General features: G+C 69.6%; 46 protein-coding genes (1 of these 46 running past the window's edge). 16 read left to right on the top strand and 30 right to left on the bottom strand.

What is annotated here, in order from left to right:
* The 4 genes in view from HCX50_RS12910 to HCX50_RS12895 are tightly spaced (at most 26 nt apart) and all read left to right on the top strand, a layout consistent with a single transcriptional unit that may run on beyond the window.
* On the top strand, positions 1-83 hold the 3' end of the coding sequence (locus HCX50_RS12910) for a TOBE domain-containing protein (RefSeq protein ID WP_029262425.1). Its footprint begins 307 nt before the window's first position; 83 of the gene's 390 nt are visible here — the last part of the coding sequence; its start codon lies off the left edge, out of view; its stop codon occupies positions 81-83.
* Positions 80-850, top strand: a complete 771-nt coding sequence (modA, locus tag HCX50_RS12905) for a molybdate ABC transporter substrate-binding protein (RefSeq protein WP_167634666.1) — start codon at positions 80-82, stop codon at positions 848-850. Before HCX50_RS12910 ends, modA begins: the two co-directional genes overlap by 4 nt.
* Before the next feature lie 26 nt (positions 851-876).
* Positions 877-1,710: an ABC transporter permease gene (locus tag HCX50_RS12900; RefSeq protein ID WP_443189882.1), complete on the top strand. Its 834-nt coding sequence runs from the start codon at positions 877-879 to the stop codon at positions 1,708-1,710.
* The gene (locus HCX50_RS12895; protein WP_140403300.1) at positions 1,707-2,438 is read left to right on the top strand and encodes a sulfate/molybdate ABC transporter ATP-binding protein; all 732 of its coding nucleotides are present in this window, start codon (positions 1,707-1,709) and stop codon (positions 2,436-2,438) included. The genes HCX50_RS12900 and HCX50_RS12895 overlap by 4 nt, the downstream gene beginning before the upstream one ends.
* A 33-nt stretch (positions 2,439-2,471) precedes the next feature.
* Here HCX50_RS12895 and moaA read toward each other — a convergent pair whose 3' ends face one another.
* The 12 genes from moaA to HCX50_RS12835 all read right to left on the bottom strand — a co-directional run bounded on the left by moaA (position 2,472) and on the right by HCX50_RS12835 (position 19,772).
* The gene (moaA, locus tag HCX50_RS12890) at positions 2,472-3,539 is read right to left on the bottom strand and encodes a GTP 3',8-cyclase MoaA (RefSeq protein WP_167634665.1); all 1,068 of its coding nucleotides are present in this window, start codon (positions 3,537-3,539) and stop codon (positions 2,472-2,474) included.
* A 49-nt stretch (positions 3,540-3,588) separates the two neighbouring features.
* Positions 3,589-4,896, bottom strand: a complete 1,308-nt coding sequence (locus HCX50_RS12885) for an MFS transporter (protein WP_337749628.1) — start codon at positions 4,894-4,896, stop codon at positions 3,589-3,591.
* A 21-nt stretch (positions 4,897-4,917) separates the two neighbouring features.
* Entirely contained in the window at positions 4,918-5,676 is a 759-nt protein-coding gene (gene narI, locus HCX50_RS12880) for a respiratory nitrate reductase subunit gamma (RefSeq protein WP_167634664.1), read from the bottom strand.
* Positions 5,673-6,377 carry a nitrate reductase molybdenum cofactor assembly chaperone gene (gene narJ / locus HCX50_RS12875; protein WP_167634663.1) on the bottom strand — a complete coding sequence of 235 codons (705 nt, stop codon included), beginning with the start codon at positions 6,375-6,377 and terminating at the stop codon, positions 5,673-5,675. The genes narI and narJ overlap by 4 nt, the downstream gene beginning before the upstream one ends.
* Positions 6,374-8,056 (bottom strand): nitrate reductase subunit beta, encoded by a 1,683-nt coding sequence (narH, locus tag HCX50_RS12870; protein ID WP_167634662.1) that lies wholly within the window; start codon positions 8,054-8,056, stop codon positions 6,374-6,376. Before narH ends, narJ begins: the two co-directional genes overlap by 4 nt.
* Positions 8,056-11,802 (bottom strand): nitrate reductase subunit alpha, encoded by a 3,747-nt coding sequence (locus tag HCX50_RS12865; RefSeq protein ID WP_167634661.1) that lies wholly within the window; start codon positions 11,800-11,802, stop codon positions 8,056-8,058. The genes narH and HCX50_RS12865 overlap by 1 nt, the downstream gene beginning before the upstream one ends.
* Before the next feature lie 23 nt (positions 11,803-11,825).
* A complete protein-coding gene (locus tag HCX50_RS12860; RefSeq protein ID WP_091030254.1) occupies positions 11,826-13,136 on the bottom strand; it encodes an MFS transporter in 1,311 nt (436 codons plus the stop codon).
* A 146-nt stretch (positions 13,137-13,282) separates the two neighbouring features.
* The gene (gene cydC, locus HCX50_RS12855) at positions 13,283-14,950 is read right to left on the bottom strand and encodes a thiol reductant ABC exporter subunit CydC (protein WP_167634660.1); all 1,668 of its coding nucleotides are present in this window, start codon (positions 14,948-14,950) and stop codon (positions 13,283-13,285) included.
* Positions 14,947-16,614: a thiol reductant ABC exporter subunit CydD gene (gene cydD, locus HCX50_RS12850; RefSeq protein ID WP_167634659.1), complete on the bottom strand. Its 1,668-nt coding sequence runs from the start codon at positions 16,612-16,614 to the stop codon at positions 14,947-14,949. The genes cydC and cydD overlap by 4 nt, the downstream gene beginning before the upstream one ends.
* Complete coding sequence (gene cydB, locus HCX50_RS12845; protein ID WP_167634658.1) at positions 16,611-17,639, bottom strand: cytochrome d ubiquinol oxidase subunit II; 1,029 nt, start codon at positions 17,637-17,639, stop codon at positions 16,611-16,613. Before cydB ends, cydD begins: the two co-directional genes overlap by 4 nt.
* A gap of 14 nt (positions 17,640-17,653) precedes the next feature.
* Positions 17,654-19,069: a cytochrome ubiquinol oxidase subunit I gene (locus HCX50_RS12840; RefSeq protein ID WP_091030153.1), complete on the bottom strand. Its 1,416-nt coding sequence runs from the start codon at positions 19,067-19,069 to the stop codon at positions 17,654-17,656.
* Positions 19,056-19,772, bottom strand: a complete 717-nt coding sequence (locus HCX50_RS12835) for an ArsR family transcriptional regulator (protein WP_167634657.1) — start codon at positions 19,770-19,772, stop codon at positions 19,056-19,058. The genes HCX50_RS12840 and HCX50_RS12835 overlap by 14 nt, the downstream gene beginning before the upstream one ends.
* 100 nt (positions 19,773-19,872) lie before the next feature.
* Between HCX50_RS12835 and radA the strand changes: the two genes are divergently transcribed.
* On the top strand, positions 19,873-21,240 hold the full coding sequence (gene radA, locus HCX50_RS12830) for a DNA repair protein RadA (protein WP_029262441.1): 1,368 nt from the start codon (positions 19,873-19,875) through the stop codon (positions 21,238-21,240).
* A 41-nt stretch (positions 21,241-21,281) separates the two neighbouring features.
* Here the strand turns inward: radA and HCX50_RS12825 are convergent, their stop codons facing one another.
* The 4 genes from HCX50_RS12825 to HCX50_RS12810 form a co-directional block, all read right to left on the bottom strand.
* Complete coding sequence (locus HCX50_RS12825) at positions 21,282-21,692, bottom strand: dehydrogenase (protein ID WP_091030163.1); 411 nt, start codon at positions 21,690-21,692, stop codon at positions 21,282-21,284.
* Between the two features lie 343 nt (positions 21,693-22,035).
* On the bottom strand, positions 22,036-22,680 hold the full coding sequence (locus tag HCX50_RS12820) for a hypothetical protein (RefSeq protein WP_167634656.1): 645 nt from the start codon (positions 22,678-22,680) through the stop codon (positions 22,036-22,038).
* 66 nt (positions 22,681-22,746) lie between these two features.
* Positions 22,747-23,247: an amino-acid N-acetyltransferase gene (locus tag HCX50_RS12815; protein WP_091030167.1), complete on the bottom strand. Its 501-nt coding sequence runs from the start codon at positions 23,245-23,247 to the stop codon at positions 22,747-22,749.
* A 112-nt stretch (positions 23,248-23,359) separates the two neighbouring features.
* Positions 23,360-25,891 (bottom strand): ATP-dependent Clp protease ATP-binding subunit, encoded by a 2,532-nt coding sequence (locus tag HCX50_RS12810; RefSeq protein WP_029262445.1) that lies wholly within the window; start codon positions 25,889-25,891, stop codon positions 23,360-23,362.
* Between the two features lie 190 nt (positions 25,892-26,081).
* Between HCX50_RS12810 and HCX50_RS12805 the strand changes: the two genes are divergently transcribed.
* The 5 genes from HCX50_RS12805 (at position 26,082) to HCX50_RS12785 (ending at position 29,895) form a co-directional block, all read left to right on the top strand.
* Complete coding sequence (locus tag HCX50_RS12805; RefSeq protein ID WP_167634655.1) at positions 26,082-26,705, top strand: hypothetical protein; 624 nt, start codon at positions 26,082-26,084, stop codon at positions 26,703-26,705.
* Positions 26,705-27,352 carry a hypothetical protein gene (locus HCX50_RS12800; protein WP_167634654.1) on the top strand — a complete coding sequence of 216 codons (648 nt, stop codon included), beginning with the start codon at positions 26,705-26,707 and terminating at the stop codon, positions 27,350-27,352. The genes HCX50_RS12805 and HCX50_RS12800 overlap by 1 nt, the downstream gene beginning before the upstream one ends.
* The gene (locus tag HCX50_RS12795; RefSeq protein ID WP_167634653.1) at positions 27,352-28,125 is read left to right on the top strand and encodes a hypothetical protein; all 774 of its coding nucleotides are present in this window, start codon (positions 27,352-27,354) and stop codon (positions 28,123-28,125) included. The genes HCX50_RS12800 and HCX50_RS12795 overlap by 1 nt, the downstream gene beginning before the upstream one ends.
* Positions 28,122-28,358 (top strand): helix-turn-helix domain-containing protein, encoded by a 237-nt coding sequence (locus HCX50_RS12790; RefSeq protein WP_167634652.1) that lies wholly within the window; start codon positions 28,122-28,124, stop codon positions 28,356-28,358. Before HCX50_RS12795 ends, HCX50_RS12790 begins: the two co-directional genes overlap by 4 nt.
* 112 nt (positions 28,359-28,470) lie before the next feature.
* Positions 28,471-29,895 carry a dicarboxylate/amino acid:cation symporter gene (locus HCX50_RS12785; RefSeq protein ID WP_205829101.1) on the top strand — a complete coding sequence of 475 codons (1,425 nt, stop codon included), beginning with the start codon at positions 28,471-28,473 and terminating at the stop codon, positions 29,893-29,895.
* 65 nt (positions 29,896-29,960) lie between these two features.
* On the opposite strand, the gene HCX50_RS12780 is transcribed toward HCX50_RS12785, so the two are convergent.
* Positions 29,961-31,691, bottom strand: a complete 1,731-nt coding sequence (locus HCX50_RS12780; RefSeq protein WP_091030177.1) for a cation:proton antiporter — start codon at positions 31,689-31,691, stop codon at positions 29,961-29,963.
* 53 nt (positions 31,692-31,744) lie between these two features.
* Here HCX50_RS12780 and HCX50_RS12775 point away from each other — a divergent pair, with 53 nt between their 5' ends.
* Entirely contained in the window at positions 31,745-32,785 is a 1,041-nt protein-coding gene (locus HCX50_RS12775) for an LLM class flavin-dependent oxidoreductase (protein ID WP_167634651.1), read from the top strand.
* A 119-nt stretch (positions 32,786-32,904) separates the two neighbouring features.
* The gene (locus tag HCX50_RS12770) at positions 32,905-33,114 is read left to right on the top strand and encodes a methyltransferase (RefSeq protein WP_091030260.1); all 210 of its coding nucleotides are present in this window, start codon (positions 32,905-32,907) and stop codon (positions 33,112-33,114) included.
* A 45-nt stretch (positions 33,115-33,159) separates the two neighbouring features.
* Here the strand turns inward: HCX50_RS12770 and pheA are convergent, their stop codons facing one another.
* Positions 33,160-34,110, bottom strand: a complete 951-nt coding sequence (pheA, locus tag HCX50_RS12765; RefSeq protein ID WP_091030187.1) for a prephenate dehydratase — start codon at positions 34,108-34,110, stop codon at positions 33,160-33,162.
* A gap of 78 nt (positions 34,111-34,188) precedes the next feature.
* Here pheA and pgm point away from each other — a divergent pair, with 78 nt between their 5' ends.
* Positions 34,189-35,832, top strand: a complete 1,644-nt coding sequence (gene pgm / locus HCX50_RS12760) for a phosphoglucomutase (alpha-D-glucose-1,6-bisphosphate-dependent) (protein WP_167634650.1) — start codon at positions 34,189-34,191, stop codon at positions 35,830-35,832.
* Positions 35,833-35,897: 65 nt separating this feature from the next.
* Here the strand turns inward: pgm and HCX50_RS12755 are convergent, their stop codons facing one another.
* The 8 genes from HCX50_RS12755 to HCX50_RS12720 form a co-directional block, all read right to left on the bottom strand.
* Complete coding sequence (locus HCX50_RS12755) at positions 35,898-41,531, bottom strand: fibronectin type III domain-containing protein (RefSeq protein ID WP_167634649.1); 5,634 nt, start codon at positions 41,529-41,531, stop codon at positions 35,898-35,900.
* A gap of 239 nt (positions 41,532-41,770) precedes the next feature.
* On the bottom strand, positions 41,771-42,880 hold the full coding sequence (locus HCX50_RS12750; RefSeq protein ID WP_167634648.1) for a glycerate kinase: 1,110 nt from the start codon (positions 42,878-42,880) through the stop codon (positions 41,771-41,773).
* Positions 42,877-43,947 (bottom strand): LacI family DNA-binding transcriptional regulator, encoded by a 1,071-nt coding sequence (locus HCX50_RS12745; protein ID WP_091030197.1) that lies wholly within the window; start codon positions 43,945-43,947, stop codon positions 42,877-42,879. Before HCX50_RS12745 ends, HCX50_RS12750 begins: the two co-directional genes overlap by 4 nt.
* 28 nt (positions 43,948-43,975) lie before the next feature.
* Positions 43,976-44,740: a sugar phosphate isomerase/epimerase family protein gene (locus HCX50_RS12740; RefSeq protein ID WP_167634647.1), complete on the bottom strand. Its 765-nt coding sequence runs from the start codon at positions 44,738-44,740 to the stop codon at positions 43,976-43,978.
* A 39-nt stretch (positions 44,741-44,779) separates the two neighbouring features.
* On the bottom strand, positions 44,780-45,646 hold the full coding sequence (locus tag HCX50_RS12735) for a sugar phosphate isomerase/epimerase family protein (RefSeq protein ID WP_167634646.1): 867 nt from the start codon (positions 45,644-45,646) through the stop codon (positions 44,780-44,782).
* Positions 45,643-46,815, bottom strand: coding sequence for a dihydrodipicolinate synthase family protein (locus HCX50_RS12730; RefSeq protein ID WP_167634645.1), 1,173 nt, complete (start codon positions 46,813-46,815; stop codon positions 45,643-45,645). The genes HCX50_RS12735 and HCX50_RS12730 overlap by 4 nt, the downstream gene beginning before the upstream one ends.
* Before the next feature lie 7 nt (positions 46,816-46,822).
* Entirely contained in the window at positions 46,823-47,986 is a 1,164-nt protein-coding gene (locus HCX50_RS12725; protein WP_167634644.1) for a Gfo/Idh/MocA family protein, read from the bottom strand.
* A gap of 123 nt (positions 47,987-48,109) precedes the next feature.
* A complete protein-coding gene (locus HCX50_RS12720) occupies positions 48,110-49,060 on the bottom strand; it encodes a LacI family DNA-binding transcriptional regulator (protein ID WP_167634719.1) in 951 nt (316 codons plus the stop codon).
* A 148-nt stretch (positions 49,061-49,208) separates the two neighbouring features.
* On the opposite strand from HCX50_RS12720, the gene galT reads away from it, so the two are divergent.
* The 3 genes from galT to galE are packed head-to-tail and all read left to right on the top strand — an operon-like array spanning position 49,209 to position 52,643.
* The gene (gene galT, locus HCX50_RS12715) at positions 49,209-50,423 is read left to right on the top strand and encodes a galactose-1-phosphate uridylyltransferase (RefSeq protein ID WP_167634643.1); all 1,215 of its coding nucleotides are present in this window, start codon (positions 49,209-49,211) and stop codon (positions 50,421-50,423) included.
* A complete protein-coding gene (gene galK, locus HCX50_RS12710) occupies positions 50,420-51,613 on the top strand; it encodes a galactokinase (protein ID WP_167634642.1) in 1,194 nt (397 codons plus the stop codon). Before galT ends, galK begins: the two co-directional genes overlap by 4 nt.
* A 49-nt stretch (positions 51,614-51,662) precedes the next feature.
* Positions 51,663-52,643: a UDP-glucose 4-epimerase GalE gene (gene galE / locus HCX50_RS12705; RefSeq protein ID WP_167634641.1), complete on the top strand. Its 981-nt coding sequence runs from the start codon at positions 51,663-51,665 to the stop codon at positions 52,641-52,643.
* An 89-nt stretch (positions 52,644-52,732) separates the two neighbouring features.
* On the opposite strand, the gene HCX50_RS12700 is transcribed toward galE, so the two are convergent.
* The 4 genes from HCX50_RS12700 to HCX50_RS12685 all read right to left on the bottom strand — a co-directional run.
* On the bottom strand, positions 52,733-54,058 hold the full coding sequence (locus tag HCX50_RS12700; protein ID WP_167634640.1) for an MFS transporter: 1,326 nt from the start codon (positions 54,056-54,058) through the stop codon (positions 52,733-52,735).
* The gene (locus HCX50_RS12695) at positions 54,055-54,984 is read right to left on the bottom strand and encodes a polysaccharide deacetylase family protein (RefSeq protein ID WP_091030225.1); all 930 of its coding nucleotides are present in this window, start codon (positions 54,982-54,984) and stop codon (positions 54,055-54,057) included. The genes HCX50_RS12700 and HCX50_RS12695 overlap by 4 nt, the downstream gene beginning before the upstream one ends.
* Positions 54,985-55,037: 53 nt before the next feature.
* Positions 55,038-56,186: an ROK family transcriptional regulator gene (locus HCX50_RS12690; RefSeq protein ID WP_167634639.1), complete on the bottom strand. Its 1,149-nt coding sequence runs from the start codon at positions 56,184-56,186 to the stop codon at positions 55,038-55,040.
* Between the two features lie 123 nt (positions 56,187-56,309).
* A partial coding sequence (locus HCX50_RS12685; protein ID WP_205829098.1) for an HNH endonuclease signature motif containing protein occupies positions 56,310-57,671 on the bottom strand: 1,362 nt, incomplete at its 5' end.

Here is a 57,671-nt window from a genome sequence, read left to right as displayed (position 1 = left end):
TGCGAGAGCTCGATCTGCAGCCGGGATCGCTCGCCGTCGCGGTGATCAAGGCCACCACCGTGATCGTGGAGACGCCGCGGTGAACCACCGGCTCCTCACTGGGTCGGCAGCGCTGGTCCTCGCCCTGCTGCTGGGCGGCTGCTCTGCCGCCTCCTCCGCCGATCCGTCACCCTCTGCCGCCGATGGCGAGCTCACCGGCGAGGTGACCGTCTTCGCCGCGGCCTCCTTGAGCCCGGTCTTCGACGAGATCGCGGCGGCGTTCACCGCGGAGCATCCGGCGGTCGAGTTCGCACCGATCGTCTACGACGGGTCGAGCGTGCTCGTGACGCAGCTCACCGAGGGCGCACAGGCCGACGTGCTCGCCACGGCCGACGAGCGCACGATGCAGACGCTCGTCGACACCGGACTCGCCGAAGACCCGGAGTCGTTCGCGACGAACACCCTCGTGGTCGCGGTGCCCGCAGGAAACCCCGCCGGCATCACCTCACTCGCCGACCTCGCGGAAGCGACCACCGTGCTGTGCGCGCCCGAGGTGCCCTGCGGAGCGGCGTCGCAGACGCTCCTCCGCACCGCCAGCGTCTCGGTCACGGCGGCGAGCCTCGAGCAGAACGTCTCCGCGGTCCTGCAGAAGATCGTCGCCGGCGAAGCGGACGCCGGTCTGGTCTACGCGACCGACGTGGTGGGCGAAGACGTCGAGAGCTTCGCGCCGGAGGGCAGCGACGAGGTCGTGAACCGCTACCCGATCGTCGCACTCGACGGCGCCACGGATGCCGGAAGAGCATTCACTGAGTTCGTGCGGGGTCCGGTCGGCCGCCAGATCCTCGCCGACCACGGCTTCGGTACGCCGTGATCGGGGATCGGCCCGCGAGGCGGAGCATGACGAGGACGAGCACGACGAGGATGCGACGGGTCGACACGGGAGCGGCACCCCCCTTCCTCCTCGTCGCGCCCGCCGTGCTCGGCATCCTCCTGCTCGCGCTGCCGCTGGTCGCCCTGCTCACGCGCGCATCCTGGTCGACCTTCTGGACCGACATCACCTCGACGGTGGCACTGGATGCCCTCCGCCTCTCACTCACCACCGGACTCGCCGCCACCGCGCTGTGCATCGTGCTCGGCCTGCCGCTCGCCCTTCTCATCGCCCGCTCGGGGCCGCGCACCGCCGCCCTGCTGCGGGCTCTCGTCGCGGTGCCGCTCGTGCTCCCGCCGATGGTGGGCGGGGTGGCTCTGCTGTTCCTCCTCGGCCGCTCCAGTCCGCTCGGGGGCCTCATCGCCGCGTGGTTCGGCACCGGCATCCCGTTCACGCCGGCGGCCGTGGTGCTCGCGCAGGCGTTCGTGGCGCTGCCGTTCCTGGTGCTCGCGGTCGAGGGGACGATCCGCAGCACGGGGAGCCGATACGAGCGCACGGCTGCCACGCTCGGGGCCTCGCCGAGCACGGTGCTGTGGCGGGTGACGCTGCCCCTCGCCGCGCCCGGCATCGTGGTCGGGGTGATCCTCTGCTTCGCCCGCGCCATCGGCGAGTTCGGGGCCACGGCCCTGTTCGCCGGCAACGCCCCCGGAGTGACGCAGACGATGCCGCTCGCGATCTATACCGCCTTCAACGGCGCCGGTGCGGGCCGCGAGACGGCGGTGGCCCTGTCGATCCTGCTGCTGGGGACTGCCGTCGCCGTGCTGCTGCTCGTGCGGGCGTGGCGGCCGGGGGCCCTCCGATGACCGGCGACGTCGGCTCCGAGGCCGCATCCCTCGACGCTCACGTCGTCGTGCGACATGCGGGGCTCGATGCCGCACTCCGCGTCGCCGCGGGCGAGTTCGTCGCGATCATGGGCCCGAGCGGTGCCGGCAAGACCTCTCTCCTCGAGGCGATCGCGGGACTCGTGCGGCTCGACGCGGGGCACGTCGACCTCGACGGGCTCCGCCTCTCCGGGCCGCGGCAGCACACGCCGCCGTCGCGCCGCGCGATCGGCCTGCTCGGGCAGGACGCCCTGCTGTTTCCGCACATGACCGCTGCGCAGAACATCGCCTTCGCCGCCCGGGCCGCCGGACGCACCCGAGAGGAGTCCACCCGGCGCGCCACCGAGTGGCTGGGCCGCATCGGCCTCGCCGGGTATGGCGATCGGCGGCCCGATGAGCTCTCCGGCGGGCAGCGCCAGCGCATCGCCCTCGCGCGAGCCCTCGCCGCCTCGCCGCGACTGCTGCTGCTCGATGAGCCGTTCACCTCGCTCGACGTCGAGGCCGCGGCCCAGCTGCGCGAGGTCGTGCGCGAACAGCGCGGAGCCACCACGACGATCCTCGTCTCGCACGGCATCCTCGACGCCCAGGCTCTCGCGGAGCGGCTGGTGATCGTGCAGGCCGGGCGCATCGTTCAGGATGCCGCCGTCGCTGAAGTGCTCACCTCCCCGGCGACCCCTTTCGCCGCGGCCGTCGCCGATTCGGCACGCTGAGCGTCCGGCCGATCCGGGCTCCCCCTCAGGCGATCAGCCGCCGATCGCGTTCATCCCGCGTGCGGGCTGCAGGAATGAGGGGTCGTTGATGGCGTGACCGGGCAGCTTCGCCCACACGCATCCGCGGAGCACGGCATCGATCGCCGCATCGGAGTCGCCGTCCGAGAGTCGATCCCCACGCAGCACCGGGAGGAGGTCGAACTCATCGGCGGAGAACAGGCAGTTGCGCAACTGTCCGTCGGCCGTGAGCCGCAGGCGGTCGCAGTCTCCGCAGAACGGAGCGGTGACCGACGCGATCACGCCGACCGTGTGCTCGCCGTCCAGCAGCCACCGCTCGGCCGGCGCACCCCCTCGGCCCGGCATCTCGGACAGCTGCCACCGCTGCGCGAGCGCGGCGAGGATCTCGTCTCGCGTCACCATCGTGCCGCGATCCCACTCATGCCCCGCGTCGAGTGGCATCTGCTCGATGAAGCGCATCTCGGCACCGTGCGCGATCGCGAAGTCGACCAGGTCGCAGAGCTCGTCGTCGTTCACACCGCGCATGGCGACCGCGTTCAACTTGAGAGGGCGCAGGTCCGATGCGGCGGCCGCTTCGATGCCGCGGCGCACATCCTCGAATCGATCTCGTCGGGTCAGTGCGGCGAACCGCTCCGGCCGCACGGTGTCGATCGAGATGTTGAGGCGGTGCAGCCCCGCCGCGACCAGGTCGTCCAGCGCGTCGTCGAGACGGATGCCGTTCGTCGTCATCGCCACCTGCACCGGCCCGTCGATCGACTCGATCGCGCTGAGGCGTCGCACGACCTCGACGATGTCGCGTCGAAGCAACGGCTCCCCACCCGTGAGGCGGAACGTGGTGATACCGGCAGCGGCGGCGACGCGGGCGACCTGCACGATCTCGTCGACCGAGAGGATCGACTCCCGTGCGAGCCATTCGTTCCCCTGCTCGGGCATGCAGTACGTGCAGCGCAACGAACAGCGATCGGTGAGCGAGATCCGGAGGTCGCGGTGGACGCGGCCATGCGTGTCGACCAGAGGGCCATCCGCGCGCATCTCGGGCGCGACGGGAACGCGACGGCCGATCTGCACCGGGATCGCGCTCATGCCGGCTCCTTTCCTGGATGGACTGATCGTGTTCCGAGAGTACGCCGACTCATCCGGCGAGTTCCCCGGACTCGAGCCGGCCCGCGAGCTGCGGCGAGTGCGTGTGCAGCATCCGCCACACCGTCAGGTGCATCCACACCGCGCATGCCGCGGTCAGGACGAAGAGGATGGCGAAGGTGCTGGTCGGAAGCCCCGTCAGGGCCAGCGTGTAGGCGAAGACCGGCGGAAGGACGAACCCGCCGAGCCCACCGAGCATGCCCACGAGCCCGCCGACGGAGCCGACATCGGCGGGGAAGTAGTCGGGAATGTGTTTGTACACGGCGGCCTTGCCCACTCCCATCGCACACCCGAGCACGAAGACCAACGACGCGAAGGCCGCAAGCGGCATCGTGAACGGCAGCGCCGTCGCCGACCCGTCGACGGTCTGCACGACCAGGTGCCCCGAGGGCAGCGACAAGAAGAAGAGCACCGCCAGCATCACGGTGAACGTCGCGTACATGACCCGCCGCGCCCCGAAGCGATCGGAGAACCAGCCGCCCAGCGGACGAAGCAAGGATGCCGGGAAGATGAAGCTCGCCGTCAGGAGTGCCGCCACCGCCAGATCTAGCCCGTAGTTGTCGACGTAGTACAGCGGAAGCCAGGCCGACAGCGCGACGTACGCGCCGAAGACGACCACGTAGTACATGCTGAAGCGCCAGACCCGCAGATGCTTCAGCGGTCGCAGCTGCGAGCACAGCGACCGCCCCTGTCCGGGGAGCAGATCGGGCCGAGGAGCGAGGAGCCACACCAGCACCGCCATGATGACCAGGAGCACGGCGTACAGCACGGGCACGAGTCGCCACCCGCCCACGATCCAGCCGAGGTAGGTGGAGCCGGCCGTCGCCGCGATGAGGGCCGGTCCGATGAGCTTCGTCACCGAGGCGCCGACGTTGCCCGCACCGAACACGCCGAGGGCGAAGCCCTTTCGCGCATCGGGCCACCAGGCGTTGTTCCACGAGACGCCGGCGCTGAACGAGTTCCCCGCGATGCCGACGAAGAACGCGAGCACGAGGAGCACCCCGTAGTCGTGCGCGAAGGAGACGAGGAACGTCGGCACCGCGGCCATCAGCAGCATGACGGCGAAGACGCGGCGCCCACCGAACCGGTCGGTGATGATGCCGGCCGGCAACCGCCAGATCGAGCCGTTGAGCACCGCTACCGCGGTGAGCCAGGAGAGCTGCACATCGGACAGCCCGAACTCGTCTCGGATCGGGATGCCGAGGATGCCGAACATCAGCCAGACGGCGAACATCAGCGTGAAGGCGATGGTGGAGAGCGTCAGGACGCTCACAGCACCCGGACGCGGGGTGACAGACACAGCGGTGATCCCTTCCGAGGCCTAGAGCTTGCGGAGCTTGTCGGGATCCGGCGCCTGCACGGGGTCCCAGCCGCGGCGCACCTGCCGCGCACCGCGCTGATCGTCGCGGGACCGGTACACGATGTAGGGGCGGAACAGGTACCCGACCGGCGCCGAGAACACGTGCACGAGACGCGTGAACGGCCAGAGAGCGAAGAGCGCGAAAGCCGTGACGACGTGGATCTGGAAGAGCAGCGGCACGTCGGCCATGAGTTCCGGCTGAGGCTGGAAGAAGAGGACCGACCGGATCCAGGGCGAGATCGTCTCGCGATAGTGGAAGCCGGAGCCGAACACCTGGAACACCACCGTCGCGAGGGTGCCGAAGCCGAGCGTCGCCCCGAGGAACACGTACATCACCTTGTCCATCGCCGTGGTGGCGAGGAAGACGGGCCCGACGGTCCGCCGTCGGTAGATGAGGATCGCGAGGCCGGCGAGCGTCAGGATCGCGGCGATCGTTCCGAGCGACGTCGCGCCGAAGTGGTAGATCTCCTCGGAGATGCCGATCGCGTAGAGCCATTCGCGCGGGACGAGAAGCCCGACGACGTGTCCCGCTATGACCATGAGGATGCCCAGGTGGAACATCGGAGATCCCCAGCGGAGAAGCCGGTTCTCGTAGGTCTGGCTCGAACGCGTGGTCCACCCGAACTTGTCGTACCGGTAGCGCCAGATGTGTCCGACGATGAAGACGGCGATCGCCGCGTACGGGACCGCCACCCAGAGGATGAAGCCGACCGCGTTCATGACTCTCCTCGCTGCGGCACCGGCGCGAAGGGTGCGAGATTGCCGAGGAAGCTCAGCCCGACGGTCTCGGTGGGAGGCCCCTCGCTCACGAGCGCGAGGAATCGTTCCCGGGTGCGGGCGTCGACGGGAGGAAGCGAGAGCGTGATCGCACGCACCACCGCGGCCCACGCGCTGTCCATCGCCTCGAGGGCGGCCCGCAGCACTTCGATCCCCTCCCGGTGCGAGGCGATCAGCGCCTCCGCGATCGGTGAGTCGCTCAGGGCCGAGAACTCCAGCACGGCCGGCAGATAGTCCGGCAGCTCCTGCGCGTCGAATTCCCACCCCGCCGCACGGTAGGCCTCGAGGAAGGTCACGAGTGCCGTCCCCCGCTTGCGGGTGTCCCCCGTGGCGTAGTAGCTCAGGTAGAGGCTGCACTTGCGTTTGAGGTCGAACGTGACGACATACCGTCGCTGCCACTCGGTCGTCCCCGCGGTCGTCGCGGCCGCGATGAATCCCGTCAGCGCTTCCGCGATCGGTGTGGGCAGAGCGGCCGCACGCTCCTGCAGGAGCGGGAGCCGGGCGAACCAGGCATCGTCGGGGTAGTCGAGCAGCAGCGATGCGATCATGTGCGCGGCTGCGCGCCGGTCGGCGGAGAGCACCAACGGATCGAGTTCCGTCGGCAGCTCACGTCGCGGAGTCACCCGCGGCAGGATCGTGCTCATGAATCGTCCCCCTGGGGATCTCTCGGGCCCGTCGTCCGCACCGGCCCCGTCGATTCCGGCGGGAACAGCCCATCCGTTCCGCCGTTACCGTCCCAGTTGAGGAGGTTGACGCGGCCGGGCGTCGACGGTCGGTCCGCACTCTGCCGGTCGGCCAGCATGTGGAAGTTCTCCACGGCGACCGGAACGGATTGCCCGCTGGAGAGTCCGAACGGCCCCGCCCCGCCCATGCCGGGGCCGCCGTCGAAGTCGAGCGAGCACGCCATCTCCTCCAGCGAGTGCGCCTGCTCCGCATGGGCCGAGGGGATGACGTATCGATCCTCGTACTTCGCGATCGCCAGCAGGCGGTACATGGCCTCGACCTCTTCGCCCGTCATGCCGACCGCCTTGGCGATGCGCTCGTCGCGCACATCGTCGATGCTGACCCCGCGCATGTAGGACCGCATCGCCGCGAGCCGCCGGAGCGCATGCTCGACCGGCCCTCTCTCCCCCGCGCTGAAGAGCTCGGCGAGGTAGCCGAGCGGGATCCGGAGCTTGTCGATCGCCGCGAACAGGGTGCGCGCGTCTTCACCGTCGTTGCCGGAACCCGAGATCACGTCCACGACGGGCGAGAGCGGCGGGATGTACCAGACCATCGGCATCGCGCGGTACTCGGGGTGCAGCGGCAGCGCCACCTCGTACTCCTGGATCAGCCGCCAGATCGGACTGCGCTGGGCCGCCTCGATCCAGTCCTCCTGGATGCCGTCTCGCCGCGCCTGCTCGATCACGGCCGGATCGTTCGGATCGAGAAGGATGCTGCGCTGCGCGGCGAGGAGCGCCTTGTCGTCCTCCACGCTCGCCGCCTCCGCCACACGGTCGGCGTCGTAGAGCACCAAGCCGAGGTAACGAAGCCGTCCCACGCAGGTCTCGGAGCACACGGTGGGCAATCCGACCTCGATGCGCGGATAGCACATCGTGCATTTCTCGGCCTTGCCCGTCTTGTGGTTGAAGTAGACCTTCTTATACGGGCAACCGGACACGCACATCCGCCATCCGCGGCACTGGTCCTGATCGACGAGGACGATCCCGTCTTCCGCACGCTTGTACATCGCGCCCGAGGGGCAGGAGGCGACGCACGACGGGTTGAGGCAGTGCTCGCAGATACGCGGCAGGTAGAACATGAACGCCTTGGAGAACTCCGCCTCGACCTGCTCGCTCATCTTCTGGAGGATCGGGTCGTCCTGCATGGTCTCCATCGAGCCACCGAGGTCGTCGTCCCAGTTCGCCGACCACGAGATCTTCATGTTCTCGCCGGTGAGAAGGCTCTTCGGCCGAGCGACCGGCACCTGCGCACCCTTCGGCGCGTTGATCAGCATGTCGTAGTCGTAGGTCCACGGCTCGTAGTAGTCGTGGATCTCGGGGAGCTTCGGGTTGGAGAAGATGCGAGCCAGTTTCGCCAGACGACCGCCGCTGCGCAGCTTGAGGCGCCCCCGCTTCGTGCGCGTCCAGCCGCCGCCCCAGCGCTCCTGGTCCTCATAACTGCGCGGATAGCCGACGCCCGGACGGGTCTCGACGTTGTTGAACCAGACGTATTCCACACCGGTGCGATTGGTCCAGGCCTGCTTGCACGTGACCGAGCAGGTGTGACATCCGATGCACTTGTCGAGGTTCATCACCATCGACATCTGCGCCATGACCTTCATCAGTACTCGACCTCCTGGTCACGACGGCGGATCGTCGTGATCTCGTCTCGCTGGTTCCCCGTCGGGCCGAGGTAGTTGAACGCCCAGGCCAACTGCGCGTAGCCCCCGATCAGATGGCTGGGCTTGAGCAGAATTCGCGTGAGGGAGTTGTGGATCCCTCCGCGCTGGCCGCTCGTCTCGGCGATCGGCACATCCACCGTGCGGTCCTTCGCGTGGTACATGTACACCGTGCCCTCCGGCATCCGGTGCGAGACGTTCGCCCGCGCGACGACAACGCCGTTGCGGTTGTACGACTCGATCCAGTCGTTGTCGCGCACGCCGATCTTGTCGGCATCCTGCGGACTCATCCAGATGGTGGGTCCGCCCCGCGACAGCGACAGCATGAAGAGGTTGTCCTGGTACTCCGAGTGGATGGACCACTTCGAGTGCGGGGTCAGATACCGCACCGCGACCTCGGCCTGGCCCGTCGCACCTCGTTGGGTGCTGCGCCCGGTCGCGCCGACCTTCGGATCGTCGAACAGCCGGTGCATGTCCAGCGGAGGACGGAACGTCGGCAGGTTCTCTCCGAGCTCCTCCATCCAGTCATGGTCGAGATAGAAGTGCTGACGCCCCGTCAGGGTGTGCCACGGCTTCAGATGCTCGACGTTGATCGCGAATGCCGTGTAGCGCCGCCCGCCGTGCTCCGATCCGGACCACTCCGGCGAGGTGATCACGCTCCGTGGCTGCACCTGCACGTCGGCGAAGGTGATGCGCTTGCCCTCTTCTTCTTCGGCGAGGAAGGCCATCTGCTGACCGGTGCGCTTCTCGAGCTCGCGGAACCCCTGCACCGCCAGCCGTCCGTTGCTTGTTCCGGAGAACGCCAGGATCATCTCGCAGACGCGCTTGTCCGTGTCGAGCCGCACGCGGCCGGCCGCCGGCCCGGACGGGAACACCCCGTTGGACTGTGCCAGCGACGCGATCTCCTTGTCGGGCCGATAGGTGATCGCCTTCGTCGTCATGCCCAGCTTCGCCGTGAGCGGTCCGAGCGACTTCCAGCGCGCCGCGAGGGCGGGGTAGTCGCGTTCGACGGGGATGAGCTTCGTCATCGTCACCCCCGGCACGAGTGGGGCGTCCGTCGGGACCACACCGTGCGAGTACGCCATCACGTCGGGGGTGTCGTGCTGCAGCGGGGAGGCGACGATGTCGCGCCGCACACCCAGATGCCCCTCACAGAGCTCACTGAATCGCTCGGCGAGCTCGCCGAACAGGTCGTAGTCCGTCTTCGTCTGCCACGGCGGGTTGATGGCCGGGTTGAACGAGTGCAGGAACGGGTGCATGTCGGTCGACGACAGGTCGTACTTCTCATACCAGGTCGCCGCGGGGAAGACGAGGTCGGAGAACAGCGTCGTCGAGGTCATGCGGAAGTCGGCCGTCATGAGCAGATCGAGCTTGCCGACCGGTGCGTCCTCCCGCCACACGATGTCGCGCGGACGCGAGCCTTCCTCGGTCTCGGAGGCGCGGATGGCCGAGTCCGTCCCGAGCAGGTGCTTGAGGAAGTACTCGTTCCCCTTGCCCGATGAACCGAGGATGTTCGCGCGCCACACCGTCACGACCCGGGGGAAGTTCTCCGGTGCATCGGGGTCTTCGACCGCGTAGTGCAAGGATCCGTCGGTGAGCGAGTCGACGATGTGCTGCGCGGGCTCCTTGCCCGCGGCCTCGGCCTCGTCGCACAGGTCGAGCGGGTTGCGGGAGAAGGTCGGGTAGCTCGGCATCCATCCGCGCTTGACCGACTCGACCAGGCAGTCGGCGGTCGTGCGGCCGGCGAAAGCCCCGCGGGCGAGCGGCGAGGAGAGCTGATCCGCGGGCAGTCCGTCGTAGCGCCACTGATCGGTCGCCAGGTACCAGAAGGCCGTGCCGATCATCTGACGCGGCGGACGGTTCCAGTCACCGGCGGTCGCGTACTGCGAGTACCCCGTGATCGGCCGCACCTTCTCCTGACCGACGTAGTGCGCCCATCCCCCGCCGTTGACACCCTGACAGCCCGTCATCGTCGTCAGCGCCAGGAACGTGCGGTAGATCGTGTCGGAGTGGAACCAGTGGTTCGTCCCGGCACCCATCAGGATCATGGATCGGCCGCCGGAGCGCTCGGCGTTGTCGGCGAATTCCCGACCGATGCGCATCGCCTGCTCGGCGGGCACCGCGGTGATCTCCTCCTGCCATGCCGGCGTACCCGGCGACGTCGGGTCGTCGTAGCCCGTGGGCCACTGGCCGGGGATGCCTTCGCGACCGACACCGTACTGCGCGAGCATGAGGTCGAACACGGTCGTCACGAGCGTGCCGGCGACTTCGCGGGTCGGCACGCCCCGGACCACGACGCCGGAACCGCCGGCGTGCTCGGCGCCGGCCTCGGGCGGGAGGTCGAACCGAGGAAGGGCGACCTCGGCGGCCGCTCCATCCCACGACGCGAGGTCGGCGATGGAGAGCGGAGGTTCGACGCCCTCGAGGTCGAGGTTCCACTTGCCCTCGTCCTCGGGCGTGAACCGGTGTCCGAGCGACCCGTTCGGCACGACGGCGTCGCCGTGCTCGTCGAGGAGCACGGTCTTGAAGTCCGCGCGAACGGCGGCGGCTTCCGCGCCACCCAGGTCGCTCGCGGTCAGGAACTTGCCCGCGACGAGACGGTCGCCGTGGCGCTCGAGCGTCACCAGATACGGAGCATCCGTGAACCGGCGCATGTAGTCCTCGAAGCGTTCGGTGCGCTTCTGCACGAAGTGCTCGGTCAGGATGACATGCCCCATCGCGAGCGCCAATGCCGCATCCGTGCCGGGGTGCGGAGCGACCCACTCGTCGGCGAACTTGGTGTTGTCGGTGTAGTCGGGCGAGACGGTGACGACCTTCTGGCCGCGGTAGCGGGCCTCGGCCATGAAGTGCGCATCCGGCGTTCGCGTGACCGGCACGTTCGAACCCCACATGATCAGGTAGCCCGCGTTCCACCAGTCGGCGGACTCGGGCACGTCGGTCTGGTCGCCGAAGACCTGGGGGCTCGCGACGGGCAGATCCGCGTACCAGTCGTAGAACGAGAGGATGGACCCGCCGAGCAGATTGAGGAAACGGGCTCCGGCGCCGTGCGACACCATCGACATCGCCGGAATCGGCGAGAAACCCGCGACCCGGTCGGGGCCGTAGGTCTTGACGGTGTGCACATGGGCCGCCGCCGCGATCTCGAGCGCCTCGTCCCAGGTGGTGCGCACCAGTCCGCCCTTGCCGCGCGCGCTCTTGTACGAGCGCGCGGCTTCGGGGTCTTCGACGATCGACGCCCACGCCGTCACGGGGTCGCCGTGCTGCGCCTTCGCCGCCCGATACAGTTCGGCGAGCGTGTCGCGGATGTAGGGATAGCGCACGCGGGTCGGCGAGTAGGTGTACCAGCTGAAGGCCGCGCCGCGCGGACAGCCCCGCGGCTCGTACTCCGGCGAATCGGGGCCGACCGAGGGGTAGTCGGTCTGCTGCGCCTCCCACGTGATGATGCCGTCTTTGACGTACACCTTCCACGAGCAGGAGCCGGTGCAGTTGACACCGTGGGTGGAGCGGACCACCTTGTCGTGCGCCCACCGGTCGCGGTAGAACACGTCGCCGGAGCGGCCGCCCTCGAGGAAGAGCGACCGGAGGTCTTGCGAGACCTCGCCGCGTCGGAGGAAGCGCCCCATGCCGAGCAGCGCGTCGGCGAGGGGACCATCGGTGGCCGGATGGATGTCATGCGTGGTCGGTGTCATGGCGCAACTCTCAGATCGTGCGGTCAGCTCTTGGCGGGCGCGCCCGGACGCGCGTAGTAGTACCAGGTCAGCGCCGTGCAGAACAGGCACCAGACCCCGCAGATCACGAAGAACGCGAACGGGGCGACGGCCGACAAGGACATCCCGACGATGAACGGTCCGAACGCCGCCACCGCCGAGGTGAAGCCCACGACGCCGCCCGCCTGGCGCTTCGGGAACAGCATCGGCATCTGCTTGAACGTGCCCGCATTGCCCAGGCCGGCGAAGAAGAAGATCGTGATCATTCCGGCCATGAATCCCCAGAACCCGTTCACGTCCGTCGGCGCGAGGAAGAACAGCGTGATGATGGTCCCGGCGGTCATGCCGATGCCCGAGATGAACGTGAACGGCGCCCCGCCGAATCGGTCGCACAGTGGGCCGGCGACCGCGCGCACGAGGGCCCCGAGTGCCGGACCGATCCACATGTAGGCGAGCGGATCGGGGGCGTTCTCGAACCCGCCGTAGACGTTGACGATGATGAGCCCCATCTGCGCCGCGAGCCCCGCATAGGCACCGAAGGTCATCATGTAGATCGCGGTCATGATCCACGTGTGCTTCAGGCGGAAGATGTCGAGCTGCTCCCGGAAGTTCGCCTGCACGGGGACGCGCCGGAGGAAGACGAAGGCGAGGATGCTCGCCAGCACCGCCCACGGGATCAGGACGAGACCGCCGTTGTGCAGCCACATGTTCGCGCCGCCGTCGACCGTCGACTGCGGGTCGAGGAACCAGGTGCCGAGGAGCCCGAAACCGATCACCCACGGCACCAGCACCTGGACGACGCCGATGCCGAAGTTGCCGATGCCGGCCTGAAGACCGAGCGCCGTGCCCTGCATCCGCTTCGGGAAGAAGTAGCTGGTCGACGGCATGTAGCCCGAGAAGACGCCGCCGCCGATCCCCGCTGCGAAGGCCAATGCCAGGAGCACGGCATAGGGAGTCGACGTGTCGCGCACCGCGAGCGTCCACCCGAGCATGGGGAGGGCGAGAAGGAGCGAGCTCCATCCCACGAGCGCCCTGGTGCCCACGATGGGCGGGAGGAACATGAAAGCGAAGCGGAGGAGACCGCCGGCCAGACCGGGGATCGCCGCCAGCCAGTAGAGCTGCCCCTGGTCGAGGTCGAAGCCGATGGCGTTCAGCCGCGGGGCGATCGCGCTGACCAGGTACCAGGTCGCGAAGCCGAGCAACAGCGAGTAGGTCGTGATCCAGAGGGTGCGCCAGGCGAGGGATCTGTCCCACGTGGCGTCGTCTTCCGGATTCCAGTTGGACAGGTCCTTCGCGAGTGCTTCCCCGGATTTCACGTGCACGATCCCTTCAGAACACGCATGTAACGTGTTACATCCAGTATCGCGGATGGCGTCGGATCAGGTCGCGGACCGAACCGTTTTAATTCGGGGTCTCGTCACGCCGAGACGACCCGCATCGGTCGTCACGTCGGCGTCTCGACTCAGACCGTGCGGCCGCCGTCGAGGCGCACCACGCGGTCGACCGTTCCTGCGGGCGGGGCCACGTGCGAGATCAACAGCACCGACTGCTCCCCCGCCGCCTCGAGCAGGTCGCGCAGCAGCGCATCGGAAGCATCAGGGTCGACCCCCGCGGTCGGCTCGTCGAGCACCAGCACGGGGAACCCACGCAGCAGGGCGCGGGCGAGGGCGATGCGCTGCGCCTGACCGCCCGACACGAGCGCGCCCCGGTCGCCGACCCGGGCGTCGAGACCGCCGCGCTCCCGCGCCCACTCACCGAGACCGACCCGGTCGAGCACGGCGTACAGTTCATCGTCGGTCGCCGTGTCGCGCGCGAAGAGCAGGTTTTGGCGGATGTCCTCATCGAACAGCTGGGGGCTCTGCTCGCAGAGGCCGACGGTTCGACGCAGCGCCGGCCCCGACATCTCCGCTGCGTCCTGCCCGTCGATCAGGTACTCGCCCTGCACGCGGAGGAAGCCGACGAGGACGGCCGCCAGCGAGCTCTTCCCCGCCCCACTCGGCCCTGCCACCAGCACCCGCTCTCCTGGCTGCAGATCGAGGTCGACCCCCGTGAGCGCAGGGTCACCGCCGGGCCAGTTCGCGCGAACGCCGCGCATCCGGATCGTCGGCGTGCCGGCGAGCTCGACGTCGTCGCCCGCGTCGGGCCGCAGCTCATCGGGCATCCGCTCCGGCAGCGTGTCGACGATGCGCTCCGCGCTCGAGCGGACGCTCCGCCACGACGCCGCGGCCACCGGAACCGCACCGAAGATCTCGAACACCACCATCGGCACGAGCACCGCCACGGCCAACCAAGGTCCGTCGATCGAACCGTCGGTCAGCCCGGGCGCGGCAGCGGCGAGCGCCCAGACGGATGCCGCCCCGGCGACCGCGGAGACGACGCCGGCGGCGATGGCCTGCGCGAACGAGGCGCGGTCGACGACGCGTCGCAATGCGGCGTCGGCTGCCGCGATCCGCTCGCGCGCCTTCGCCTCGGCGCCGTAAGCCAGGAGCACGTCGAGGCTGCCGAAGTAGTCGACGAGCGCGGCCGAGAGCTCGGCCCGTCGCACGGACACGAGCGCTTCGGCACGTGAGCCGAACACCCAGCCGAGTCCGATCGCCGCGGCCGCAGCGGCCAACAGGCACACCGCCAGCGTGAGGGCGGCCGGCGGCGAGACGAATGCGATGAAGCCCACGGCCCCGACCGCCACGACCGCGGCGACCCCGAGCGGCTGCACCACACGCAGCGGCAGGTTCTGCAGGTTCTCGACATCGTCCACGAGCGCCGTGAGCATCTGTCCGCGATCCGTCGCGCCGAGACCGGCCGGAGAGAGCGGTGTCAGTCTCCGCACCATGTCGGCCCGCGTCGAGGCGAGTTGGCGCAGCGCAGCATCGTGGCCGCTCAGCCGCTCGAGATAGCGGGTGACCGCGCGGGATACGGCGAAGAACCGCACGCCGACGACGGCGATCGACAGCGGGACGAGCGAGTCGACGATGGAGGCGCTCACGATGAGCCAGCCGCTGACCGCCAGCAGGCTCACGGCGGCGGCAGCCGACAGCACTCCCCAGACCAGTCCGGGGAGGAAGCGTCCGATCGGCGGCTGCGCGAGCTTCAGGACGCCGCGGATCCGTTCGCGACGTGTCGACCCGCTCATGCGTTCACCCCCAGCGTCACGATGTGATCGGCGATGTCCCGCGCGGTCCGACGGTGCGACACCAGGAGGACGGTCGCCCCGGCATCCGCTCGCGCGCGCAGCGACCGCCAGAGCCGCCCCTCGGTGTCGGGGTCGAGAGCACTCGAAGGCTCGTCGAGTGCGAGCACCCGGCTCGGGTCGGACGACTGTCGGTAGAGCGCTCTGGCGACAGCGATCCGCTGCGCCTGGCCTCCCGACAGACCACTGCCCTGCACGCCGAGCTCGAGGGCGGGGTCGATGCCCTCGGCGCAGGCGGTGTCGAGCGCCGCACGGACGCGGTCGGCATCCGGTTCCGCGTCGCCGAGCGCGACGTTCGCCGAGACCGTCCCCCGCATCAACCCCGGAGTCTGCCCAGCCCAGGCGAGCCACGCCGCCGGGGAGAGCTCGCGAACGTCGCTCCCGGCGAAGGCGGCCGTCCCGTCGAAGTCGGCTGCTCCCCGGAGAGCCGCGAGCAGCGACGACTTCCCCGCCCCGCTCGGCCCCTCGATCAGCGTGATCGTCCCCGGCGCGGCGGTGAACGACACGGGCGGCAGGTCCCGCACGCGCAGCCCTTCGACCACGAGGTTGCCCTGGTGCGCTGTTCGCAACTCCTCAGAATCTTCGCCACGAGAGGCCAGCACGGCTCCCGAACGCTGTTTCAGCGGAGTTCTTGAGGAGTCATGACCGCCCTGCACCCGGGCCCGCGCCGCGTCGAGCACCTCGAACACGTCCTCGGTCGCCGCAACCCCCTCGGCGGCCGCGTGGAACTGCACCCCCACCTGTCGGATCGGCAGGAACGCCTCGGGTGCGAGCAGCAGCACGAACAGCCCGACCTCGAGCGTCAGGTCGCCCGACAGCAGCCGGAACCCGACCGACACCGCGATGAGCGCGACCGCCAGCGAGGCCAGCAGTTCCATCGCGAAGCCGGACAGGAACGAGAACCGCAGCACCTTCATGGTCTCGCGGCGATACTCGTCGGCGGTGACCTCGATGCGGTCGGCAGCGCGCCGATCACGCCCGAACAGCCGCAGCGTCGACAGCCCCTGCACCGTGTCGGCGAAGCGGGCGGCGAGGCGCTGCAGCGTCTTCCACTGCCGGGTCTGCACCGTGCGGGTCGCCATCCCGATCAGGATGAGGAACAGCGGGATCAGCGGCAGGGTGATGATCGCGGTCAGCCCGCTCGGCCAGTCCTGCCACCACATCACCGCGACCAGCACCGGCGTCGCGATCACGGTCAGCACGAGCTGCGGGATGTAGCGGGCGAAGTACCCGTCGAGGGCTTCCAGTCCATGCCCCGCGGTCACGGCGAGCTCGGTCTGGTTCCGCTGTGCGAGCCACCCCGGTCCCAGTCGCCCGACCGCCGACATCAGGGCCGAGCGCAGTTGCATCCCGGTCTTCGCGGCAGCCCGCGTCCCCGCGGCATCCGAGGCGGCGATCAGCAGCCCGCGCAGCAGTGCCGTGAGCAGCAGCCAGAGCAGGGATGCCGAGACGTCACGCCCCGCGATCGCCCCGGTGACGGCATCCGTCAGCAGCCAGGCGAAGACGATCACGACCGCCGTCTGGACGACGCCGATCAACGCGGATGCCGCGAGGAAGCCCCTCGCGGCACCCGCGTATCGCAGCAGTCTCGGATCGACGGGTTTCACGCGTGCGCCGGAGCCCCCTCGATGGACTTGCGGGTGACGCGCTTGCGGAACACCCAGTACGTCCACGCCTGGTACGCGAGCACGAGCGGCATCGCGATCAAGGCGGTCCAGCTCATGATCTGCAGCGTATACGGAGTGCTCGACGCATTCGCGATCGTGAGGCTGTAGGCCGGGTCGATCGTCGACGGCATCACGAACGGGAACAGGGCGGCGAACAGCATCACCACGGCGAACAGCACCGTGAGCATGCCGGAGAAGAACGCCCAGCCGTCGCGCCGAGCGAGCGAGAACCCGACTGCTGCGATGAGACTGACCGCCGCGAGCGCACCGGCGCCGATGACGAGCCAGAGCAGCGGAGCCTCGCGCCCCATCGCGATCATGACCGTCCAGATCACCGTGGCCGCCGCGACGAGGATCGTGGGGATGGCCGCCCTCTTCGCCAGGCGCCGCGCGTCTTCATGCACCTGACCGTCGGTCTTGAGTGCGACGAACAGCACGCCGTGCAGGAAGAACAGCAGCAGCGTGGTGACGCCGACCAGCAGGGCGTACGGGTTCAGCAGCGCGAAGAAGCCTCCGACGTAGATGTGGTTCTCGTCGATCGCGACGCCCTGCACGATGTTGCCGAAGGCGACGCCCCACAGCAGCGCCGGGACGACCGAGCCGATCACGATCATCCGGTCGAAGCCCGCTTTCCACTTCACGCTGTCGCGCTGGTGCCGGTACTCGAACGAGACGCCGCGCAGGATCAGCGCGAGCAGGATCAGCAGCAGCGGCAGGTAGAAGCCGCTGAACAACGTCGCGTACCACTCGGGGAACGACGCGAACAGCACGGCGCCGGCGACGATGACCCAGGTCTCGTTGAGATCCCAGACCGGGCCGATCGTGTTGATCACCTGACGGCGCGAGACGTCGTCCTTGCCGAGGAACGGCAGCGACATGCCGACGCCGAAGTCGAACCCGTCGAGCACGAAGTAGCCCACGAAGAAGAAGGCGACGATGAAGAACCAGAGTGTTGCGAGATCCATGATGCTCCTCCCTCTCAGTAGACGACCGACGGCAGCTGGGCCGTCTCCTCGTGCGGTTGCTCGTCGGTGTCCGGTCCCTTCTGCGCGGCCCGGATGATGAGGCGGATCTCGACGACGGCGAGCGCCGCGTAGATCGCCGTGAACGAGATCAGCGAGATCAGTACCTCGAGGCCGCTGACTCCCGGCGAGACACCGTCCTGGGTGGTCATCAACCCGAACACGATCCAGGGCTGTCTGCCCATCTCGGTGAAGACCCAGCCCATGATGTTGGCGGCGAGCGCGAGCGGGAACGACCAGATCGCGAGCTTCCACATCCACTGCGCCGGCGGCTTCTTGGCGCCCTTGCGGGTCAGCCAGAGGCCGACGACGGCGACGAGCGCGGCGGCGATGCCGAGGCCGATCATCCAGCGGAACGCCCAGTACGTGATCCACAGGACCGGGGCGAAGTCCTCGAGGCCCGTGGCGGCGTACGTCTGGGCGTACTCGGCATTCAGGTCGTTGATGCCGTGCACGCAGGCGTCGAGGGTGTGCGTCGACAGCAGCGACAGCAGATACGGCACTCGGATCGAGAACAGTTCGGAGCTGCCGTCCGGTGTGCCGAGCGTGAAGAGGCTGAACGAGGCGTCCGGTCCGCAGACCGTGTTGAACGTCGCCTCCGCTGCCGCCATCTTCATCGGCTGCGCGGCGTACATCGCGAGTCCGAGCTGGTCTCCCGTGAGCACGACGCCCGCGGTGGAGACGATCATCGCCCACAGCCCGAACTTGAGCGAGATGCGCATGGTGTCGAAGTGCTGGCCGCGCGAGAGGTGCCAGGCCGAGACCGAGATGACGACACCGGCGGCGAACATGAACGCGCCGAAGATGGTGTGCGGGAAGGCGGCGAGAGCGACGGGGTTGGTCAGCAGCGCCCAGAAGTCGGTCAGCTCGGCACGGTTGGTCGCCTCGTTGAAGGTGTAGCCGACGGGGTTCTGCATGAACGCGTTGGCCGCGATGATGAAGTACGCCGAGAGGATGCTGCCGATCGAGACGCACCAGATCGTGGCGAGGTGGAGCTTCTGCGGGAGCTTGTCCCAGCCGAAGATCCACAGCCCGATGAACGTCGCCTCGAAGAAGAACGCGAGCAGGCCCTCGAAGGCGAGCGGGGCGCCGAACACGTCGCCGACGAAGCGGGAGTAGTCCGACCAGTTCATGCCGAACTGGAACTCCTGCACGATGCCGGTGACGACGCCCATGGCGAAGTTGATCAGGAAGATCTTGCCGAAGAAGCGGGTCAGGTGCAGGTACTGGACCTTGCCGGTGCGCACCCACGCGGTCTGGAAGATCGCGGCCACCAGGGCCATGCCGATCGTCAGCGGAACGAACAGGTAGTGGTAGACGGTCGTCAGCCCGAATTGCCATCGGGCGAGAGCGAGCGGATCAAGCCATTCCATGCGCTACTCCTGTTCTGTGAGGCCGTTGCCCCGTGCCGGGACGCCGCAGCGTCGTTCCCTCGGCCATCCGCGCCGTGGCGTCGCGCAGCTGGACGGTGCAGTCCGATGCGAGGACGGCGTCGCGGACGCACTCGGCTTCGAGTGGTCCGCCGGCCTCGTTCAGCACGCTCTGCATGAGCTCGAGATGCACGCGGCACAGCATCGGGCGGTCCTCGGACCGGCTGGCCGCATGCGGACACGGGCTGAGGTCGATCGTGAGGCTGCCGTCGTCGATCAGGGGCTCGAAGCCGCTCTCCTCCAGGTGCTCCACGAGCGCGTCGAGCTGATACGTGGCATCGCGGCCGAGCCCTGACCCGGCGTCGGGGATCATGCTGCGCATCAGGTCGCCCCGACGTGCAGCCGCCTTCGCCTTGTCGCGCGCCACCGGGCTGGATGCCCCCGGCGCGCCTGTGGCGGCCCGGTAGAGGGTGCGCGGTCGCCCCCGCGTCGTGCGGTGCTCGACGGTCGGGATGACGTGGCCGCCTTCGATCAGCCGCTGCAGGTGCTCGCGGACCGTGTTGGGATGCAGACCCGTGGCCTCGCACAGCTCAGCGATGCTGAGTTCGGCGCGCGCCTTCGCGCTTCCCGCTTCGAAGAGCAGGTGCAGGATCTGCACCCGGGAGTAGCTCGATATCGGCCCGCAGACGGACCCGCCGTTGGCCATGATCCCAGTATCCCGTGATACCGGCCGGTTGCACCGGTGTCCGGCCGTGAATAAACACCTGGTCGATAGGGATGTCCGATCCCGGCGATAGCCTGGCAGCATGGCCACCCGAAAACCCGCTCCTCCAGCCTACGTATGCACAGAATGCGGGTGGACCACCGCCAAGTGGGTCGGCCGCTGCGGCGAATGCCAGCAGTGGGGCACGGTCCAGGAGCAGGCGGCGCAGACCGGCATCCTCCGACGCGTCGGCCCCGTCGCTCCGACGGCGGATCGCGCGGCACGACCCATCACGCAGATCACGACGCAGGATGCTCCGCGGCGCTCGAGCGGTGTCGGGGAGTTCGATCGGGTGCTCGGCGGGGGCATCGTGCCGGGTGCCGCGATCCTGCTCAGCGGTGAGCCGGGCGTCGGCAAATCGACCCTGCTGCTCGAGGTCGCGGCCCAGGCGGCTCGCGGTGGACGCCGCGTCCTGTACGCGAGTGCTGAGGAATCCCCCGGCCAGGTGCGTCTGCGCGCGGAGCGCACCGGTGCCCTGCACGACGAGCTGTATCTGGCGAGCGAGACCGACCTGGCGACCATCCTCGGCCACATCGACGAGGTCAAACCGCAGCTCGTGATCGTCGACTCGGTGCAGACCGTCTCGTCGTCGCTGATCGACGGTGCCGCCGGGCAGCCGAGCCAGGTGCGCGAGGTCGCGGCGACCCTGATCCGCATCGCGAAGGACCGCGATCTGCCGATCATCATCGTGGGTCACGTGACGAAAGACGGCCAGGTCGCAGGCCCCCGCGTGCTCGAGCACCTGGTCGACGTGGTGTGCCACTTCGAGGGCGACCGGCAGACGTCGCTGCGCTTCATCCGCGCGCTCAAGAACCGCTTCGGCCCCACCGACGAGGTCGGCTGCTTCGAGATGACCGGCGACGGGATCGCCGAGGTCCCCGACCCTTCGGGCCTCTTCCTCTCGCAGGGGGCCACCGAGCCCGGCACGTGCGTCGCGATCTCGCTCGAGGGGCGCCGCGCGCTTCCCGTCGAGGTGCAGGCGCTCACGGTTCCCAGCAACGCCCCGAACCCCCGCCGCATCGTGCACGGAGTCGACTCGTCGCGCGTGGCGATGGTTCTGGCGATCCTCGAGCGGCGCGCGAACATCAAGACGAGCACGCTCGACGTCTACGTGTCGACCGTGGGCGGGGTGCGCTTCACCGAACCGGCAGCCGACCTCGCGATCGCCATCGCGGTGGCCGGCTCCATCCAGCAGTTCTCGGTACCGCGCACGGTCGCCGCCGTGGGCGAGCTCAGCCTCGCCGGCGAGATCCGTCCGGTCACCCAGGCGGCGCAACGTCGGTCCGAGGCCGCCCGGCTCGGCTACGAGCAGGTCGTCGACGACCGGTCGAAGACGCTCCGCGCCGCGCTCGGGGATGTGCGCGCACGCAACACGTCACGCCGTTCCGATCACGACGTCCCGCCGTTCTGATCGGGAGTGCCTCGGCTGCTTGAGATCGGCGAACGGCCGCCTCAGGCGTCGAGCGCTTTGAGCAGCTCGATCGGGTCGGCCTGCATCGGATGCGGGCCCGCGATGTCGAGGAAGACGGTCGTGATCGGGTGCGCCGCCAGGAACTTCCGGAGCCAGTCGGACGTGTAGATGCCCACGCCGGGCGGGAGGTTGGCGGGCTTGTTCTTCGCGTCGCTGAACAACAGCAACGCGAGGTCGCCGGTGTTCGGGTCGCGGTAGGTCCACACCTCGCCGCTGTCGAGCGGATTGTCGCGGGCTCCGGGCGTGATCAGCGGCACGACCGTGGTGCCGTTGCGCAAGGCGAGCGCGACCGCGGCGACATCCTGCTTCTCGAGTGCCAGAGCCAGAGCCTCCGACCGGAAGTCCTCGGGGGCGGGCTTCTTCTTCCCGGGTTTCGCCTTCTTCGCTGCCATGCATCCAGCTTATGCAGGCGGCGAGGCGCGGCGCGCGGAATCGACCGCGGAGACGTAAAGGGGCCCTCTCGAGTCCTCCATTGGGGACTGGGGTACTCGAGAGGGCCCTCGGACTCTCGGTGCGGCGATGTCGAAGCGCTGGGGACGCTGTAGTTCGACGCCACTGGGGATGGCATGTTGCCGCATGATGCGGAGAGTCACCTCAATGGTATCCCAAAGAACGGCACCTGTCTGCCTCAGACTGCCAAGGCTCCCGAGGTCGCGTCTTTCCGCACGGGAAGTCGGTCGACGCGACGCATTTCGAAGGCGTTGCGGCGCGTTCCCTTCGAACTGCGAATGCGGATCAGTACAGGAGGATCTGGGTGGTCGTGAGGCTCGTGAACCCGCCGATGGAGACCTCGACGTGGTACGAGGCTCCCCCGCCGGGGGCGCGCTGACGGTTCTCCTGGTCGCAGGTCTCGACGCTCGAGCGGGTGCGGTCCCAGGTCACCGGATCCTTGCTGGTCACCGTCGTGCCGGCGGTGAGCGTCGCGATCATGCTGCTCGGGTTCTCCTGGCAGTCCGTCGACCGCCACCAGACGTCGGCGCCGCTGGAGATCGTGAAGACCTGTGTCGTCGATCCGACGTCGAGCGTGCAGTCCTTCGTGCCCTTGTTGGTCAACGAGATGGAGAGCTTCGGCAGGACGCCCGCAGCATAGGTCTCCGCATCCGTGACCGCCGAGACCTCGACGTCTTTCGCCTCACACGCGACGATCGCCGGCGTCTGCTCGGCCGAGGGGCTCGGCGACGGCGACTCGGCATCGGTCGTCGGAGTCGTGGAGGGCGTCTGCGACGACGAGGACGTCGGCTTCGGAGAGGCATCCGCCGCGGCCCACGGCTTCGCGATCAGGAGCCAGATCCCGATGCCGATGGCGGCGACGAGCAGGATGAGACCGATCACCACGACCAGTCGCCGACGACGATAGACGGCAGCGGAAGGACGGGGCATGGTTCCAGGTTAAGCGATCGTGCCCGTGCAGCCTGGGAGGCCGCGGCGGCGGTCTGCCGTGCGTCCTCAGAGCACCTTGAGCATGCGCGTGTTGCCGAGCGTGTTCGGCTTGACGTGCGCGAGATCGAGGAACTCCTCGACACCCGCGTCACCGCTGCGCAGCAGCTGGGAGTACACGTCGGGGTCGACGACCTGCTCGCCGATCGGAGTGAAGCCGCGGCGGCTGAAGAATTCGACCTCGAACGTGAGGCAGAACAGGCGCGAAAGCCCGAGCGTGCGCGCATTCTCCTCGAGACGATCGACGATGGCCCGGCCGATACCGTGGTGCAGCCAGTCATCCTGCACGAGCAGGGTGCGCACCTCGCCGAGGTCTTCCCAGAACACGTGCAGCGCGCCGCATCCGATCAGCACACCGTCAGCCTCGGCGACGACGAACTCCTGCACCGCGCCGTAGAGCACCGCCAGGTCTTTGCCGAGCAGGATGCGCTGCTCCACGAGGGGCTGCAGCAGGTTGCGGATGCCGACGATGTCGGCACTGCGCGCCGGTCGGACGATGTACTCGCTCACGGGACAAGCCTAGAACCCACGACCCGTCGCCACCTGTGCCGGACACAGGAAAGGGGCGGATGCCGCAGCATCCGCCCCTTTCGTGATTCAGCCTTCGTGATTCAGCCGGAGGTCACTCCCCGCTGGCGACCGCCAGGTCGGGGGTGCCGGCGATCGCGCCGCCGCCGGTGTTGGCACCGACCGCGACCTTCTCGCCGCGCGGGCCGTGCTCGAACAGGAACTCCCCGTCCTTCGCGTCGACCTTCACGTGGTCGCCCGAGTTGAGCTCGCCGTGCAGGATCTTCTCCGACAGGCGGTCCTCGACCTCGTGCTGCATCGCGCGACGCAGCGGTCGGGCGCCGAGCGCCGGGTCGAAGCCGATCTCGATGAGACGCTCCTTGGCGGCCTGCGACAGCTCGATCGTCATGTCACGGTCCAGCAGACGCTCGCCGAGGCGCTTGGCGAACAGATCGACGATCTGCACCAGCTCGGTCTTGGACAGCTGCGGGAACACGATGATGTCGTCGACACGGTTGAGGAACTCGGGCTTGAAGTGCCGCTTGAGCTCTTCGTTCACCTTGCCCTTCATCCGGTCGTAGCTGGTCGAGTCGTTGCCCTCGATCTGGAAGCCGACGGGACCGCCCGCGATGTCACGTGCACCGAGGTTGGTGGTCATGATGATGACCGTGTTCTTGAAGTCCACGATCCGACCCTGGCCGTCGGTGAGCCGACCCTCTTCGAGGATCTGCAGCAGCGAGTTGAAGATGTCGGGGTGAGCCTTCTCGATCTCGTCGAACAGCACCACGCTGAACGGCTTGCGGCGCACCTTCTCGGTGAGCTGGCCACCCTCTTCGAATCCGACGAATCCGGGAGGGGCACCGAACAGACGCGAGACCGTGTGCTTCTCACCGAACTCGCTCATGTCGAGCGAGATGAGAGCCGCCTCGTCGTCGAACAGGAACTCGGCGAGAGCCTTGGCGAGCTCGGTCTTTCCGACACCCGTGGGGCCGGCGAAGATGAACGAGCCCGAGGGGCGCTTCGGGTCCTTGAGACCGGCACGCTGACGACGGATGGTCTTGGAGAGGGCGGCGATCGCCTCTTCCTGACCGACGACGCGCTGGTGCAGAGCCTTCTCCATGAAGACGAGTCGGCTGGACTCCTCTTCCGTGAGCTTGAAGACGGGGATGCCGGTGGCCTGTGCGAGCACCTCGGCGATCAGACCCTCGTCGACGACCGCAGAGGTCGCGACGTCGCCCGCACGCCACTGCTTCTCGAGACGCAGACGCTCGGCGAGGAGGCTCTTCTCCTCGTCGCGGAGGGATGCGGCCTTCTCGAAGTCCTGCTCCTCGGAGGCGACTTCCTTCTGCTCGCGCACCGTGGCGATCTTCTCGTCGAACTCACGCAGCTCGGGCGGGCTCGACAGGATCGACAGACGCAGGCGTGCGCCGGCCTCGTCGATCAGGTCGATGGCCTTGTCCGGAAGGAACCGGTCGGAGACGTAGCGGTCGGCGAGGTTCGCCGCGGCCACGATGGCACCGTCCGTGATCTGCACCTTGTGGTGCGCCTCGTACCGGTCGCGCAGCCCCTTGAGGATGTTGATGGTGTGCGGCAGCGTCGGCTCGTTGACCTGCACCGGCTGGAAGCGGCGCTCGAGCGCAGCATCCTTCTCGAAGTGCTTGCGGTACTCGTCGAGCGTGGTGGCACCGATCGTCTGGAGCTCACCACGGGCGAGCAGCGGCTTCAGGATGCTGGCCGCGTCGATCGCGCCCTCGGCGGCACCCGCACCCACGAGGGTGTGGATCTCGTCGATGAAGACGATGATGTCGCCGCGCGTGCGGATCTCCTTGGTGACCTTCTTCAGGCGCTCCTCGAAGTCACCGCGGTAGCGGGAACCGGCGATGAGAGAGCCGAGGTCGAGCGAGTAGAGCTGCTTGTCCTTCAGCGTCTCGGGCACATCGCCCTTGACGATCGCCTGGGCCAGACCCTCGACGACGGCGGTCTTGCCGACGCCGGGCTCGCCGATCAGGACGGGGTTGTTCTTGGAGCGGCGGGAGAGGATCTGCATGACCCGCTCCGCCTCCTTCTCGCGCCCGATCACCGGGTCGAGCTTGTTGTCGCGGGCGGCCTGGGTGAGGTTGCGACCGAACTGGTCGAGCACCGCGGAACCACCCTGGGTGCCGGCAGGCGAGTCGTTGGTCTGCGCACCGACGGATGCCGGCTCGCGGCCAGGGGCTCCGGAGAGCAACTGGATGACCTGCTGGCGGACCTTGTTGAGGTCGGCGCCGAGCTTGACGAGCACCTGAGCGGCGACGCCCTCACCCTCGCGGATGAGGCCGAGCAGGATGTGCTCGGTGCCGATGTAGTTGTGGCCGAGCTGCAGAGCCTCGCGGAGGCTGAGCTCGAGCACCTTCTTGGCGCGCGGCGTGAACGGGATGTGCCCGGTCGGCTGCTGCTGACCCTGGCCGATGATGTCCTGCACCTGTTCGCGCACGGCGTCGAGGGAGATGCCGAGGCTCTCGAGGGCCTTGGCGGCGACGCCTTCGCCCTCGTGGATGAGACCGAGCAGGATGTGCTCGGTGCCGATGTAGTTGTGGTTGAGCATCTTCGCCTCTTCTTGGGCGAGGACGACCACTCGACGGGCTCGGTCCGTGAATCTCTCGAACATGCTGTGACTCCTTATTCGCACGGGGCGAAGCGCTGACACCAATGGCGTTCTCTGCGCCTGTACATCGAGAGTAACCACCGCGCAGGGCAGGTATGCCCGTGTTCGCCGTGGGCATACCGGGGGTTGACCGAGTTATCGACAGTCGTTATGTTAACGACAGTCGATAACAACCGAACTCAAGGAGGCAGCGATGCGCACCAGAGAAGGACGCCCCTCACTCGTCGACGGGATCGCTCTCGGACTCATCGCCACCGGCGCCGTCAGCGTCGGGATCGGCGCGATCGTCGCCGTCACCTCGGCCGCATCCGAGATCTTCGGCACCGCGCCGACCGTGTCGATGCCCGTGCACGACGTCGACCTGACCGCGCTGGACGGAGTCTCCGGTGTGAGCGCGGCGACGGTCGACACCGCGCTCGTCACGGTTCCGGCGATGCCTTCGGGCGCCCGCTGGATGCTGCTCCTCGAGACGCTGCTCCCCGCCCTCGCGACCGTGGCGCTGTGCGCCGGCGTCTGGTGGCTCGGCGTCTCCCTCATCCGCTCGCGACCGTTCCGCTCCTCACTCAGCTGGATGTTCGGTGTCGCCGCCTCTCTGATGATCGCCGGATCGCTGTTCGGACAGTTCGCCGGCGGCATCGGTCGAGCCATGATCGTGCAGGACCTCGCCACCACCGATCCGCAGGTCGAGGACGTGCTGTGGACGCTCCTCGTGCAGTTCGACCTCGCACCCGTGGGCTGGGCGTTCGCCCTCGCTCTCGTCGCCGGTCTGTTCGAGATGGGCCGCAGACTGCAGCGCGACACGGAAGGACTCGTCTGATGACCACGACGAACACGACCTCGAAAGCCACCCGGTCCGAGACGGCGGATGCCATCACCGTGATCCTCTACGCCGCCGCGGCGCTGGTCACGGTCGCGTTCGCCACGATCCTGCGCGTCGCGAGCACGTTCCGTGAGACCGGAATCGCCTGGACGATCCCGATCGACCAGCAGCCGATCTCGGCGACGACCGACTCGGGCGCCATCTCGATCGAGGGATTCGCCGACGAGGCGATGATCATCGCGAGCGGCGTGGATACGGTATCGATCGTCGCGATCATCGCCGCGATCGCGCTGTGGGCTCTCGCCGCGCTCCTGGTGATCGCGAGCGTGACCCTGGTCGCCTGGAACTTCCTGCGCGGCCGGTTCTTCGTCCGCGCGAACGTCTGGGCGTTCAACATCATCGGCTGGACGCTCGTGGGAGCGCCGATCCTGATCGTGATGCTGGAGACCATGGGGCGCAACGGCGTGACGAGCGCCCTCGGTCTCGGCGACGGTGAGCCCGTACATCTGGTCGAGTTCTGGACGATCGCGCCGTTCTTCGCCACCGGGGTGACGGTCGGCCTGGTGGCCGTCGCATTCCGCCGCGGCATCCGCCTGCAGCACGAGAAGGCGGCGCTCGAGAAGGAGACGGAGGGACTCGTCTGATGCTCACCTTCGGATCTGACGAGCTCGGACAATCCCTGCTCTTCATCGGGATCGGGCTCGCGGTGATCGCCCTGATCGTGGCGGTCGTCGTCTGGAACAGTCGCCGCCGCGGGAGCCGCACCGTCGCCCTCGATGCCGCCCTCACCCTCTCCGCGTGGTGGATCCTGCTCGGGATCGTCAGCGCCGTGATTCTCATCATCAAGGCGTTCACGGTCGACTGGGCCGAACTCAACGGGCAGACGTACGTCTACATGGACTGGCCGGCGAACCTGCCGTGCTCCGAGTTCGGCGACAGTGGCACGACGATGCTCAGCTGCCGGGGAGAGAGCCTCTCGGAGTTCACGGTCGGGAACGCCTCGCTCGGACTCCGGCTGCTCGCCGCAGCGGCTCAGTTGAGCACGGTGGCGCTGACGACCATGCCCGCCGTGATCCTCGCGGTCATCTGCTTCCACACGCTGCGCGGACGCGTGTTCTCGCGCACGGTCACGCGGGCTCTCGTGGGCGGCGCCATCGCGGTCCTCGTGTTCGGCGTCGCGGCCGACCTGCTGGGCGGCATCGCCGCGACCACCGGTCTGCGCGAGGTGTTCCCGCCCGACAGCGAGTGGTACCCCTCGGCCTATCAGCTCACCGTCACCCCTCTCCCCTTCGGAGCCGCGCTCGCGCTCGTCGCTCTCGCCGCCGTCTTCCGCCAGGGATCGCGGCTCGAGCAGGACAGGGCTCGCCTGCAGCAGGAGACCGAGCGTCTGCAGAAGGATACGGAGGGCCTGGTGTGACCCCGGCCGAGAGCGACGACGAGCTCACCGGCATCCACTGCCGGCTCGACGAGCTGCTCGCCGACCGCGGGATGACCCTGACCGAACTCAGCGCCGCGGTGGGGGTGAGCATCGTGAACTTGTCGGTACTGAAGAACGACCGCGCCCGCGCCATCCGGTACTCGACACTTCGCGCGATCTGCGAGGCGCTCGACTGCGAGGTGGGCGAGCTGCTCGTGCTGGCCCCGCGCTGACGCAACACCCGCGTCATCGTTCGTCACATCCGCCCAGGGAATTCTCAGGCAGACGTAGCGTTGGGCCTCAGGGCGCGCACTCGGCGCGCCGTGATTCTGGAGTCCCCACCTCATGAGCACCACCGCACGCGCCCAGAAGGCGCCTGACACCCGCGGGCCGGTCCGGAAGCTGCTGACCTCGTTCGGCTTCCAGATCCTCGCAGCCCTCGTCCTCGGCGTCGCCGCCGGTCTGATCGGCCGCCAGCTCGGAGCCACGGCAGAGAACCCGAACGGCCTGTCGGCAACGCTCGACACCATCGGCAACTCGTACGTCACGCTGCTGCGCGCCGCCGTCGTCCCGCTGATCTTCACGGCCATCGTCGCCAGCATCTCGAACCTGCGTCGCGTGCAGAACGCCGCACGCCTCGCCGGCCAGACCATCCTGTGGTTCGCGATCACCGCGTTCATCGCGGTCATCATCGGCATCGTGCTGGGCCTCGTGATTCAGCCGGGCAACCGCGCCGGCGAGGGTCTCGAGACCGGCGAGCCGTACACGGTGGGCACCTGGTGGAACTTCCTGCTGGGCCTCATCCCGCAGAACTTCCTCGGCCTCACGGTCAGCACCTCGCCCGGTGAGGCCGACGGCACGTTCTCGTCGAGCGTCGGCTTCAACATCCTCCAGGTCATCGTGGTCGCGGCCGTCATCGGCATCGCGGCCCTCAAGGCCGGCAAGAAGGCCGAGCCGTTCCTCGTCTTCACCGAGTCGCTGCTGAAGGTCATCCAGCGCGTGCTGTGGTGGATCATCCGCATCGCCCCGCTCGGCACGTTCGGCCTCATCGGCTCGGCCGTGATCAAGTACGGCTGGGAGAAGCTCGCCTCGCTCGGCTGGTTCGCGGCCGCCGTCTACATCGGCCTCGCGCTCGTGCTGTTCGTCGTGTACCCGATCCTGGTGCGCACGCACGGCCTGTCGATCAAGCAGTACTTCTCGGGTGTGTGGCCCGCCGTGCAGCTGGCCTTCGTCAGCCGCTCCTCGATCGGCACACTGCCCCTCACCGAGCGCGTCACCGAGCGCAACCTCGGTGTGCCGCGCTCTTACGCGTCGTTCGCCGTGCCGCTCGGCGCCACCACCAAGATGGACGGCTGCGCCGCGATCTACCCGGCCATCGCGGCGATCTTCGTGGCCCAGTTCTTCGGCATCGAGCTGAACTTCGTGCAGTACCTGCTGATCGTGATCGTCTCGGTCGTCGGCTCCGCCGCCACCGCCGGCACCACCGGCGCGGTCGTCATGCTCACGCTGACGCTGTCGACCCTGGGCCTGCCGCTCGAGGGCGTCGGACTGCTGCTCGCGATCGACCCGATCCTCGACATGGGCCGCACCGCGGTCAACGTCGCGGGCCAGGCACTGATCCCGACCATCGTCGCCAAGCGTGAGGGCATCCTGAACGAGGAGCTCTACAACGCGCCGCGCGAGGGCCTGCCCTTCGCCGACGACTCCGGCGACGACGAGGCACCCGAAGCGGATGCCGCCTCGGACAAGGAGCCGGTCAGCGCCCGCTGAACCCATTCCCGCCTCGCACAGAGCGCCCCGCCCCTTCTCGGGACGGGGCGCTCTGCCGTTTCAGGTCATGCCCGGCTCTGCTGACGGGTCGCGCCACGGGTGTCGAGCGCGAGCTCCTCGGCATCCATCGCGGCGATCAGCTCGCGCATCACCTCTTCGTCGAGGTTGCCGGCATCACGCTCGGCGAGGAGGATCTCGCGCCGCACCTGCAGCCATCCCCGGGACAGGGCGACGAGGTCTTCGTACGACGGGCGGCTCGCGGCATCCTCCACCTTCTGCGCCTCGTCGGTGTCTTTCTCGACCCGGGTCATGCGCTTCGTGAACGCGTCGAACACACTCAGATCGACCTCCCCGTACTTCGCCTCCCACTCGACCCGCTTCTCGGCCAGGAACTCCTTGCCGGCCTCGCGGCTCTTCGCCCTGACGTCGGCGAGCGCCGCTTCGTCTTCCTTCTCATCGGCGTCGCTGGCGATCCCGAGGCTCCGGATGAGCAGCGGCAGTGTGAGCCCCTGCAGCAGCAGCGTGCCGACGGTGACGATGAACGCGACCACGACGATCGCGTGCGAGGCCTCGCTGTCGAGCGTCGCGAGGTCGGCGGCGGCCACCGCGATCGCGAGGGTGACCACGCCGCGCATGCCCGCCCAGGAGATGACGGCGCTGTCCTTCCAGGTGAGCTTGAGCCCCGCCATCCGGTCGCGCACGATCTGGCTGCGCAGCTCGTCGGCGGTGTAGTCCCCCCAGCGTCGGGACTTGCGGTGCCGCTTCGCGAACTCGCCGCTCTGCACGCCGCGATCCCACCGTTCGAGCTTCCTGCGGTCCTGGAAGTTCGCCCAGGCGCTCGTCGGATAGATGTAGAGCGGCCGCACGATCAGGACGACCAGCAGCACGGCCCCCGAGAGCAGGAGGATGTGCCCGACCGACTCGCTGCCGAGATCGCGGAGCACCCGCGGGAACTGCAGTCCGATGTAGGCGAACACGAAGCTCTCCAGCAGCAGGTCGGCCGAGAGCCAGAGCGGCTTCTCCTGCTGACGGGTCGTGTAGTCGGTGCGCGGGGAGTTGTAGCCGACGTAGAGACCCATCGCGACGACGGCGAGAACGCCGGAGCCCAGCAGATGCTCGGCGATCGCGTAGGCGCCGAACGGAGCGAGGAGCCCGAACGTGCCGATCACGACCGCATCGCTGATGCGCATCCGCAGCTGGTGCAGGACGATGCCGAACACGAGGCCGATGCCGACCCCGATCACGACCGCGAGCAGGAACTGCCCGATCCCACCCCAGACCGAGACCGTGGCGCCGGCGAGGATCGCCGCGAACACCCGGTACAGCGTGAGCGAGGTGGCGTCGTTGATGAGACTCTCGCCGGAGAGGACGGTCATGATCCGGCGGGGCAGACCGAGCCGGCGGCCGATCGCGGCGGCCGACACGGCGTCGGGCGGGGCGACGATCGCGCCGAGCAGCAGCGCGCCGGGGAGGGTGAGCGCGGGGAAGATCCACCAGGCCACGAAGCCGACGGCGAGGGCGGTGATCAGCACGAGCCAGATACCGAGTCGCCGGATCTGCGGGAGGCTGCGCTTGAACCCGACGAAGGACACGTCGAGCGCCGCCGAGTACAGCAGCGGCGGCAGCACCAGGCTGAGGAGCAGGTGTCCGTCGATGTCGATGTCGGGGACGAACGGGAGGAACGAGACGGCGAGCGCCACGACCGTCACCAGCAGCGGCGCCGGCCACCCTCGTGAGCGCGCGAACGCCGCCACCGCGACCGAGCCGACGAGGACGTAGAAGATACCCGCTTCCATGCCCCCACGGTAGCGGGGGAATGGAGCCGTGCAGACGCGCGTTGTGCTGAAGGATGTCCGATACAGCCCTCTCCGTCCTCGACCTCGTCCCGGTGCGCACCGGCCAGACCAGCGCCGAGGCCATCGCCGCCTCCCTGTCCCTCGCCGAGATCGCCGATCGGCTCGGCTACCGCCGGTACTGGTTCGCCGAGCACCACAACATGCCGTCGGTGGCATCCACCACGCCTCCGGTATTGATCGCGGCGGCCGCCACCCGCACCTCCCGCATGCGCCTGGGCTCGGGCGGCGTGATGCTGCCCAACCACGCCCCGCTCATCGTCGCCGAGCAGTTCGCGGCGCTCGAGGCCATCGCGCCCGGACGCATCGACCTGGGTCTCGGCCGCGCCCCCGGCAGCGACCCCGTCATCACGCAGCTGCTGCGCGGCTCGGGCACCACGAGCGACGTCGAGCAGTTCCCCCGCCACGTGCAGGACATCGCCGCCCTCCTCTCGGCCGACGGTGCCGCGCTGCGTTTCACCTCGGGCGGCGAGTACACCGTGCGCGCGACACCCGCCGCGACCGGCACCCCCGAGGTGTGGCTGCTCGGTTCGAGCGACTACTCGGCGCAGCTGGCCGCCTCGCACGGCCTGCCCTACGTCTTCGCGAACCACTTCTCGGGTCAGGGCCTCGAGCGCGCGCTCGACCTGTACCGCACCGGCTACCGTCCGAGCGAGGAGCACCCCGAACCACGCACGTTCCTCACGGTCAACGCGGTCGCCGCACCCACGCAGGAGGAGGCGGAGGCACGCGCCCTCCCGCAGCTGCGCATGATGGCGCGACTGCGCCTGAATCAGCCGCTCGCCGCGCTCGAGACCGTCGAGCAGGCGGCCGCCGCCGAGACCGACGCCGCGACCGACGAGGTCGTGCAGGCCGCCCGCTCGCGCTGGTTGGTCGGCACGGGCGAGAGTGTGGCGGCGGAGCTCCGCGCCTTCGCCGAACGATACGGCGTCGACGAGGTCATGCTGTCTCCGGTCGCCGGCGCCTACGACGCCGAGCCGAACGACGCACCGACCGGTCGCGCACAGACACTCGAGCTCATCGCCGCCGCGCGCTGATCACCTGTCAAGCCCTGGTTTTCCCGCCGGTTCAGGCGTACCGTCACGAACAGTGCCGTCGACAGGGGCGCAGCCCCTTCGGCGATCGCACTGTCGGCAGCAGCAGAAGGAGTTCGATGATGAGCACCACCAAGACTCTCGCCCTCTGGGTCGCCTATGGCCGCAACGGCGTCGTCGGCAGCATCCGCCACGATGACGACGGCTACACGGTGACGATGGTCGGCTCCGACGAGGTGACCGGGACGTACCCGAACCTCGCGTCGGCCAAGGGTGCCCTGCATTCCCATATGGCTCCGGGCAGCGACTGGCCGCGTTTCCAGGAGCACTGAACCACGGCATCCGCCTGACCGTGCTGGGCGGTCGGGCGGGTGGCGTCAGACGTCGGGCTCGCCGGAGAGGATTCCGCGCAGCCAGTCGCGCGCCTCGATGAAGATGTCGTCGGAGTAGCGCTCGGGGTAGTGCACGATCTGCCGGTCGGCGCGCGGGTACGAACCGAGGAACACCACGCGAGGGCTGAACCGCCGGATGCCGAGCAGCGCATCGGCCATGCGCTCGTGCTCGATGTGCCCGTCGGCGTCGATGACGAACCGGTAGCGGCCGAGTTCGTCGCCGATCGGCCGCGACTCGATGAGCGACAGGTTGATGCCGCGGGTCGAGAACTGCTCGAGCATCTCGAGGAGCGAGCCGGGGTGGTCGTGCGGGAGCTCGACGATCAGTGAGGTCTTGTCCGCCCCGGTCGGCTCCGGTGAACGGGTCGTGCGGGTGACGAGCACGAAGCGGGTCACGGCCTGGGCGTTGTCGCCGATGCCCTCCGCGAGCACGTCGACGTCGTAGTGGTTCACGATGCCCGGTGCCGCGATGGCTGCCTGCGCGGGCAGCGTGCCGTCGAGGACGCCGATCGCGGATGCGACGTTGCTCGATGCGGGCACGTGCGAGTGCGAGGGGAGGTGTGCGCCGAGCCAACCGTGGCACTGGGCATAGGCGACCGGATGCGCCGCGATCACCTCGACCTGGTCGAGTGTCGTTCCCCGCGGCGCGACCAGCACGAAGTTGACCCGCACCAGGTATTCGCCGACGATGCGCAGGCCGGGGAGCGTCGCGAGGGCATCTTGCGTGGTGGAGACGCCGCCCTCGATCGAGTTCTCGATCGCGATCATCGCGGCGTCGCTGCGGCCCTCGAGCACGTCGGCCAGAGCTTCACCGACGTTGTGCACGGAGCGCCACTGCTGACCGCGGGCCTCGGCCACCTGCTCCAGCGCCGCCTCCGTGAAGGTTCCGGCAGGGCCCAGATAGCTGTAGGTACGGCGTTCAGTCACGGGTTTCACCTTATCCCTCTGCCGGGAGAGCGATATGCGGATGACTTCGCGGATGCGAACCGGGCGATCAGGGGGCAGACTGAAGAGATGACCAGCCGTGCCGGCCTCCCCGCGGAGGAAAGTGACCTGATCGATGTCGACGAGCTGATCGCCGCGTACTACGACCGCACGCCGAACCCAGAAGTCGCCGCCGAGAGGGTCGTGTTCGGCACGAGCGGCCACCGCGGTTCGTCGCTGTCGAACAGCTTCAACGAGAACCACATCCTCGCCACGACTCAGGCGATCGTGGACTACCGGGCGGCCCAGGGCATCGCCGGTCCGCTGTTCCTCGGTCGCGACACGCATGCACTCTCGCTGCCCGCCGAGCGCAGCGCGATCGAGGTGCTGCTCGCCAACGGTGTGGATGTGCGCGTCGACTCCCGCGACTCGTGGGTGCCGACGCCGGCGCTCAGCCACGCGATCCTCACCTACAACCGCGGACGTGCGGCGGACGACCCGGGCCGCGCCGACGGCATCGTCGTGACGCCGTCGCACAACCCTCCGCGTGACGGCGGCTTCAAGTACAACCCGCCGCACGGCGGACCCGCCGACACCGATGCCACCGGCTGGATCGCCGACCGGGCGAACGCGCTGATCGCCGCGGGGCTCGAGGGCGTCAAGTCGGTGCGCTTCGCCGACGTCGACTGGGATGCGCTCAACGGCTACGACTTCCGCGACGCCTACGTGCGTGACCTGCCCTCGATCATCGACATCGATGCGATCCGCAACGCCGGGGTCAGCATCGGCGCCGACCCCCTGGGCGGAGCATCCGTCGAGTACTGGTCGCTGATCGCCGAGATGCACGATCTCGACCTCACCGTCGTGAATCCCGAGGTCGACCCGACCTGGCGTTTCATGACCCTGGACTGGGACGAGAAGATCCGGATGGACCCGTCGTCGCCCTCGGCGATGGCCTCGTTGGTCGCGAAGAAGGGTTCCTACGACGTCCTCACCGGGAATGACGCCGACGCCGACCGGCACGGCATCGTCACCCCGGATGCCGGGCTGATGAACCCGAACCACTACCTGGCCGTCGCGATCGACTACCTCTTCTCGCACCGGCAGGACTGGCCGCGGGATGCCGCGATCGGCAAGACGCTCGTGTCGTCGATGATCATCGACCGCGTCGCCGAGTCGCTCGGCCGGCGCCTGCTGGAGGTGCCCGTCGGGTTCAAGTGGTTCGTGCCCGGCCTGCTCGACGGCTCGGTCGCGTTCGGCGGCGAGGAGTCTGCCGGAGCATCCTTCCTCCGCCGAGACGGCTCGGTCTGGTCGACCGACAAGGACGGCATCCTGCTGTGCCTGCTGGCCGCCGAGATCATCGCCGTCACCGGCAAGACGCCGTCGGAGCGCTACCGCGAGCTGGAGGCCGCCTTCGGCGCATCCGCCTACCAGCGCGTCGACGCACCGGCGACGCCCGAGCAGAAGGCGACGCTCGCGAAGCTCGCTCCCGAGGCCGTGACGGCGACGACTCTGGCCGGCGAAGACATCTCGGCGAAGCTCTCGCACGCACCGGGCAACGGCGCGGCCATCGGCGGCCTCAAGGTGCAGACCGAGCACGCCTGGTTCGCCGCCCGGCCGTCCGGCACCGAAGACGTCTACAAGCTGTACGCCGAGAGCCTGCGCGGCCCGGAGCACCTCGCCGAGGTGCAGGCCGAGGCGCGCGCCGTGGTGTCGGCTGCGCTCGAGGGCTGACCCGAGCGCTTCTGCGCCGCAGAGGGTCGAGGGAGCGACCGGGTCGCTCCCTCGACCCTCTGTCGTCAGCGCTTGACGTAGGTCTCGGCCTGCTTCTTGACCGCCTCGGTCACCACACCCGTGCCACCGAGGATGACGATCTTCTGGGGCTTCAGACGCGCCAGCTCCTGAGCGACCACCGGCGGCAGCGCCCCCGGCTCCGTCAGGAGCACCGGACCACCGAAGTGCCCCGCCGCGGCCGCACCGGCCAACGCATCCGGGAAGTCCCGCCCGTTCGCGAGATACACCACCGGCACGCCAGCTGTCGGGAACGACGCCGCCGAGACCGCTACCGCCGTCTCATACCGGCCCGGCCCCGACTGACGGGAAACACCGCCCGTCGTGTACGCACCCGCCTGCTTCTTGACCGCCTCGGTCACCACACCGGTGCCACCGAGGATCACGATCCGCTGCGGCTTCAGACGCGCCAGCTCCGCCGCCACCACCGGCGGCAACGCGCCCGGCTCCGTCAACAGCACCGGACCACCGAAGTGTCCCGCCGCCGCCGCACCGGCCAACGCATCCGGGAAGCCTCGCCCGTTCGCGAGATACACCACCGGCGCACCGGCCGTCGGGAACGACGCCACCGAGACCGCCACCGCCGTCTCATACCGCCCCGGACCCGACTGCCGAGTCACGCCGCCTGTCGTGTAGGCACCCGCCTGCTTCTTGACCGCCTCGGACACCACACCCGTGCCACCGAGGATCACGATCTTCTGCGGCTTCAGACGCGCCAGCTCCGCGACCACGACGGGTGGCAACGCGCCCGGCTCCGTCAACAGCACCGGACCACCGAAGTGCCCCGCCGCCGCCGCGCCCGCCAACGCATCCGGGAAGTCCCGCCCGTTCGCGAGATACACCACCGGCACGCCCGCCGTCGGGAACGACGCCACCGACACCGCCACCGCCGTCTCATACCGACCAGGACCCGACTGACGGGAAACCGCGGCGACGGCGGCCTTCGGCGTGACGGCGGCGGATGCGGCAGAGGCCGCAGAGGAGCCGACCGCGTTCGTCGCCTTCACCGTGAACGTGTATGCCGTCCCGTTCGCGAGGCCCGTGACCGTGGCCGTCGTGGCACCCGTGGTCGTGGCGGTCTTGCCGCCGGGCTGCGCCGTCACCGTGTAGCCCGTGATCGCGGACCCGCCGTTCGACGCCGATGCCGTCCACGACACCGTCGCCTGGGCGTTGCCGGCCACCGCCGACACCGCGGTCGGGGCCACCGGAGCGGTCGGGGCGGTCGTCGGCGTCACGGCCGCGGAGGCGGCAGACGCGACGGACGTGCCGATCGCATTCTTCGCCGTGACCGTGAACGTGTAGGCCGTTCCGTTCGTGAGCCCGGTGACCGTCCCGGTCGTGGCACCCGTCGTCGTCACCTTGGCACCGCCCGGCGACGCCGTCACGGTGTAACCCGTGATCGCAGACCCGCCGTTCGAGGTCGGGGCCTTCCACGACACCGTCGCCTGCCCGTTGCCGGCCACCGCCGACACCGCGGTCGGGGCGCCGGGAGCCTTCGGTGCGACCACGGGGGTGACCGCGTCCGAGACGGCCGATGCCACGGACGTCCCGACGGCGTTCGTCGCCGTGACGATGAACTTGTACGCGGTGCCGTTCGTGAGTCCGGTGACCGTCCCGGTCGTGGCACCCGTCGTCGTCACCTTGGCACCGCCCGGCGACGCCGTCACGGTGTAACCCGTGATCGCAGACCCGCCGTTCGAGGTCGGGGCCTTCCACGACACCACGGCCTGCCCGTCGCCGGGAACGGCCGACACCGCGGTCGGAGCGGTCGGCACCGTCAGGGGCTTGAGCGTGGTGAACGAGACCCGCGGCGATTCCACACCGCTGCCGACCGCGTTCACCGCGGTCACAGACGCCGCATAGGTCGTCTGCGCGGTGAGCCCGGTGAGCGAGAAGGACTCACCGGTGACGGCGATCTCTCGGACGAGCGCTCCCCCGGTGTAGATCCGCACCGAGTACCCGGTGATCGGAGATCCTCCCGAGGCGGGCGCGGTCCAGTCGAGCTGTGCGGCCGTGTCCTGCAGCTTCGACACGACGGGCACCGTCGGAGCCTTCGGCACCGACGGCTTCGCCTTCACGGTCAGCGTTGCGATGTCCGTCGTCTTCGTCGATCCTCCAGACGTGAAGACGGCGCGCACCGCTGTGCCGGAGTCGGCCAGCGTTCCGGTCAGCGCGAGCGTCGTGTCGGTCGCACCCGCGATCGTCGTGAACGTCGCGGCTCCCTGCTTGCGCTTCTCCCACCGGATCGTCGGGGCCGTCGCGCCCGATGCGGCGGCACGGAAGGTCGCCGTCTCACCGTCGGTCACGGTCACGTCGGCGGGCTGTCGCTGAATCGTGAACTCATCGCTGATGGACTGCTCGGGCGTGCGCGGCTCCTCCCCCGAGGCGAGCGCACGCAGCTGCGGCGAGACGCTCACAGTCCCTCCGGCGGACACCTCCACGGCATCCGCCTCGTGCAACGTCTTCTTGCCGTCGAACCACGTCGTGCCCGTCGTCGGCGAGTACACGTACAACCCGTACGATCCCGCCTCGACCGGAGGCAGGGTGTAGGTGCCATGCTCATCCGTGGTGGTCTCGACGTCGAGGATCGCTCCCCCCGGGGTGGCACCGAACATCTGAGTCAGGGGTGCGAAGAACGCCCCGATCCCCGTGTCCGGCATCGACGCGAGGCCGACCGTGGCCCCGGCGAGCGGGTTGCCGTCGGCGTCGAGCACCGACCCGATGATGACGCCGCCGAGACGCATGGAGGCGTCGACGGCCGTGACCGGCTTGCCCGCGACGCTGATCTTCGTCGCGGTTCCCGAGGTCGTGGCATCCTTCCACCACTCCTCGACATACAGTCCGTTCCAGTTCACGAAGCGCACGGTGTAGGTGCCGTCGGCCAGGGCGGGAGTGCGATAGGTGCCATCGCCGGAGGTGGTCGCCGAGGCGACGATCTCCCCCGCGGCGTTCCAGACATCGACCTGGATGCCGGGCAGCGGATTCGTCGTGTTCTCGCCGGTCGCCCGGCCGCTCACGCGCTGCCCCTTGGCGAGCGCGAACGTGATGTCCTTGAGATCCGTGCCGGCGACGGTGACGCGTCGTGTCGCGGCCGAGTAGGTGGCAGAACCCTCCGCCGCGACGACGTCCCAGGCGCCGGGGGCCCCGACCACGACGCGGTAGGTCCCGTCGGACTGGGTCATGCCGTAGGCGGTCGAGTAGGTGACGAGCGACTGCGCCCGCACGGATGCCCCGGACACCGGCTCACCCGTCGCCGCATCGGTCAGGCGTCCGCTGACCGCCCAGCCCCGCTGCGTCGCGATGTCGAGCACTGTCGGCTTGCCGGCGACGACGGTGAACGGCGTCGTCGTCTCGCGCAGTGCGTCGCCGTTCGGGGAGAATCCGGAGGTGCGCACACGGTAGACGCCCGGTTCCACGGAGAACCCGAACTGCGCACCGGTCGGGTACGACGAGTCCACGTAGTTCCACCACTCGCCGTCCTGGCGCTCGATCGTCACGTCGACGCGCGCGATCTGCGATCCGTCGGTCGTCCGCAACGCCCCCGTGACGTTCAGGTTCTTGCGCAGATCGAAGTCGACGCCGCCGAAGACCTTTCCAGGCAGGGCCGTGATCGGCGTGACACCATCGGCAGACCCGGAGCCGTTCCAGTAGACACCGTTGACCGAGACGATCCACGTGCCCGTCAGTCCGGAGACCTCCCACTTCACGGCCGAGCCGTCGGTGGTCGGCACCGCGATGGAGCGCTGATCGGAGCCGTCCTGCTTGCTCAATGAGACCCAGTACGACTGACCTGCGATGCTCGGCGTGAGGCTTCCGCTGATCGTGCCGCCGAGGACGGCGGTGACGTCGGCGCGGAACGTCGCGTCGAGGCCGAGCTCGATCACCGTGGCAGCCGGATCGTTCGCGGTGGCTCCGTACCAGACATCGACCACGCCGCTCGTGCCGGAGGTGACCTTGACGACGTAGTTCTCGCGGTTCAGACCCTTGACCGTGTATCGGCCCTGCGCATCCGTGGTCGCCGTGGCGACCGGCTGGAAGGTGTTGTGCGCCGCGAACACGGAGATCGTGGCGCCCTTCACCGCGGCACCGCCCGCGAAGGAGACGGTGCCGGCGATCGAGCCGCCCTTCACCGCGACGAAGTCGATGCCGTCGTAGACCGTGCCATCCGTCGTCGCACGCACGAGATCCGCCTCGGCCGCGCTCCTCTTGCCGTCGTACCACTGCTGCGGCGCTCCCGTGGAGCCCGCCTGGCTCAGACCGACGGTGTACTCCCCCGCCGCCAGCGGGTAGGACGAGTACGAGCCGTCGGCAGCGGTCACGGTGGACCCGACGTCGTTGCCCGCCAGACGGAACCAGACCGTGTCGCCTTCTCGAGGCGTCCCGTCGGGGTCGGTCGACGTGCCGGAGATGCGCACACCGGCCGTCACCGTGGCGTCGCGGCCGGTCAGCGAACCGGAGGCCGCCGTGACGGTGATGGTCCCGGCATCCTCCCAGCTGCCGACGCCGGGCCAGTACGTGGGCGGTCCGGAACTGGAGAAGCTCAGGTCATAGGTACCGGGAACGACGTTGATGAGGGTGTACGTGCCGTTGGCCGCAGTGGACGCGGACCGGGAGAGGCTCCCCGCCACCCACGGGCGAGGGTTCAGCGTGACACCGGCGCCTTCGACGGGGTTCCCCTTGAGATCGCGGACCGTGCCCGAGATGGTCCGGGAGCTCACCGTCACGCCGATCCCGATGTTCGCCACCGCACCGTTCACGACGATCAGCTTCGCCGTTTCGTACGAGGTTCCTCCGTGGTACGCGTCGATACCCAGGCCGTACGCGCTCACCGATGCGCGATACGTACCCTTGGGGACGGTCACCGACCAGGGCGTCGAGCCCGTCTGGATCGAGAGGGGCAGATCGAACTGCATGCCGTCCGCCGACAGCTGGAGCCGCGCCTCGGTGAGCGACAGGGGGCCCGTGACCGCCACGGTTCCCGACACCTGCTGTCCCGCGACGAGCGCGACATCGCCCAGCGTCGAGACGGCCGCGACCGGCTCGAGGACCCACTGATCCTCCGCCCAGTTGCCGGGAAGGATCTTGCGGTCCGTGCCGAGCGTTCCGGCGACATAGCCCGCCCCCGGGGTCACCAGGAGATAGAACGGACGCGCCGTGTCGACGTGCATCGTGAAGGTGCCGTCTGCGCCGGTGGTGACCTGAGCCAACAGGCCGGGACCATCGCCGTAGATGGCCTCCGCGCGGAGGTTCACTCCCCTGACGGCTGCTCCGGCGGGGGTCACGAAGCGTCCGGAGACGGTGACCCTCACCACCTCGCCGTAGCTCGATTCCGGCGGGCCCGCCTCGGTCGCTGCCGCACCGGCGATGCGCGACTGCGTCGACGGGGCATCCTGGGTCGGCGGTACGGCGTCGGAAGAGGCGTCGTCGGAAGAAGCATCGCGCGATGAGACGTCACCGAGTTCGGTGCTGATCTGCGCTCCGTGGGCCGCGGAGACCACGGCGGGGTCGTCGCTGACCAGATCCGGTGCCGCTGCGGTGACGATCGTCGGGGTCGCGGGCGCGATCTCGCCGGCGACGGCGGGCACTGCGGAGGAGGCGATCAGCGCGAGTGCGGTGAGCAGGACTCCGCCGGTGCGGAGCATGCGGGACCCCAGCCCCCGGTGGGATTCGGACAGCGCAGCGCGACGGCGCGAACGGACAGGACTCACGGACAATCTCCCCTAGATCGAGCGAAGCCGGCTCAGTCCATTCGATCGAACAACCGGTATTCTGCGCTGATCGTAGCAGAGGGCGAACCTTACGTCGGATGAACAATTTCCGACGGAGACAACGCCGTGTCACGGCCGCATCCGAGGCCTCAGGCCCGCCTGCAGGGCCGGAGTCAGGACGCGGCGGCGCGGGCCAGCACGGCGCCGGCCTCCCGCAGCCAGCGCGCGGGGTCGGCGAGAGCTGCGTCGGAGGATCCGGCGAGATCGGTGAGAGACACGGATGCCGTGAACAGCGCGGTGTCGGCATCCGCGGTGATGCGTCCGGCGGCGAGTAACGCGCGGGTGCCCGCCGCAGCGGCGAGGCCGGCGAGGAACGAGGGCACCTTGCCGTCGCCGGACTGTCCGTCGTAGGAGCCCTCACCGGTGATGACGATGTCGGCGTCGGCGATCGCGTCGGCGAGGCCGATGAGCTCGGCCACCTCGGCGGCGCCGGGAGCGAGCACGCCGCCCCACACGACGAGCGCGGCACCGGTGCCGCCCGCCGCGCCATTGCCCTCCCCCGCCGGGTCGATGCCCAGCAGGTCGGCGAGGCGGCGCAGACCGTCGTCGACGAGCGCGATGTCCTCCGCCGAGCGCAGACCCTTCTGCGGCCCGAAGACTGCGGCCGCACCCCGGGGGCCGGTGAGCGGGTTGGTGACGTCGGTCAGCACGCGCACCTCGGGCGCCGCTCGCAACCCCGTCAGGTCGACCGCGGCGATCTCGGCGAGCCCTCGGGCACCGCGGGCCACGGGCGCGCCGGACGCGTCGAGGAACCGCGCACCCAGCGCGGTGAGCATCCCGGTGCCGCCGTCGGTCGAGGCGCTCGACCCGATGCCGACCACGAGACACGAGACGCCGTGGTCGAGGGCTGCGGCCATGGCCTGGCCGAGGCCCCTCGTGTCGGCATCCCAAGGCCGCAGCTCGTCGAGGAGCTCGATTCCGGAGGTCGAGCCGAGGTCGACCACCGCGGTTCCCGCGGGCGCATCCTCGCTCGGCGGCAGCAGCAGCCACGAAGTGTCGACGCGCGTTCCGGAAGGGCCGTCGACGACCACCGGCATCCGGACCGCGCCGGGGACCGCGGCCTCGAACGCGGCGACCGTGCCCTCCCCGCCGTCTGCCATCGGCCGATGCACGAACTCGGCGGCGGGATCCACCGCAGCCCAGCCCTCGGCGAGCGCGGCCGCGGCATCGGCCGCCGTGATCGTGCCCTTGAAGCTGTCGGGCGCCAGCACCACGCGGGTCATCGGGTGATCGCGGGAGTGCTCGCCCGCACGACGACCTCGACAGGGAGCGGCGACTGTTCCCAGTCGGCGTCGACCGTCGCACGGAACGCCTGGTAGCCCACCTCGGTCAGCGGCACGCGGACGGTCGTCAGGGCCGGTGACACATCGCTCGCGGCCGGCACGTCGTCGAAGCCGCAGACCGCGATGTCCGCACCGATCTCACGACCGGCATCGCGGATGGCCGACATCGCGCCGATCGCGACGACGTCGCTGATCGCGAAGACGAGGGTTCCCGCCGGCACCCCGTCGGCGAGCGCGGCTGCCATGCCCGCACTCCCCGATTCACGTCGGAAGTCGCCCCGCCGCACGCTCTCCACCACGCCTCCGGAGGCCTCGAACCCGGCGCGGAAGCCGGCCAGGCGATCGTCGGAGGTACGCACACCCTCGGCGGCGCCCAGGATGATCGCCGAGCGGTAACCGAGCTCAGCCATTCGCCGCGCCAGCGTCTCGGCACCGGAACGGTTGTCGATCTCGATGCGGCGGTCGGCATCGCCGTCCGGCCCGAAGGCGACGACCGTGCCGCCCAGGCGGGCGAACTCGGCGAGCTCGTGCGCGGTGTCGACCTCCATCGGCTCCTGCGTGCGAGAAGCCGCGAGGATCAGCCCGCGCGGCCGCTGACCGCGCAGGGCACGCACGATCCGCGCCTCCCGCGCCTGGTCGCGTTCGGTGATCGCGATCGTCACGACCAGCCCGTGCTCATCGGCACCACGCGCGACGCCGGACGCGATCAGACCGAAGTAGGGGTCGGCGATGTCGGCGACGAGCAGGGCGATGACGGGGGACGTTCCCCGGGCGATCGCCTGGGCGGAGACGTTGGCCGTGTAGCCGAGCTTCGCGGCCGCGGCTTCGACGCGTTCGCGGAACGACTCGGCCACCTTGCGCTCCGAGCCGTTGAGCGCGCGCGAGGCCGTCGCCAGGGAGACACCGGCTTCCCGCGCCACATCGTGCAGCGTGGGCGCGGGGCCGCGGGGATGACGTGAGGCGCGCTCCGACGCCGGCCGCTCCGCGGGCGATGCGGGGTTGGTCATGTCTCCGAGCCTACTTCCCGACTCTTCGTCACTCGGGCCTCTCGAGATAGTCGCGCAGTGCTGCGGCCTCGCGTGCGAGCAGGGCCGGATCGTCGCCGGGTATGAACTCGAGAAGTGCATCCCGTGGGGGCGCTGCGGCCGACGTCGCCGCCGCGAAGAACCGCGTCCACAGCGCATCCCGCGCCCGCAGCGGCAGCCGCTCGTCCTGCGGCCACCAGGAGAAGACATGCGCCGCGCTCGTGTGCGCGGCGAGCGCGAGGTACTCCTCCAGCACGGTGTCGACCGAGGCTCCGACCGTCGGCTGCCAGTATGTCGACAGCGCGGGGCTTCCGACCTCGTCGAGCAGCCGCAGTGTGGTCGGCGCCGTGTCGGCGAGCGTGCGGGAGTGGAACTCGAGGGCGAGCGTGATGCCGCGGTCTGCCGCCTCCGCTGTCGCGGCCTGCACCCGGTCGACCACCGCGCTCCAGTCGCCGGCGGTCGCGGCATCCGAGCCGATCCTGCCCGCCCAGATGCGCACCCGGTCGGCGCCGAGCGCCTCGGCGCTGTCGAGCACCGGCGTCAGGGGCTCGTCCGCTCCGGCACGGAAGTACGACCCATACGACGCGACCGCGAGGCCCGCGTCGGCAGTGAGGCGGGCGACCTCCCCGGCTCGGACGATGTCTCCCGACGGCACGTGCACGTCGCCGCCCCACTCGATCGCCTCGAGCCCGGCATCCGCTGCGAGCTCGACGATCCGCTCGGGCGCGAGCTCGCGGAACGTCACCGAGCACAGTCCGGGGCGGGTGCGGGTCATGGCGTCATCCTCTCAGTCCCGAGCGGCGACCGGCGCGCGTCATCCGAGGTGCGGGGAGACGGCCGCGGCGAAGGTCTCGGCCGTGCGGCGCACGACGTTCTCCGGCGCGTCCGCCCAGATGTCGGCGTTGAAGATCTCAACCTCGATGTCGCGGTCGTACCCGGTCGCGATGACAGCTCGGGTGAGCGAACCGAAGTCGATCACCCCGTCGCCCGTGTAGTGCCGCGAGAGCAGCACGTCGGCGGGAAGGGGCGTCTTCCAGTCGCACACCTGGTAGGTGGCGATGCGGCCTTCGCGACCCGCACGGGCGATCTGCTCGAGCACCTGCGGATCCCACCAGATGTGGAAGGTGTCGACCGCGGCCCCCACCACGGCGGGCTCGAAGTCGGCGGCGATGTCGAGCGCCTGACCGAGCGTCGAGACGACGGCACGATCGGAGGCGAACATCGGATGCAGCGGCTCGATCGCGAGCGTAACGCCCGCGGCCTTCGCCTCGGGTGCGAGAACGCCGATCGCATCGCGGACGCGCTCGCGCGCCCCGATCAGGTCGCGCGACCCCTCGGGCAGGCCACCCGCGACGAGCACGAGCACCGCGGTCGAGCCCTCGGCACCGGCGGCGGCCAGGGTCGCGGTCTCCTCGATGGCCCGACGGTTGTCGTCGAGGGCGGCCTCCCGCTCGGCCCCGGCGGGCAGCGTGAAGAAGCCGCCGCGGCAGTGGGTCGTGAAGCGCAGCCCCGAGTCGGACAGCATCCGTGCCGCGACGTCGAGGCCGACCTCGTTGACGGGCTCGCGCCACAGTCCGATCGCCTGGATGCCGGCGTCGGCGGTGACCCGCAGGGCCGTGGCCAGGTCGGCGTATTTGACGGTGGCCTGGTTGATCGACAGGCGCGGATCCACGGCGCTCACGCGTCCGCCCCGTTCAGGCGCAGCATCCCGTGCCAGCGTTCGCGGGCGAGGTCGGGCTGCTCGAGCGCGAGCGAGGCGTTGGCGAGCTCGACGATGCGGCTCAGATGCGGCAGGCTGCGCGCGGAGTGCAGGCCTCCCACCATCTGGAACGCCGGTTGGTGCCCGTTCAGCCAGGCGAGGAAGGCGACACCGGTCTTGTAGTAGAAGGTCGGCGCGGCGAAGACCTGTCGGCTGAGCTCCTCGGTCGGGCCGAGGATGCGCAGGTACGCCTCCGGGTCGCCGGCATCCAGCGCCTGGATCGCCGCCGACGCCACCGGGGTGATCGCCGCGAACGCCCCGAGCAGTGCGTCCGAATGCCCCGCGCCGTCGCCGACGGTGTCGCCGCCGATCAGGCTCACGTAGTTGAAGTCGTCGCCGGTGAACATGCGCACGCCCTCGGGCAGTCGCTCCCGCACCGAGATCTCGGACTCGGCGTTCAACAGGCTCATCTTGACGCCGGCGACCTTGCCGGGGTTCTCCTCGATCACATCGAGCAGCACCGCGGATGCCGTCTGCCAGTCATCGGCTCCGAAGTATCCGGCCAGCTCGGGGTCGAAGGCCGTGCCGAGCCAGTGCAGCACCACGGGAGCGGTCGCGCGCGACAGCACCTCGCGGTAGACGCGGCGGTAGTCGTCGGCATCCGTCGCGACGCGGGCGAGGTGGCGCGAGGCCATGAGCACGGGGCCGGCCCCCTGCTCCTCGGTGAAGTGCAGCTGCTCGAGGTAGGCGGCGATGACCTGTTCGAGTGAGATGTGCGTCTCGGCGACGTGGTCGGTGTTGACGCCGACGACGACCGAGCCGCCCTCCTCCCGGGCGACCTCGGCGCTGCGGGCGATCAACTCGCGGGTGGCCGCGGCATCCAGCCCCATGTTCCGCTGCGCGGTGTCCATGGCGTCGGCGACGCCGAGCCCCCACGAGTACACGTTGCGCCGGAACGCGAGCGTGGCATCCCAGTCGATGTCGGCCGGCTGTCCCGGGGTGTTGTCGGCGTGGACCTTCGGCACCACGTGCGCGGCGGCATAGGCGACGCGGCTCTGCAGCGGGACGGTCGGACGGGTGTAGGCGCCCGAGTCGTTGAGGGAGGCGTCGGCGGTCTCACCGGTCGTACGGAGAAGACGGAGGGTGCTCATGCGCGTCTCAGCCCAGCGTCAGCGGCGAGAGGGCGATCTTGCGACCCTCGGCACTCGAGGTCAGACCGGCCTCGGCGAACTGCACGCCGCGGGCACCGGCGAGCAGGTCGAACGGGTAGTCGGTCCCCTCGACGTAGGAGACCAGGTACTCCTCCCACTGCTGACGGAAACCGTTGAGGAACACGTCGTTGGTGGGCACCTTCTGCCAGTCGGCGTCGTAGTCGCGGGTGTCTTCCAGGTCGGGGTTCCAGACCGGCTTGGGGGTGGCGTTGCGGGGCTGGATCTTCGCGCCGAACAGCCCGACGACGGCCGAGCCGTGCGTACCGTCGACCTGGAACTCGACGAGCTCGTCGCGGTTCACCCGCACGGTCCACGAGGAGTTGATCTCGGCGATCACGCCGCCCTCGATCTCGAAGATGCCGTAGGCCGCGTCTTCGGCTGTGGCCGTGTAGTGCTCACCCTTCTCGTCCCAGCGGTCGGCGATGTGCACGGCCGCCTGCGCGTAGACGCTCTTGACTTCGCCGAAGAGGTTCTCGAGCACGTAGTTCCAGTGCGGGAACATGTCGGTGATGATGCCGCCGCCGTCTTCGGTGCGGTAGTTCCAGCTCGGGCGCTGCGCCGGCTGCCAGTCGCCCTCGAACACCCAGTAGCCGAACTCGCCGCGCACCGAGAGGATGCGACCGAAGAAACCGGAGTCGATCAGGCGCTTGAGCTTCTGCAGGCCCGGAAGGTAGAGCTTGTCGTGCACGACGCCGGTCTTGACACCAGCGTCCTTCGCGAGGCGGGCGAGCTCGAGCGCCTCCTCCAGCGACTCGGCGGTCGGCTTCTCGGTGTAGATCGCCTTGCCCGCCGCGATGGCCTTGCGGATCGCGGTGGCGCGGGCCTTGGTGACCAGGAAGTCGGCGTAGATCTCCCACTGCGGGTCGGCGAGGGCGGCGTCGAGGTCGGTCGTCCAGTCTTCGATGCCGTGCTTCGCGGCGAGCTCGGCGAGCTTGGCCTCGCTGCGACCGACGAGAATCGGCTTCACCGTGATGCGGGAACCGTCGGGCAGCTCGATGCCGCCCTCTTCGCGGATCGCGAGGATCGAGCGCACCAGGTGCTGCCGGTATCCCATGCGTCCGGAGACGCCGTTCATGATGATGCCGATCTCGCGGGTGTTCGCCTGGGCCATGGTGTTCCGTTTCTTTCGCGGGAAGCTGTCGGTGCTTCCTCTCGACCGTGAGTGGAAAGCGCTTTCCGAGATCATGCCATGAGACGAGAGCCGAACGCAACCGAAGCGCTTTCGCGCCGAAGGTCAGGCGGTGCTGTCGCGCTCGACGAGCTCGGTCGGGACGACCGCAGCGGTCTCGCCCTGCGGGGCACCCTCGATCGCATCCACCAGCGCCGAGACCGCGCGGTGGGCGAGGGCGGCGAAGTCCTGCCGGATCGTGGTGAGCGGTGGGCGGTAGTTCGCCGCATCGGGCACGTCGTCGAAGCCGATGACCGCGACATCCTCGGGCACGCGGCGGCCGGACTCGGCCAGGGCGCGCATCAGCCCGAGCGCCATCTGGTCGTTGGCGCAGAAGACCGCGGATGCTGTCGCCAGCGCTCCCGCTGCCGAATATCCCGAGTCGGCACTCCAGTCGCCGCGGACCACGGCGGACGGACGGATGCCGGCGGCGGTCAGGGTCTCGCGCCATCCCCGCTCGCGCTCGACGGCCGCAAAGGAATCTTCGGGGCCGGCGAGGTGGTGCACGGCGTCGTGCCCGAGGTCGAGGAGCCGCGCCGTGGCGACGGCCGCACCGCCCGCGTGATCGCTGTGCACGGAGGTGAATCCCGCGTCGGTCGGCGCGTCGACCACGACCAGGCGCAAACCCGCGGGGGGCTGCGTCGCCGGGACGAGTGCCGATGCCTCGTTGAGCACGATCGCGCCGTCGACCTCCTGCTCGGCGAGCCGCTCGAACGCCTCGGCGACGCCGTCGGTCGCGGTCACGAGCGTCAGGGCGTATCCGCGTTCCGCCGCCGCTTCGGCCGTGGCCTGCAGCATCCGCGAGTTGCCGACCGTGGCGAGCGTGGTGACGACGAGGCCGATGGTCTGCGAGCGACCGGTCCGAAGGGCGCGGGCCGCACGGTGCGGACGGTACCCGAGCTCGGCCATCGCTCCCTCGACGCGGGTGCGGGTGCCGGGGTCGACGCGAGGGCTGCCGTTGACGACACGGGAGACGGTCTGACCCGAGACCCCGGCGCGGGCGGCGACCATGGCCATCGACACGCGACCGGACGCCGACCGAGGCCGTCCGGAGCCCGTTTTCCCGACCAGGTCGTGTTCGCTTCCCACGCACATTCTCCGTTCGACACCCGTGCACAACTCCGCAATGTTGACGTTATCACGGGTCTATGGCTACCATGTTTACGTGAACACGCACGATCTTCCTGAGTTGCGCACCGAGACCCTCGGCGCCGGCGTCGTCAAACGCGCCACCACCCTCGCCGACGGCCGCGACCTCATCTACTACGACGATCCGGGCACCGCGCTCGGAACCGAACGCGCGGTCGATGCCCGCACGCTCGACCCGCGTCCTGACACCGCCACCATGCGCCTCGACGTGCTCACGGGCGACTGGATCACGGTCGCCGCCAACCGGCAGAACCGCGTCATGATGCCCAGCGCCGACGCCGACCCGCTCGCACCGCAGACCCCGGGCAACCCCTCCGAGGTGCCGTCCCGCTACGACGTCGCGGTGTTCGAGAACCGCTCCCCCGCGTTCGGCCCCGCCCTCGCCGAGGCCGTCGGCACCGCGCCGCAGGCATCGAACGCGCCGCGCGGCCTCGACGACCTCGCCGCCCTGGGCCTCGGTCGCACCCGCACGTCGGTCGGCCGCTGCGAGGTGGTCTGCTTCAGCCCCGACCACTCCGGCTCGTTCGGCACGCAGTCCGTGACCCGTGCTCGCACGGTCATCGAGGCCTGGGCCGACCGCACGGCCGCGATCTCGAAGCTGCCCGGCATCCAGCAGATCTTCCCGTTCGAGAACCGCGGCGAGGCGATCGGGGTCACCCTGCCGCACCCGCACGGCCAGATCTACGCCTACCCCTACGTGACGCCGCGCACCACCCGGCTGCTCGAGTCGATCGACCGCACCGCGCCCGACCTGTTCCAGCACATCCTCGAGTCCGAGCAGGCCTCCGAGCGCGTGGTGTTCCGCGGCGAGCACTGGACGGCCTTCGTGCCGTTCGCCGCCCGCTGGCCCCTCGAGGTGCACCTGATGCCGCACCGCCACGTGCCCGACTTCGCCGAGACGACCGAGGCCGAGCGCGACGAGCTCGCCCCGCTCTACCTGCGCCTGCTGCGCGGCGTCGATGCCCTCTACGAGACTCCGACCCCGTACATCGCCGCCTGGCACCAGGCCCCCGTGCACGTCGGTCGCGACACCGTGCGCCTGCACCTGCAGCTGACGAGCCCGCGCCGGGCCGCCGACAAGCTGAAGTTCCTCGCCGGGTCTGAGGCCGCGATGGGGGCATGGGCCGCCGAGGTTCCGCCGGAGGTGGGTGCCGCACGACTCCGCGAGGCGATCGAACGCTCCTCGCAAAACCTGACCGCGACCTCGACCTCCGACGGAGCATCCGCATGACCGCCGCCCACGACGACGCCCGCGCACTGTTCGCCGAGCTCACCGGTCGCGAGCCCGACGGCCTCTGGTCGGCACCCGGACGCGTCAACCTGATCGGCGAGCACACCGACTACAACGACGGCTTCGTGCTGCCGTTCGCCATCCCCCAGCGCACGGTCGCCGCGGTCGGGCTGCGCGACGACGACCGCGGCCGGGTCCTGGTCGGCTCGACCTTCGCGGATGAACCGGTCGAGGTCGGTCTCGACGAGCTCGACGGACTCTTCCCGACCGCGCCGGGCGCACACCCCGCCGTCCCGGAGTGGGCCGCGTACCCGCTGGGCGTGGCCTGGGCGCTGCGGCACGCGACCGCCGAAGACGGCCCGTTCCGCGGCCTCGACATCGCGATCGCCTCCGACGTGCCGGTGGGGGCCGGGCTCTCCTCGTCCGCCGCGATCGAGGGGGCGACGGCATCCGCCCTGAACGAGCTCTGGGGCACCGGCCTCGACGCCACGGCTCTGGCCCGCGTCGGACGCCGTGCCGAGAACGAGGCCGTCGGAGCTCCCACCGGGATCATGGACCAGATGGCGTCGATGCTCGGACAGCCCGACACCGCGATCTTCCTCGACTGCCGCTCGCTCGAGGCCCGGCCGGTGCCGCTCGGCATCGCCGAAGCCGGACTCGCGATCCTCGTGATCGACACCCGCGTCAAGCACGCCCACTCCACCGGCGGCTACCGCGAACGCCGGGCGTCGTGCGAGCTCGGGGCATCGCTCATGGGCGTGCCTGCCCTGCGCGACATGTCGATCGCCGAACTCCCGCGCGCTCAGGAGTTGATGGACGACGTGACCTTCCGCCGCGTGCGTCACATCGTCACCGAGAACCAGCGCGTGCTCGACACCGTCCAGGTGCTGCAGGAGCAGGGCGCCAGGGCCATCGGCGACCTCCTCGTGGCATCGCACGTGTCGATGCGTGACGACTTCGAGATCTCGACCGTCGAGCTCGACACCGCCGTCGACACCGCACTGGCCGCCGGCGCTCTCGGCGCCCGCATGACCGGTGGGGGTTTCGGGGGAGCCGCGATCGCGCTGATCGAGCAGGATGCCGTCGGCACCGTGTCGGATGCCGTGACCGCCGCGTTCGCCGCCTCGGGATTCGGCGCACCGCACCTGTTCACGGTCACCCCATCCGCAGGTCCGCTCCGCGACGCCTGAGAGAATGATCGATCGAGCCGCGATCACTCCGCGGCAGGAGAGGAACGCAATGTCCTGGATCGTCACCGGCGGCGCCGGCTACATCGGAGCCCACGTCGTGCGGGCCCTCGCAGAAGCCGGGCTCACCCCGGTCGTGCTCGACGACCTCTCCAGCGGCGTCGCGTCGTTCGTGCCGGAGGGCGTGCCGTTCGTGCAGGGCAGCATCCTCGACCGCGCGCTCGTCGAGAAGACGCTGCGCGACCACGACGCCCAGGGCGTCATCCACGTGGCGGGATACAAGTACGCCGGCGTCTCGGTGCAGCGCCCGCTGCACACCTACGCGCAGAACGTCGAGGGCACCCGGATCATCCTCGAGGCGATGGAAGCCGCGGGCGTCTCGAACATCGTCTTCTCGTCTTCGGCCGCCGTGTTCGGCACCCCCGACGTCGCCCTCGTCGTCGAGGACACCGCCAAGAAGCCGGCCAGCCCCTACGGCGAGTCGAAGCTCATCGGCGAGTGGCTGCTGCGCGACCAGGCGATCGCGACGGCCGATTCCGCGCGCCCGCTGCGGCACACCTCGCTGCGGTACTTCAACGTGGTGGGCTCCGCCGATCCGACGGTCTATGACGTGAGCCCGCACAACCTCTTCCCGATCGTGTTCGAGGCGCTGCTCGCGGGCAAGACCCCGAAGATCTTCGGTGACGACTACGACACCGCAGACGGCACGAACGTGCGCGACTACGTGCACGTGGGCGACATCGCCGCCGCGCACGTCGCCGCCGCCCAGCGCCTCGCCGACGGAAGCACCATCGAGGCGGCGTACAACCTCGGCTCCGGCGACGGACTCAGCGTGAAGCAGATCATGGATGCCGTCGCCCGCGTGACCGGCATCGACTTCGCACCCGAGATCGGTCCCCGCCGCCCCGGCGACCCCGACCGCATCGTCGCGACCGGCGAGCTCGCCGCCCGCGACCTCGACTGGACCATGCGGTACACGGTCGACGAGATGGTGCGCACGGGGTGGGAGGCGCGGCAGGCGGCGTCGGCCTGAGTCTTCGACTTGTGGGGACGGGCTCCGGGTCGCGACTCTGTCGCACGGGGGGCGTCGCGCCTCCTCCGTGCTGAGTATGAGAGATGGCCTCAGATGTCGCGGGTGCGGATGGGGTAGAGCCAGAAGCACAGCCACGCGAGGGCGGTGAACACGAGCGGGATCACGGCGAGCATCAGACGGATGCCGCCGTCGACGCTCTCGGGCTGCGCGTCGCCGAGCGTGGCATCGAAGCCGGATGCCGTCAGCACCACCGCGGCCACGACGGCCTGCAGCACCACCGATCCGCGCACCACGAAGCCGTTGACCCCGAAGTAGGCGCCCTCGCGGCGGTGCCCGGTGCGCGCGGCATCCTCATCGATGATCTGCGCCAGCATGACCTCGAGCAGCTGCAGCAAGCCGCCGACGCCCACGCCGACCGCGACGCCGACCAGCACCGCCCCGAGCACGTTCGACGGCGCCAGGTAGCCGAGCACGGCGACTCCGAACACCGTCACACTCCACAGCACCGCCGTGCGCGGCGAGGTGCGGCGGACGACCGCGCTCCAGAGCACGATCGACGGGATCGCGGTGACGAAGATCGCGCCGAGAAGCAGACTGCCCTCCCCCTCCGGCGCGCGCAGGGAGTACCGCACGTAGAAGGGGATCGCGGCGAGGATCACCGCGATCGAGGTCTGCACGAACAGCGACCCGAGCACGTAGGGAACGAAGGCCCGATTGCGGAAGGTGTACTTCAGTTGGTCACCCCACCGCATCGCTTCCGCTGCCGCTTCCGGAACCCGGCGCTCGATCATCCCGCCGAAGAACGACCACACGAGCAGCACGAGGCACACGGCGCCCAACACCAGGGCCATCCCCGGCCACCCGAGCGCGCTGTACAGGGCGGGCGCGCCGGCCGTGCCCAGTACCATGCCGAGGATCGCGAAGATCTGCCGCGGCACGTTGCCGCGCGCCCGCTCCTCGGTCGTGCGGAAGATCTCGGGGAACAGCGCCGAGATGTTCAGCACCACGACGACGAACGCGATGTCGTACACGGCGACGACCACGAGGAACCACACGATGAGACCGGCGGCCGGGAGCTCGGGCGGCATCCACACCAGCGCGAAGGCGACCACGAGCGGCACGATGCCCAGACCGATCCAGGGGATGCGCCGACCCCAAGGGGTGCGCATCCGGTCGGAGATCGTGCCGACGACCGGATTCAGCACCGCGTTCAGGATGCCGTGGGCGATCATCGCCGCAGCCACCCATCCGGCCGGCACGGCGAGGTGCGAGACGTAGAAGTAGACGATGAAGGCCGAGAAGGTCTGCGCCATGAGCTGGGTCGGGAACCCGGATGCTCCGAACGCGATCGTCTGCGCCCTGGTCGGCGCCGCATCCAGCCGTCGATCGCGCAGGCGTTCGCCCAGAACGGTCATCGGTCGCCGGCCCGCTGCAGGTCGCGCAGGTCGCGCCAGCCGATGCGCACGAGCGCCTCGTCTTCGATGGCCTGCAGCACGGCGGGGTCGGTGAGCAGACGCAGCTCGTAACCGCGCTTCGCCGCGCTGAAGTCGACCGCGGCCCGGAGCTCGTCGTCGTCGATCATCGGATGCAGGTAGATCTCGGTGACGCCGGCGGGAACGGCGCGCAGCAACGCGATGAAGCCGTCACGCACCTGCTCGTAGGTCTCCTCGTCGGGCTCGCCCTCGCGGAGGAGCTCGAAGGGGTGCGACCACAGGCGATCGATGATCACGACGCCCATCGCATCGGCGGCGGCCGCCGCGTCGTCGAGCTTGGCCTGCAGCGCGGCATCCTCCTCCACCCCGTCCATGCGACGCGGCAGTCGGAACGGGAGGCCGTTGCGGGCGGCGAGATCGAACACCGGGCGCAGGAAGTCATGGCCGGTGACGAGGCCGTAGACCGAGCCCATGTGGTTGTCGAGGTGCGTCACATCGACACCGGCGTCGAGCGCGGCCTGCAGCTGGGCGGCGAGCTCGGCGGCGACGTCGTCGTCGGTCGCGGTCCGCTCGACGGACGCGACATCGACGGGGAAGAACCCGTCGGCATCGACGAGGCTCGTCCCCGTGCCGGTCAGCGGGCGCCAACGGTAGCGTCGCCATTCGCTGGTGAGCACCAGGTGCACGCCCACGTCGAGATCGGTGCGGGACGCCGCGAAGGCCAGGGCTTCGGGCGACCACGAGCACGGCACCATCACGGTCGTCGAGTCGATGCGCCCGGCAGTGAGCAGATCGACGATCGCGGTGTTCGCCGCATGGCACATGCCGAAGTCGTCGGCGTTGAGGATGATCGCCCGCGCGCCGGGAGCGAGACCGAGGCGGTCGGCGAGGTCGGAGGGAGCGGTCATCGGGGATCCTGTCGGGTAGGAATGGGCGATCGGGGCGGCGATCGGGGCGGTGCTCAGCGGCCGGACTTCGCTGCCGGGGTCAGGATGCGGGTGAACAGCATGCTCCGGAGGGCGGAAGCCGCCTCGTCGACGGCGCCGACCAGCGGGGCCTCCGGGCCGAACGAAGAGACCAGGAACCGCAGCGGGAGCTGGGGCGCGTACTCGTCGGCGACGCGCTGGATCGCCTCGACCAGCACGGGATGGGCGGCTTTGCCGCTGAGGATGAACGCCTCGGGGTCGAGCACGAGACCGACGCTGCCGGCGACGAGCACGATGCGCTTGCCGATCTCGGCGACGACGCGGCTCGCGGCCTCGTCGCCGCGACCGGCCGCCTCGAGGTGCTCCTCCAGCCCGGCATCGGCGTCCCGCCCCACCCCGAGCGCGAGGTCTCCGACGACGACGTCACTCACGATGGGTGCCCCGATCGGGAGCGGCGTCTGCGGCAGATACATGACCTCACCGGCGACTCCGGAGAACCCGCGATGAAGCGCGCCGTCGATCACGATGCCGGCTCCGATCCCGTCGTCGAGGAGCAGCAGAGCGAAACTGGCGAGGTCGCCGCCCGCGCCCGCCGTGAGCTCGGCGAGGGCGGCGAGATTGACGTCGTTCTCGATGCGCACGGGGCAGCCGAGCGACGCGGTCAGCGCGGCGCGGAAGGCACCGCCGTCCGGACCGAGATCGTCGCGGATGCCGCCGTCGGCGGTGACGATCCCGGGAATGCCGACGACCGCGAGGTGGATCGCCCCCTTGGCCGCCTTCACCGAGAGACGGCATCGGTCGACGAGGGCGACGATGTGCTCGACGCGGTCCTCCTGCAGCGGTAACACGGCGTGCTCCTCTGCGTGCACGACTCCGCGGGCGTCGACGAGCACCACGTGCGCGGCATGGTGGTCGATGTGCACGGCGGCGGCGAACCCGAGCCGCGGATGCAGGGTCACACGACCGGCGGCAGGCCCCCGCGTCTCGCGGTCGACCCCCGCGGCGGCGACGGCTCCCGCCGCTTCCAGCATCCGCAGCACCTGGGTGACGGCCGTGCGGGAGAGACCCGTCGCTGACATCAGCTCCGTGCGGGTCTGCGGGCCGCTGCGCGCGAGGGACTCCAGGATCGCGCGACCGTTGAGCGTGCGTAGCAGGCCCTGCGGTCCCGCGAGTGGTCTGGACATGTGTTCCGGCGTCTGCCTCTCGATTCACGTACGGCCCCAGAAACGGGGCCCGGCGCAATGCCCGCAAGCATGCCACATCGTGTCGCACAGGTCGACAGTTCACGCCGAGACGGTCGAGGCCACTCATGCTCTGAGCACTGTCGAGCGGCAGGCCGCGGGTGCAGGTCGCGACGTCGTTGTTCGTGGCGTCGTCGTCCGTGGCGTCGTTGTTCGCGGCGTCGTCGGTCTCGCTGTCGTCGTCCGTGGTGTCGCGGGTCGTGGTGTCGCGGGTCGTGGTGTCGCGGGTTGTGGTGTGCGCCAGCGTCTGGCGGGGTCCCACCAGGCGGGTCCGCGGACGTGGGGTGTGCCGTGGCGCATCCGGATCTCCCATCCGCTGGTGTCGAGGGTGCGGTGGTGGTGCCAGCAGAGAGCGACACCGTTGTCGGTATGGGTGGGGCCGCCGCGGGCGTGCTCGGTGACGTGGTGGATCTCGCACCAGGTCGCGGGGACATGACAACCGGGGATGAGGCACTCACGGTCGCGGAGGGTGATCGCGCGGCGTTGATGGACGGTGAAGATCCGGTCGGTGGTGCTGATGCCGATGATCCGCCCGTGCGGGTCGAACAGCACCCGTTGCACCCCGCCCGCGCACGCGGTGTGCGCGGCGACACGGGTGGAGACGGGGGTGTCGATGCCGTCGACGTGCGCCCAGCCGCGACCGGACGTGTAGTCGTCTGCGGTGATGGACACGATCAGGGTGGGTGCACTGCCGCCCAGGCGTGGGGTGTCGTCGTGGCGGGCGGCGATGCCGAGGATCGCGGCGAGGGTGTCGTGCTGCTTCTGCGACCGGGAGCGCGTGTCGACCATCCGCCCCGGGTCACCGGACGGGAGCGCGTCGTCGTCCATACCCGCGTCATCGAGGGTTTCCGAGTTCGTCTCCGAGTTCGTTGTCGAGTTCGTTTCCGAGTTCGTCTCCCCCGTCGGACGGAACACGACTCCGGGGACGGGTGGTCCGTCGACTTTGGGGTTCAGGTACGCGTCGAACAGGCGCTGCAACTGTCCCGCGACCTCGGGCAGCAGCCTGCCCCGGATCGGGATGACCCCGTCTTTCGCGCGCCCGAGCGTCAGCCCCCGTACTCGCATCGCGATGTCGTCCGCGGGTTCCGCGCCGTCGGGGTCGAGATACTGCACGATCACCTGCGCCAACAACCGCAGATCCTCCGCCGTCGCCGCCGGTCCAACCTCCCCACCAGCGTCCGGTTCCGCATCCGCATCCGCGAATCCGCGCGCGTACGCGGCGAGCTCCGCATCCGCCCGCAACCGGTCCGCCGTCCCGATCCGGGACCCGGCCTGCTCGATCGGCCCGATCGCCGCCAACAGCCCCGCTACCCCGATCGTCCCGTCCACCAACGCCTCCCGCAACGCCGGCCACCGCGCCGGCAACCACGCCCCCGACGACAACCCCACCTCCCGCCGCACCGCCTTCGCGGCCCTCACCACCCGCCC

The organism is Microbacterium sp. B19(2022) (assembly GCF_012030385.1).
Taxonomy (GTDB): domain Bacteria; phylum Actinomycetota; class Actinomycetes; order Actinomycetales; family Microbacteriaceae; genus Microbacterium; species Microbacterium oxydans_B.
Note: the sequence above shows the minus strand (reverse complement) of the source record. Positions and strands in the feature narration are given on the sequence as shown.

What these genes read in the sequence shown, in the direction of transcription:
- HCX50_RS12900 (WP_443189882.1), top strand. Translation starts at nt 877, where the DNA reads ATGACGAGGACGAGCACGACGAGGATGCGACGGGTCGACACGGGAGCG.
- HCX50_RS12895 (WP_140403300.1), top strand. Translation starts at nt 1,707, where the DNA reads ATGACCGGCGACGTCGGCTCCGAGGCCGCATCCCTCGACGCTCACGTC.
- moaA (WP_167634665.1), bottom strand. Translation starts at nt 3,539, where the DNA reads ATGAGCGCGATCCCGGTGCAGATCGGCCGTCGCGTTCCCGTCGCGCCC.
- narI (WP_167634664.1), bottom strand. Translation starts at nt 5,676, where the DNA reads ATGAACGCGGTCGGCTTCATCCTCTGGGTGGCGGTCCCGTACGCGGCG.
- narJ (WP_167634663.1), bottom strand. Translation starts at nt 6,377, where the DNA reads ATGAGCACGATCCTGCCGCGGGTGACTCCGCGACGTGAGCTGCCGACG.
- narH (WP_167634662.1), bottom strand. Translation starts at nt 8,056, where the DNA reads ATGAAGGTCATGGCGCAGATGTCGATGGTGATGAACCTCGACAAGTGC.
- HCX50_RS12865 (WP_167634661.1), bottom strand. Translation starts at nt 11,802, where the DNA reads ATGACACCGACCACGCATGACATCCATCCGGCCACCGATGGTCCCCTC.
- cydC (WP_167634660.1), bottom strand. Translation starts at nt 14,950, where the DNA reads ATGAGCGGGTCGACACGTCGCGAACGGATCCGCGGCGTCCTGAAGCTC.
- cydB (WP_167634658.1), bottom strand. Translation starts at nt 17,639, where the DNA reads ATGGATCTCGCAACACTCTGGTTCTTCATCGTCGCCTTCTTCTTCGTG.
- HCX50_RS12840 (WP_091030153.1), bottom strand. Translation starts at nt 19,069, where the DNA reads ATGGAATGGCTTGATCCGCTCGCTCTCGCCCGATGGCAATTCGGGCTG.
- HCX50_RS12835 (WP_167634657.1), bottom strand. Translation starts at nt 19,772, where the DNA reads ATGGCCAACGGCGGGTCCGTCTGCGGGCCGATATCGAGCTACTCCCGG.
- radA (WP_029262441.1), top strand. Translation starts at nt 19,873, where the DNA reads ATGGCCACCCGAAAACCCGCTCCTCCAGCCTACGTATGCACAGAATGC.
- HCX50_RS12825 (WP_091030163.1), bottom strand. Translation starts at nt 21,692, where the DNA reads ATGGCAGCGAAGAAGGCGAAACCCGGGAAGAAGAAGCCCGCCCCCGAG.
- HCX50_RS12820 (WP_167634656.1), bottom strand. Translation starts at nt 22,680, where the DNA reads ATGCCCCGTCCTTCCGCTGCCGTCTATCGTCGTCGGCGACTGGTCGTG.
- HCX50_RS12810 (WP_029262445.1), bottom strand. Translation starts at nt 25,891, where the DNA reads ATGTTCGAGAGATTCACGGACCGAGCCCGTCGAGTGGTCGTCCTCGCC.
- HCX50_RS12805 (WP_167634655.1), top strand. Translation starts at nt 26,082, where the DNA reads ATGCGCACCAGAGAAGGACGCCCCTCACTCGTCGACGGGATCGCTCTC.
- HCX50_RS12800 (WP_167634654.1), top strand. Translation starts at nt 26,705, where the DNA reads ATGACCACGACGAACACGACCTCGAAAGCCACCCGGTCCGAGACGGCG.
- HCX50_RS12795 (WP_167634653.1), top strand. Translation starts at nt 27,352, where the DNA reads ATGCTCACCTTCGGATCTGACGAGCTCGGACAATCCCTGCTCTTCATC.
- HCX50_RS12785 (WP_205829101.1), top strand. Translation starts at nt 28,471, where the DNA reads ATGAGCACCACCGCACGCGCCCAGAAGGCGCCTGACACCCGCGGGCCG.
- HCX50_RS12780 (WP_091030177.1), bottom strand. Translation starts at nt 31,691, where the DNA reads ATGGAAGCGGGTATCTTCTACGTCCTCGTCGGCTCGGTCGCGGTGGCG.
- HCX50_RS12775 (WP_167634651.1), top strand. Translation starts at nt 31,745, where the DNA reads ATGTCCGATACAGCCCTCTCCGTCCTCGACCTCGTCCCGGTGCGCACC.
- HCX50_RS12770 (WP_091030260.1), top strand. Translation starts at nt 32,905, where the DNA reads ATGAGCACCACCAAGACTCTCGCCCTCTGGGTCGCCTATGGCCGCAAC.
- pgm (WP_167634650.1), top strand. Translation starts at nt 34,189, where the DNA reads ATGACCAGCCGTGCCGGCCTCCCCGCGGAGGAAAGTGACCTGATCGAT.
- HCX50_RS12755 (WP_167634649.1), bottom strand. Translation starts at nt 41,531, where the DNA reads ATGCTCCGCACCGGCGGAGTCCTGCTCACCGCACTCGCGCTGATCGCC.
- HCX50_RS12750 (WP_167634648.1), bottom strand. Translation starts at nt 42,880, where the DNA reads ATGACCCGCGTGGTGCTGGCGCCCGACAGCTTCAAGGGCACGATCACG.
- HCX50_RS12745 (WP_091030197.1), bottom strand. Translation starts at nt 43,947, where the DNA reads ATGACCAACCCCGCATCGCCCGCGGAGCGGCCGGCGTCGGAGCGCGCC.
- HCX50_RS12740 (WP_167634647.1), bottom strand. Translation starts at nt 44,740, where the DNA reads ATGACCCGCACCCGCCCCGGACTGTGCTCGGTGACGTTCCGCGAGCTC.
- HCX50_RS12730 (WP_167634645.1), bottom strand. Translation starts at nt 46,815, where the DNA reads ATGAGCACCCTCCGTCTTCTCCGTACGACCGGTGAGACCGCCGACGCC.
- HCX50_RS12725 (WP_167634644.1), bottom strand. Translation starts at nt 47,986, where the DNA reads ATGGCCCAGGCGAACACCCGCGAGATCGGCATCATCATGAACGGCGTC.
- HCX50_RS12720 (WP_167634719.1), bottom strand. Translation starts at nt 49,060, where the DNA reads ATGGCCATGGTCGCCGCCCGCGCCGGGGTCTCGGGTCAGACCGTCTCC.
- galK (WP_167634642.1), top strand. Translation starts at nt 50,420, where the DNA reads ATGACCGCCGCCCACGACGACGCCCGCGCACTGTTCGCCGAGCTCACC.
- galE (WP_167634641.1), top strand. Translation starts at nt 51,663, where the DNA reads ATGTCCTGGATCGTCACCGGCGGCGCCGGCTACATCGGAGCCCACGTC.
- HCX50_RS12700 (WP_167634640.1), bottom strand. Translation starts at nt 54,058, where the DNA reads ATGACCGTTCTGGGCGAACGCCTGCGCGATCGACGGCTGGATGCGGCG.
- HCX50_RS12695 (WP_091030225.1), bottom strand. Translation starts at nt 54,984, where the DNA reads ATGACCGCTCCCTCCGACCTCGCCGACCGCCTCGGTCTCGCTCCCGGC.
- HCX50_RS12690 (WP_167634639.1), bottom strand. Translation starts at nt 56,186, where the DNA reads ATGTCCAGACCACTCGCGGGACCGCAGGGCCTGCTACGCACGCTCAAC.